Origin of the sequence: Bradyrhizobium erythrophlei (assembly GCF_042430365.1) — a bacterium.
In the GTDB taxonomy this organism is placed as follows: domain Bacteria; phylum Pseudomonadota; class Alphaproteobacteria; order Rhizobiales; family Xanthobacteraceae; genus Bradyrhizobium; species Bradyrhizobium erythrophlei.
In genome coordinates this window covers 1-57,204 of the sequence record NZ_JBHMET010000247.1, presented here as the reverse complement: position 1 = coordinate 57,204, position 57,204 = coordinate 1, and the positions used below count along the sequence as shown (strand labels likewise).

Sequence of the window (57,204 nt, the reverse complement as noted above, 5' to 3'; positions counted from 1 at the left end):
GCTGCGGCTCGCCGCCGCCGCGCTCGTCATCCTCGCCGCCGCCGGTCCGATCTGGAATCCGCAAACCGGCGTCGCCGCCGGCAAGGCGCCGCTGGTGATCCTGCTCGACGACGGCTGGAGCGCCGCCTCGAGCTGGGACGCGCGGGTCAAGGCCGCGGACGAATTGATCGCCAACGCCGACAATGACCGTCGCGGGGTCGCGCTGGTGCCGCTGTCAGAGCCTACGCGCGACATCACGCTGATGCCGGCCGGCACGGCGCGGGTCGCGCTGCGCCAGTTCGCGCCGAAACCCTATTCGATCGACCGGGTCGAGACCCTTGCGACGCTCGGACGGTTCCTTAAATCAACAGGGGATTGCGAGATCGCCTGGCTGTCGGATGGCGTCGACACCGGGCGCGGGGCCGAATTCGCGGAAGGTCTCGGCAAGGTGATCGAAGATCGCAACCTGACGATCTTTGAGGGCGGCGCGCCTTCGGCGCAGGCGCTGGTCGCGGCCGAAAATGCGGCTGCGAAGATGACCGTGAAGGTGTTGCGCACCGCGAGCGGAATCGCAGGGGGCACGGTGCGGGCGATCGATGCCAAGGGCTCGCCGATCGGCGAGGCACGTTACGCCTTCGGCCCGCAGGAGCGTGAGACCGAAGCCGCCTTCGATCTTCCGGTCGAGCTGCGCAACGACATTGCGCGGCTCGAAATCGCCGGCGAGCGTTCGGCCGGCGCGGTGCAGCTGCTCGACAAGCGCTGGCGCCGCCGCGCCATCGGCGTCGTCTCCGGCGCAACCAGCGACACCGCGCAGCCGCTGCTCGCCTCGACCTTCTATCTCTCCCGCGCCTTGCAGCCCTTCGCCGATGTCCGCTTAGGCGATCGCGGCGCGCCACAGCAGGTGATCGCCCAGTTCCTCGATCAGCGGCTGCCGATGATCGTGATGGCCGATGTCGGCACGCTGTCGCCGGAGATCCGCGAGCGTCTGAACGCCTGGATCGACCAAGGCGGCGTGCTGGTGCGCTTCGCCGGTCCCCGCCTCGCGCAAGCCGATGACGACCTCGTGCCGGTCAAGCTGCGCAAGGGCGGCCGCACGCTCGGCGGCAGCCTGACCTGGGAGAAGCCGCAGCACATGGCCTCATTTACCGCCGACGGCCCGTTCTCCGGACTGAATGTCCCCAAGGACATCACCGTGAGCCGGCAGGTGCTGGCCGAGCCCGATGCCGTGCTCGCGACCAAGAGCTGGGCGTCGCTGGAAGACGGCACGCCGCTCGTGACCGGCGAGCATCGCGGCAAGGGCGTGATCAGCCTGTTCCATGTCGGCGCCGACATGCGCTGGTCCGACCTGCCGATGTCGGGCACGTTCGTCGAGATGCTGCGGCGGCTGGTCGACATGTCCGGCTACACCTCGAAACCGGGCCCCGGTGTCGCGACCGAACCAAATACCGAGACGGTCGCGCCGCTGCGCACGCTCGACGGCTTCGGCGCGTTCGGCCCGCCGCCCGCGACCGCCAAGCCGATGTCGGCCGACTACCTCGATCGCGCCACGGTGGATCATCCGCCCGGCTTCTACGGCCCGGCCGAGGGCCCGATCGCGGTCAACACGCTGGCCTCCGCCGATCGCATCGCGCCGCTCGACACCTCCAACCTGCGTGCGCGCCGCGCGAGCTACACCAATGCCGAGCCGCGCGACCTGCGCGGCATCCTGCTGTCATCCGCGCTCGCGCTGTTCCTGATCGACGCGATCGTGGTGGCGATGCTCGGCGCCGGCCTTGCCGCGCTGCTCAGGCGGCGCGCGGCGCCCGCCGTGCTCGCGCTCGCCTTCCTGCTGGCGGCGATGTCGCCGCAGCCAACGCGCGCGCAGAACAATGACGATTTCGCCATCAAGTCGGTGTCGCAGACCCGCCTTGCCTATGTCGTGACCGGCAATGCCGACGTCGATTCCATCGTCAAGGCCGGAATGGCCGGGCTGACGCTGTTCCTGGCGCAGCGCACGGCGCTCGAGGCCGGCGATCCCGTCGGCGTCGACCCGGCGCATGACGAGCTCGCCTTCTTCCCGCTGATCTACTGGCCGATCGTGCCCGGCGCGCCGAAGCCGCCGCAGGACGCCATCAACAGGATCGACGCCTATATGAAGCAGGGCGGCACCGTCGTGTTCGACACCCGCGACGCGGTCGAGGCCGGGCCGGGCGACAACGGGGCCTCGCAAACACCGGGCATGCAGACGCTGCGCGAACTGCTCTCCACCCTCGACGTGCCGGAGCTCGAGCCGGTGCCGCGCGAGCACGTGCTGACCAAGACGTTCTATCTGCTGCGCGACTTCCCCGGCCGATTCAACTCGGGCCAGACCTGGGTCGAGACGCTGCCGCGCGAGGACGACGACGAGGCCGCGCAGCGTCCGGCGCGCGGCGGCGACGGCGTCTCGCCGATCATCATCACCTCGAACGATCTCGCCGGAGCCTGGGCAATCCGTCCCGATGGCCAGCCGATGCTGCCGCTCACCCCTGGCGAACCGCGCCAGCGCGAATTCGCCTTCCGCGCCGGCGTCAACATCGTGATGTATACGCTGACCGGCAACTACAAGGCCGACCAGGTGCACGCACCGGCGCTGATCGAGCGGTTGGGGCAGTGAGATGAACTACGGTATCGCATTCACTCCGCTGGTTCCCTCGCTCGTGCTGTGGATTGCGCTCGGCGCGATCGTCGTCATCGCGGCGCTGCTGCTGGTGTCGCGCGCACGCGGCGCCGCGGTGCGTGTCGCCGCGCTGGCGCTGATCCTGCTCGCGCTCGCCAATCCCTCCTTCACCCGCGAGGATCGTGAGCCGCTGTCCTCGGTCGCCGCCGTCGTGATCGACAAGAGCCCGAGCCAGAATTTCGGCACGCGCAACCAGGAGACGGCGAAGGCGCAGGAGTCCCTCGTCGACAGCCTGAAGAAGATCAAGGGGCTCGAGGTCCGCGTCGTCGAGGCCGGCCAGGCCGACGGAGAGACCGACGGCACAAAACTGTTCGGCGCGTTGTCGTCGGCGCTGGCCGACGTTCCGATCGAGCGTGTCGCCGGCGCGTTCCTGATCACCGACGGGCGTGTCCATGATATTCCGGCCAATGCGCAGGCGCTCGGCTTCCAGGCGCCGGTGCACGCGCTGATCACCGGCCACAAGAACGAGCGGGACCGCCGCATCGCGATCTCGGCCGCGCCGCGCTTCGGCATCGTCGGCCAGACCCAGACCATCACCTATCGGCTCGACGACCAGGGCGTCACCGGTGAGCGCGCCAAGGTCGTGATCCGCCGCGACGGCGAGGTGATCAGCGAGAAAACGCTGGGCAGCGGCCAGACCTCCAGCGTCGACATCGATATCAAGCATGCCGGTCCGAACATCGTCGAGATCGAGGCTTCTCCGCTCGAGAATGAACTCACGCCAGTCAACAACCGCGCCGTGGTCGCGATCGACGGCGTGCGCGACAAGCTGCGCGTGCTCCTGGTGTCGGGCGAGCCGCATTCCGGCGAGCGCACCTGGCGCAACCTGCTGAAATCCGACGCCAGCGTCGACCTCGTGCACTTCACGATTCTGCGCCCGCCGGAGAAGCAGGACGGTACGCCGATCAACGAGCTGTCGCTGATCGCGTTTCCGACCCGCGAGCTGTTCCAGCAGAAGATCAACGAATTCCAGCTGATCATCTTCGACCGCTACGCCCGCCAGGGCGTGCTGCCGATCGCCTATTTCGACAACATCGCGCGCTATGTGCGTTCCGGCGGCGCGGTGCTGGTCTCCGCCGGGCCCGATTATGCCTCGACCACCAGCATCTGGCGCACGCCGCTGGATTCGGTGCTGCCGGCCGAGCCGGTGGGCGTAACCGAGAAGCCCTATTACGCGCATCTCAGCGATGCCGGGAAGCGTCATCCGGTGACGCGCGGGCTGGAGGGCTCGGCCTCCGAGCCGCCGCGCTGGAGCCGCTTCTTCCGCACCGTTGATACCCGCAATGCGGCCGGCGCGCCCGTGATGACCGGTGCCGACGGCAAGCCGCTGCTGTTGTTGTCGCGGTTCGGCGAGGGTCGCGTCGCGCTCCTGCTCTCCGACCACATCTGGCTGTGGGCGCGCGGCTATGAGGGCGGCGGCCCGCATCTCGACCTGCTGCGACGGATGTCGCACTGGCTGATGAAGCAGCCGGATCTGGACGAAGAGGCGCTGCGCCTGCAGGTGCAGGGCAAAGACCTCGTCGTGGTGCGCCAGACCATGGCCGACACCGTCTCGCCGGTCACCGTGACGTCACCGAGCGGCACGACGCATGAACTGACCCTGACCGCCGGCGATCCCGGCGAATGGCGCGCGACGTTGCCGGCCAGCGAGCTCGGCTTGTGGCAGGCGACCGACGGCACGCTGAAGGCCCTGATCAATGTCGGCCCGACCAATCCGAAGGAATTTTCGGAAGTCACCTCGACCGCCGAGATGCTGAAGCCGCTGGCGCAGGCGACCGGCGGCGACGCACGGCGCATCGTCGATGGATCAAGCCTCGACATGCCGCGCGTGGTGCCGGTGCGCGCCTCCTCGATTTTCCGCGGCGACGGTTGGCTCGGCGTCAAGATGCGCGACGCCAGCGTCGTCAAGGGAGTCGGCGTGCTGCCGATGTTCGCCGGCCTGGTCGGCCTCTTGCTGTTGCTCGGCGCGTTTGCCGCTACCTGGCTGCGCGAGGGACGATAACCGGCATCGTTGCGTCAATCACACACCATCTGCCGATCGACCGCAGGTCATCCGAGCCACGGTTGACATCGCGATCGCCATCCGATGTTATAATGTAACATCGGGACGGCTGGGGTCATGACGCCGTCCTGAGGGCGGGCGTCGTCAGGCATGAAGTGGTTCCGGAAGCACATCAAGACTGGCTCGCGGCTGGCGCTGTTCGCGCTGGCCGTCCAGTTCGTGCTGTCGTTCGGGCACTTCCATTCGCTGGCGGTCGCGCAGGCGGCACCGGCAGCGCAGACTGGCCTGTCGCTGACCGATCTCGCCTATGTCGGGACCTCGGCGACGCCGGACCTCGCGATCGAGGTCACCCACACGCAGCCGCCCGCCCGTCACGACAACGACCGGCACCCGGCCGATAATTGCGCGATCTGCACCGTCATCTCGCTCGCGGGCAGCCTGCTGTTCGCGGCGCCGCCGGTGCTGCTGCTACCCGAAGCCGTCGAACTTCTTCGCCGTGCCACCGACGCCGAATTCCTTCACCTGAAGGCGGCGCCATCTGCGTTTCGCTCCCGCGCACCTCCGCTCTCCTGACATCGATTGATCGCTGTGCCCGCGAGGGAACGGCCGCGTCATGCGCGGCCGCTTCCCCACAGGCGAAATCAGAATCGATCCGTCGTTTTCGGCGGAATCAGGATCGGAACAATGACACTTCAGAAGAAACGAACATTCCTTGCCGGAGGCGCAAGCTGGCTGTTGCTGTGCGCGATGAATGGTGGCGCGATGGCCGACGATCCGGCGCCGGCCCCCGCCCCCTCGGCGCAACTCCCGGAAGTCACCGTGACGGCACCAAGCCCGATCCGGCGACATCGCGCCGTGCCGACGCGCACGCCGACCAACGTCGCGCGTGCAGCACCCGGCCGCGATCGCGAGCGCGCGGCGGAAACACAACCGGCGCCGGCCGCGCCTGCGCCACAACAGGGCGTCCTGCCCGTCGTCACCGACCAGTTCGCAACCGTGACCGTCGTGCCGAACGAGGAGCTGCGGCGCGAGGGCGGCGCCACGCTCGGCGATCTCCTGTTCTCCAAACCGGGCATCACCGGCTCGAGCTTTGCGCCGGGTGCGTCCAGCCGGCCGATCATCCGCGGCCTTGACGTCAACCGCGTCGGCATCGTCGAGAACGGCACCGGCGGTGGCGGCGTCTCCGATCTCGGCGAAGACCACTTCGTGCCGATCGATCCGCTCGCGACCAACCAGGTCGAGGTGGTGCGCGGCCCCGCTGCGCTGCGCTACGGCTCGACCTCGATCGGCGGCATCGTCAGCGCCACCAACAACCGGATTCCGGAGGCGATGCCGACCTGCGCGGCCGCGCCGTTCCAGACCTATGGGTTGCCGGCAAAGGCTCCGCTCGCCAACGCGCAAAGCACGTCCTGCCTGAATGTCGAGACGCGCACGGCGGTCAGTTCGGTCGATCGCGGCGTCGAAGGCGGCATGCTGCTCGATGCCGGCGGCAATAACGTCGCCGTGCATGCCGACGTCTATGGCCGCACGACCGGCGATTACAGCATTCCAAGCTATCCATATCTGTTCGACCAGACGCGCCCGGTGAACGGCCGCCAGCCAAACTCCGCGACCCGATCTGACGGTGCCTCGGTCGGCGCGTCCTATTTCTTCCAGGGCGGCTATATCGGCGCTGCGATCACGCAGAACGACACGCTCTACCACATCCCCGGCATCGACGGCGCCGATCACCAGACGCGGATCGATGCGCACCAGACCAAGATCACCGCCAAGGGCGAATACCGGCCCGATGCCGCGGCGATCGATGCGGTGCGGTTCTGGCTCGGCGCGACCGACTATCGCCACAACGAACTCGGCCTTGCCGATCCGGCCGACCTGTCGAGCGACGGCATCAGGCAGACCTTCACCAACAAGGAGCAGGAGGCCCGCGTCGAGGTGCAGATGATGCCGTTCAACGCGCGCTTCGCGACGGTAACCACCGCGTTCGGCCTGCAGGCCGGCCACCAGGAGCTGACCGCGCCGAGCCCCGACAATCCCGGCACGGTGTTCAACGGGCTGTGGAATCCGAACAACAACAACCGCGTCGCGGGCTACGTCTTCAACGAGTTCAAGTTCACGGATACGACGAAGGCGCAAATCGCCGGCCGCATCGAGCATGTCGAGCTCCATGGCGCGACGCCGGACTTCCCGGCGGATTTTCTGCCGAATGGCGCCACGCAGGCCGCCGTGTCGCGCAACCCGTCCTACACGCCGGCCAGCGGCAGCATCGGGCTGATCCAGAATCTGCCCGGCGACCTCGTGGGCAGCATCACCGCGCAATATGTCGAGCGCGCGCCGAAGCCGGCCGAGCTGTTCTCGCGCGGCGGGCACGACGCGACCGCGACCTTCGATATCGGCGATCCGAACCTGACGATCGAGACGGCAAAATCGGTCGAGATCGGCTTGCGCAAGGCGACCGGACCGTTCCGGTTCGAGGCCACCGCCTACTACACCCACTTCGACAACTTCATCTTTCGGCGGCTGACCGGCGTGATGTGCGGTAGCGCCTTCGACTCCTGCGGCAACGGCGATCCCGGCAACGAGCTGCGGCAGGCGGTCTACTCCCAGCGCAACGCCAACTTCCGCGGCGCCGAATTCCAGAGCCAGCTCGATATCGGGCCGCTCAACGGCGGCATCTGGGGCATCGAGAACCAGTTCGACGTGGTGCGTGCCACCTTCACCGACGGCACCAACGTGCCGCGCATCCCACCGGTGCGGCTCGGCGGCGGGCTGTACTGGCGCGACAACAACTGGTTCGCCCGCGTCAACCTGCTGCACGCGTTCGCGCAGAACAACATCGCGGTGATCGGCGAGACGCCGACTGCGGGCTACAATCTCTTGAAGGCGGAGATCAGCTACAACACCAAGCTCAATTCGTCGTGGTTCGGTGCGCGCGAGATGACGGTCGGCCTGGTCGGCAACAATCTGCTCAACCAGAACATCCGCAACTCCGTGTCCTACACCAAGGACGAGGTGCTGCTGCCGGGGATCGGCGTGCGGGCGTTTGCGAACCTCAAGTTCTAGAACCAGAAGTCCAACGTAAGCGTCTCTCTCTGCCGTTCACGGCAGAGAGAGTGCGCCCGCTGCCGTTACTGTCCGACGACGACCTCGCTGATCTGGATCACCGGCTGCAGGTCGGTGTAGTTCGGGATGTCAGCCAGGATCTCCTTGGCGTGCGGTCCGAATCCCGACTGGAACGCCTCGACCGTATCGCAATAGATGTGGCACATGCCGACATAGGTCGCGGGAGCGCCCGGCGCGCCGCCGGCCAAGCCCTTGTCCACGGTGTAGAACTTGCAGGCATCGCCCATGCGTGCCTTCACGAGCGGCATGTGCTTGTCGCGATAATAGTCGTGGTCGAAGCGCGCACTCGGATTGTTCGGATACATAACACTGACCTTGATCACGGCGCTCTCCCTTTTGATGTGAGGTGCGCCGGTTGCACTCCAGCGCTGCACGCCGACTGTGCTTCAGTTTTGGCGGGCAGGCAACAGCGCAGCGACAGGTTCCGACCGGGCCGCGAGATGAAGGGTGCTAGAGCGCCTTGCTCCAGTCAGGCTGAATCGGTCCGGAAACGCCGTCGAACGCACCCTCGACCAATTCCAACACCAGCAGCCTGCTGTGATCGACCGGGCCGGGCATGGTCACCCGTCCCTTCGGGATCGCCTTGAAGCCGACGCGCCCGTAATAGGGCTCATCGCCGACCAGCACGATCAGGCGATGTCCCTTCACCTTTGCGTCATTCAGCGCGCGGTCGAGCAGCGCGCGCCCGACGCCGCGGCTGCGGAACGGCGGCTCGACCGTGAGCGGTCCGAGCATCAGCGCCGGCGTATCGCCGATGCAGATCGGCAGTTGCCGCACCGAACCCACCAGAAGCGTGCCGATCCGCGCCGTGAACGAGACGTCGAGCAGGTGATCGACATGCTCGCGTATCCGGTAGGCGCTCAGCACGAAACGGCCGGGGCCGAAGGTGCGCTCGTGCAGCCGCTCGATCGCCTGCGCGTCTTTCGGGGTTTCGGGCAGAATGGTCAGGGAGAGATCGCTCATCGTGAGGCGCGGGATAGCACCTGACGGGCGCGCGGTCCATTGTCCTGCGGGCCCGAGCCGCAGCTTTCTTGCTGCAGCCGGCGAACGGCGTCCAGCGACTGCGTGGCGGCGCACCGTCCCTCGAAGCCATCCGCGATCAACGCCATGTCGTGGTCAGCGGCTTGCCGTCGAGCACCTCCGCAATCCGCAGCCGCGTCCCCGGGGTGGTCTCGTCAGGCAACGCCGCCGGATCGAAGAAGCCGCTGGCCACGATCTCATGGTTCGGCTCCGGCAGCCGGTCCTGGCGAAAATTTCTGACGACATAGACCGCGACATGGTCGCGGGGCGAGACATGGCTGTTGAAGAATATGCCGTGCAGCGGAGGTACGCCGGCAAACTCGATCCGGCCCTCCTCGACCAACTCCCGTCGCAGCGCATCGAGGAAGCCCTCGCCGACCTCGACCCCGCCGCCCGGCAGGTACCAGCCGGAGATATAGCTGTGCTTGACCAGGAACACCTTGTTGTCGGCGTCGAGCACGACGGCGCGCACCCCGAGCGTCATGCCGCGGGCCAGGCGCCAATAGAGATGCATGACCCGCCTGATCCGCGGCTCGAGCCGCTTGCGCAAATCCTGCAGGACCGTCACTGAACCCTCAACTTCATTATGTTTGATCCTTGCGCGGACGCGCACCTCTTGCCAATACAGGGCAGGACTTTCGGGATAGCACGACATGCCCCTGTGGCGGCCACTTTTCACAGGCAATCCGAACGGGACCAAATGATGGCGGCGTTCCGCCTTGCGCATCTGTCCGACCCGCATCTGCCGCCGCTGCCGGCGGCGCGGCTGCGCGATCTCGCCGGCAAGCGTGCCTTCGGCTACCTCAACTGGACCCGCAACCGCTACAAATATCACCGCCGCGACGTGCTCGATGCTTTGGTCTCGGACATGCAGGCGCAGCAGCCGGACCATGTCGCCGTCACCGGCGACCTCGTCAACCTTGCGCTCGATGCCGAGTTCAATCCGGCCAGGGAATGGCTCGAGGGCGTCGGCCGCTCGACCGACGTGACCGTCGTGCCGGGCAATCACGACGCCTATGTGCGCGCAACCCGACACCGCTTTGTCGGCATCTTCGGCGACTATCTGCGCGGCGACGTCGATGATGCGCCGGTCGCGTTCCCGTTCGTGCGCCGGCGCGGACCGGTGGCGCTGATCGGCGTCTCCTCGGCGGTGCCGACCCCGCCCTTGATGGCGACGGGCTGGCTCGGCCACGCGCAGCTCGAAGCGCTGGAGCGCATCCTTGCGCAATTGTCGGGTGAGGATCTCTTCCGCGTCCTGCTGGTGCATCACCCGCTGCACTCCGACGGACGCGCCAAGGGGCTGACTGATTCGCACAAGCTGCGCGCGCTGCTCAAGCGGCACGGCGTCGAGCTGGTGCTGCACGGCCACGATCATATTCATTCGACGATGTGGTTCGACGGGCCCGACCGCAAGATCCCCGCGATCGGCGTGCCGTCGGCGTCGGCGCTGGCGCGCAAGCACTATCCGGCCGCGGCCTACAACCTGTTCTCGATCGAGCGCGACGGCAATGCGTGGCGCTGCAAGCAGATCGTGCGCGGCTTCGGCGATCACGACGGCATTCGCGAACTGCGCGAGGTACGGCTGGCCTAATCTCCGCCGCCACCGCCGCAACCACCACCGCAGCTGCCACCACCACCGCCACCGCCTCCTCCGTCGCCGCTGCCGTGGCCACCGCCATCGCCGCCATGGCCGCCGTCGCTGCCGGCATCACCGAAGCCGGCGGACGAGCCGTCGATCGATGTGTCGGAGAAATCGCCGCCGCAATAGGCGCCACCGCCGCCGTTGCGCCGCAGCGCCTCGCAGTCCGGGTGATAGACGAAGCCATTCGCGATATCGAGCTTGCTGTCGAGCGCAAACAACAGCGGCAGCCGCGTCGGCCTGACCGGATCGATGTTCTCGTATTTGCAGCAGTACCACCACACCCGCCGCAGCCCCTCGTTGCTCTGGCGGCGCTCCTTCACCAAAACGACGGCGGGCGTGTGATGCAGGAAGCCGCCGAAGGCGCGGCGGCAGAACGCGTCATAGTCGCGGGTGTAGAGGATGAACTCGTGCCAGAGGTCGTCGGCGACCTGCGACGGCATCGCGACGTAGCGCTTGCCGCTCATCAGATAGGCGAGGAAGAACTGCCGCAAGCCCCGCGACACCAGCGCGCTGTCCTTGCGGGCAAATCCCGGATGACGCTTCTCCAGCCGCTCCAGCAGGCCCCGCGGCCACTGGAAGGTGCGGATGAATTCGGCGCGCCGCAGCGTCTGCCATTTGCCGAACAGGATGGCGCCGCCGAACACGGCCGCAACCAATGCGATACCCAGGAAGGCCGAGGCGGATGCGACAACCACGATGCCCCCGCGCCCCTGGCGGCTAGAGATTCCGCAAGCTTGCGAACAGCGCGAGGCCGAACAGCGCCAGCGCGCCCATGACGAAGCCGAGCACGAACATGCCGAGCCCACCGCGACGCTTCGGCGCTTCCAGCGGCGGCGGCTCCGCCGCCGGCGGCGCGGGCAGCGGGGTTGCGACCATCGCATGCTCGCGCTCGATCATCCGCCGCGCGACATAATCGGTGACGGCATCGACGATGACGGGCACGTCGTGCGATTCGGCGAGCACGGTGCGGCCGAACCGCGTGTCCTGCACCAAGCGATAGATCCGCTTGTCGCGCCCCATCAGGACGTGGGCGACCACGTCGATCCACAGCCGCGGCGTCTCGCCCTGGCTGATGCCGCGGTCGAACAGGTCGACCTTCTCCGGCACCTGCGCGAACAGCGGATCGAGCGCGTCGTTGAGGATCTCGAGCCGCGCCACCTCGGCATCGCGCAACTCGACGACGACGCCGGTGCGATCGGCCGCCTCGATCCGCGCCCGCCGCAGCGCATCACGCAGCGTCGGCCGCAGATCGCGCGCCTCGTTGCCGGTGTTGTGCGGGTCTGACATCGATCACGGCCTCGTGCTGACGGTTTTTTCGATGTTAACCTATCAGCAACCATGATCCTCGCAAAGGCCGTTTGCTCTCAAGGACTTATCCCCAGGGCACGGCACGAAGCCTGTCCCGAAATCAGACGGCCCCACCCGGATGAAACCGGATGAGGCCGCCTGTCCTTGGACGTTTCTTGATTGATCGCCGGCCGTCAGGCCGAAACCCGCGACGGCTCCTCCACGATCGAGAAGCGAACGCCGGCCTTGTGGCGGTTCTCTTCCGAGACCTCGCGCCAGCAATCCTCGGCTTCCTTGCGGGTCTTGAACGGGCCTTTGACCTGGGCAGAGCCTTCCACGAGCTTGTGGAAGTTCATCGAACCGAACTCGCCGCCGATCACCCAGAAATTGCTGCCTGTGGTCATTGTCAGTCTCCTCTCGAAATCGGGCTGCCTCTGCCCAGCCATCGACATTCTTGACAGTGTATCGCGAAACTCGCGTCGGAAGCTAAACGCGAAAAAGCGAAGCTCGTACAGATGGCTTGTTTTTGAATGGTGATGTCATGTAACATATGGACTTGTAATAAATGTCGATTTGTAAATTTTGTCACAAGATAGGTCAGGAAGGCTGCCATGCCCTCTGCGTCCGGAAAGAAGCTGTTCGTCGGCCCCCGCTTCCGGCGGATCCGCCAGCAACTGGGGCTGTCGCAGACCCAGATCGCCGAGGGGCTCGGGATTTCGCCCTCCTACATCAACCTGATCGAGCGCAACCAGCGCCCGGTGACGGCGCAGATCCTGCTCAGGCTCGCCGAGACCTACGACCTCGATCTGCGCGACCTCGCCACCGCCGACGAGGACCGCTTCTTCGCCGAGTTGAATGAGATCTTCTCCGATCCCCTGTTCCGCCAGATCGAGCTGCCGAAGCAGGAGCTGCGCGACCTCGCCGAGCTCTGCCCCGGCGTAACCCATGCCTTGCAGCGGCTCTACGCCGCCTACACCGAAGCGCGCCGCGGCGAGACGCTGGTGGCCGCGCAAATGGCCAACCGCGAGGGCTCGCAGTTCGAGGCCAACCCGATCGAGCGGGTGCGCGACCTGATCGAGGCCAACCGCAATTATTTCCCGGAACTCGAGACCGCGGCGGAAAACCTGCGCGACGAGATCAACGTGCCGGCGGAAGCGCTGTTTGCGGCGCTCGCCACCCGCCTGCGCGAAAAACATTCGATCGTCACCCGCATCATGCCGGTCGACGTGATGCGCGAGACGCTGCGCCGCTTCGACCGCCATCGCCGGCAGCTTCTGCTGTCCGAACTGGTCGACGGGCCCGGCCGTATCTTTCAGCTCGCACAGCAGCTCGGGTTTGTCGAATGCGGCGGCAGCATCGACGCCATCGTCGGCCGCGCCGGTCCGCTCGAGGACACCGCCCGCAGGCTCTACCGCATCACGCTCGCCAACTATTTTGCGGCCGCCGCGATGATGCCCTACCCGGCCTTCCATTCCGCGGCGGAAGCGCTGAGCTACGACGTGCATGTGCTGGCGCAGCGCTTCAACGCGGGCTTCGAGCAGGTCTGCCATCGCCTCACCACCCTGCAGCGGCCGAATGCGCGTGGCGTGCCGTTCTTCATGCTGCGCGTCGACAATGCCGGCAACGTCTCGAAGCGCTTCTCGTCCGGCACCTTCCCGTTCTCCAAATTCGGCGGCACCTGCCCGCTCTGGAACGTGCATTCGACCTTCGACATGCCCGACCGGCTGCTCAGCCAGGTGATCGAGCTGCCCGACGGCACGCGCTACTTCTCGATCGCGCAGACGGTGCGCCGCCCGGTGGCGCCCTATCCGCAGCCGCAACCGCGCTTTGCGATCAGCCTCGGCTGCGAGATCCGCCACGCGTCGAAGCTGGTCTACGCCGCCGGCATCGATCTCGAGAAGGTCGAGGGGACCCCGATCGGCGTCAACTGCCGGCTCTGCGAGCGCGAGAATTGCAGCCAGCGCGCCGAGCCACCAATCACGCGCAGCCTGATCCTCGATGAGAACACGCGGCGGGTGTCGTCGTTCGCGTTCTCGAATGCGCGGGAATTGTGAGGAAGGTCTTGTCGTAGGGTCGGCAAACGCGCACTTCGCGCCGCACCCACCATCCACGGCGCGCTTGCAATGGTGGGCACGCTGACGCTTTGCCCACCCTACGGTCCTTCCACAACCGTAACCGTCATTGCGAGCGAAGCAAAGCAATCCATGTCGCAGCTTGCGGAGGCAATGGATTGCCGCGGCGCTGCGCGCCTCGCAATGACGGGGTGAGATTTCCGATTCAATTGTCAAACAGCGGATGCGCGTCCGCAGTCTCGCGGCGCGCTTCGCCCGAGTTTTGCGTCTCGTTCCGCCCTCCTTGAAGCGCAGAGGGCGCAGGGAAAGCCGGGTGCCGATCGCACCCATGGGCCCTGTGCAACAAAAAGCACCGGGGTAGGACCACAGGTGAAACCGGAGACTCCGGCTTTCCCTGCGCGATGGTTTTACAGCTTATTTCGTGCTCTCCCCGGCGAGACCTGGCTTGTTTGCCACCGTCTTCGCAAGGACGTTTCGCGCCTTGCGAGGAGACACCAGCCACTGGGGCGTCAGGACCACACGACTTCACCGTCCGCGTTGCCCGCACTCGTCAGTTGCGCGCTTAGCGTCCACCGCATCTCGACCCAACACTCGTGACGATCGCGAAGCGCCCCTCAAGCGGGTGAGACAGGCGGAGTCCTAGTGCTGATTTGGGGTGCGCGTCAAGTAAAATTCCGAAAATCAGAAACTTTGCCGCGATCGAGAACTCGGACAAGGCTGCTGACATATCGGCGCTTGCGGAGGCGAAGCCGACCACGCTTGCGCTGATGCACGGCTCGTCGTTTCGAGGCGATGCCGTTGGCGCCCTCGGTGCGCTGGCCGATCACTATGAGGCCCAACTGCGCAAGGCGATGGAGCGCTAACCACCGCTCTCGCGGCAACCATCGACCACCGCCCTCCAACGACATCGCGGCCATCAATCGGGCAGACCCGCCCGTCGTAGCGCATCCGCGTACTTCGCCACGTCGTCGAGTTTCCGGTACGGACCTAACACGCTGTTCAAAGTCGAAGGGCGTAGCGCCGGGTCGACCTCGTGCAATCGCGTTACCAGTCTCCTTGCCTCGTCGCAGCGTCCGGCAAGCACGCCGCTCGCGGCACCGATACGCAGCGCGGCGTGGCTGTCCGGCCGGCTCCGCAACGCCATCGCCGCCCACCCGAATGCTTCGTCGTAGCGGCCGGCAAAGAAATGAGCATGGGCTGTCCCTTCCTGCGGCCAGAACTTGCCCGGATCGACGGGGCTCAGCCGCATGGCACGTCCAAAGTGCTCGATGGCCAGGTCTGCCTCCCCGAGCCACAGTCGCGACCAGCCGCTATGTGCCCACGAGGCTCCGAGGTTCGGGTTCAGGGCCAGCGCGCGATCAATCAAGGCGACGCCGTCGACGAGGTCTTTGGCGACATAGGCCAACGAGTGCCCGATGTGCACGAATGCGATCGCGTCGTTCTTGCCCAGCTGCATCACCCGGCGGGCCAGTCTCCTGACTTCAGCGACCTCCTGATCAGGATCGACGATCCAGCCGAACCCCATGCGCGTGCTGAGACGCATCGCCGCGGCGCCGTAAGGCGTCGGGAATTCGGGATCAAGTTCAATGGCCCTGTAGAACAGGCGGAGTGCCGCTTCATTCCCCTCTCTCGTCCACTTGTAAGCTTCCGCCATTCCTCGAAGATAGAGATCGTAGGCGCCCGGATTCTCCGTCGGCTTGCATTTGGCATGCTCGAGCTCCGCCACATACACGTGGTCGGCGAGCACAGCGACAATGGTGCGCGCCACGTCCTCCTGGACCGCAAAGATGTCCTTCAGCTCGCGATCGTAGCGCTCGGCCCAGCGATGCCCTCCGGTCAGGACATCGATCAGCTGCGCCGTGATCCGAACCCGCTCTCCGTCGCGCCGAATACTGCCTTCGAGCAGGTAGCGCACATCAAGCTCCCGACCGATCTGACGGATGTCGACGGCCTTGCCCTTGTACGTAAAGGACGAATTGCGGGCGATGACGAACAGCTCCGAGAACCGTGACAGCTCGGTGATGATGTCTTCGGTGATCCCATCGCTGAAATAGTCCTGCTCCTTGTCCCCCGACAGATTGGCAAAGGGCAGCACCGCGACGGACGGCATGTTGCCTGGAGCGCCGGACGGCGCGTCCAGCTCGTTCCGGATCTCGCGGCGGGGCGGCCATTCCGGGCGAGCGAGACGGCTTACGTCCTTCCCGTCCAGAGCAATGGCTGGCGAATCAGCCGGCGATTCCTGCGCCAGTTGCACTACGCCCACGAAGCGGAAGCCTTGTCGCGGCAGCGTCTTGATCAGGCGTTGCTCTTGCCCGGAATCGGCGATCGCGTGTCGGGCAGCGTTCAGGCGCGTCGTCAGTGCCCCATCGGAAACGATGCGTCCGTCCCAGATCGCGTCGACAAGATCGTCTTTGCTGACGACGCGATCCCTGTTGCGGATCAAGTAATCGAGCAGCGCGAAAACCTGTCGCGTTGTCGGGACAATCTCAGGCCCACGTCGCAGCTCGCGCCGCTCGGTATCCAACGAATAATCTTCGAAGAAATAGCGCAAGGCACCATTCTCCAAATGCCCGGCCGCTCGCCCGAGGGCGCCTTCGCACAGGCTGGCGTGGAAAGAATAAGGCGCCGGTGAGGAAAATGTAAGCGATATGTCAAGCAGTCCTTCCGACGTCCTGCCACCTTGATGCAGAGGAAAAGCCGTCGGGAGATATCCAATGGATACGCCCTACAATGTGGTTGGATCGCCGCATGCGATTGCGCCGGCACGTCCGCGCTTTGCCGTCGTCAGCCGGTGCTGGGCCGCGTTTCTGGATTGGCAGGAACGCGTGCGCCTACGGCAGTGCCTTAGCAATCTGAGTGACCAGGAACTCCGGGACATCGGCATTGCGCGCGGTGAGATCGACTACGTCGCCTCCCATCGCGCCGTCGACCCGCGGGGCGCCGTCTATCCTCCATGAACAGAGGTGCCCGGCTTCGGCAAACGTCCGCCATCAGCATCACATTGCGAAGAGGCTGTGTCATGCCAGCACGAAAGACTCCTCTCGAGAATAGCGAACAGACAGTAGGCGCATTTCGGGTCCAGCCTGACTGGTATGAGGAATACTGGCTGCGGCCGAAGACGGCTGCCCCGTCCGGTCTGGCGAGCCGGTTGCGCCGGACCTCCTGGCTTCTTACTCCATCTTGTCGGCAAGCCATGGCGGCAGCACTGATGACCTTCGTCAGAGCCGGCAGGTCGGCCTTCACCATGACGCCCGGCTCGAAAGGCAGAGAACCATCGGATCGTCATCTCGATCTAAGTGCAGGATAGCCCGCGGCGGCGAGGTGACGTGCAACCCTTCTGCCCTCATCGCCTGCTTCGACCCGCCACCTCGCGGTATGCATTGAGACATCTCCCGACGGGCTTTTCGTCCGGAGGTTTGCATGACATTCGGCTTACATTTTCCTGACTGGCGGCCTATTCTTTTGCGCATCGACGGTGAGCGTCCTTCGCATTCTGCAAGCAGTCCGGGGGAATGGTACCGTGCGCTATTTCTTCGAGGATTACGTTCTCGACACCGACCGGCGCGAACTCCGTCGCGGGGCTGCCCCGGTCCCTACGACGCCCCAGGTTTTCGATCTGCTCGACCACTTGATCCGCAACAGGGAGCGCGTCGTCGGCAAGGACGAGCTCGCGAGCGCGATTTGGAAGGGACGCATCGTATCGGACGCCGCGCTGACCACGCGCCTCAACGCCGCCCGCAGCACGATCGGCGATTCCGGCGAAGAACAACGTCTGATCAAAACGCTGCCGCGGAGAGGCTTTCGTTTCGTCGGCACGGTGCACGAAGTGAATGGCCCCGATCATACCGGAGTCGTCGCGGACGGCCCGGCGGAATCGTCGGGAACCCCCGCCGCGCTTCCCGACAGGCCGCTGTCGATTCTCGTCCTGCCGTTTGCCAATCTCAGCGGCGATCCCGGGCAGGATTATTTCGTCGATGGCGTTACCGAAGACCTCACCACGGAGCTGTCGCGACTCGCCGGCTCGTTCGTGATTGCGCACAACACGGCCTTTAGCTTCAAGGGCAAGTCGGTGGACGTGAAGCGGGTCGCGCGCGAACTCGGCATTCGCTACGTGGTGGAGGGCAACGTCCGAAGAGCGGGCCAGCGCGTGCGGGTCGGTGTTCAGCTGATCAACGCCGAAACGGGTGCGCATCTGTGGGCTGACCGGTTCGATCGAGAGGCGTCGGAGCTGCTGGACCTGCAAGATGCAATCGCCATCGAGCTCGCGCGCGCTCTCGACGTGCAGCTCATTGAAGCCGAGAGCCGTCGCGGCGAACGTTCGGCGAACCCGGATGCAATCGCCCTGGTGATGCGCGCCCGCGCGCGTCTCTTCCACGGCATGTCTCGCGCAAACGTCGCCGCGGCCATTCAGCACTACAAAGACGCGCTGCGGCTCGTCCCCGATGACGCCTGGGCGCTGGCAGAGTTGGCGGACGTCCTCGCAGGCAACGTCTCCAGCCTATGGAGCGAAACGCCTCGCGAGGATCTCCGACAGGCCGAGGCTCTGGCCGCGCAGGCGATCGAGCTTGAACCGTCTGACGCGTACTGCCACCATGTCGTGGGCGTCGTGCTTTCTCTGCAAGGGCAATTCCCGGAGGCCATAGACCGGTTCGGCGCGGCAATCCGGCTCAATCCGAATTTACACTTCGCGTACTCGGGCCTCGGTAACGCGAAGGTCCTCTCAGGCCTGGGCCAGGAGGCTCTTCAGCATTTCGCCCATTTCATCCGTCTCAGTCCGCGCGACCCGTTTCTGTTCCGCGGATACTACGGCATCGGCCTGGTCCAATTTCAGCTCGGCGATGATGCCCGCGCAATTGAGACGCTGGGCAAGGCCATCAGCTTGAGCCCCGGCTATCCTCTCGCTCACCTATGCCTCGCCGCCGCCCACGGCGTACAGGGCCGCATCGATGAGGCGAAAGCTTCATTTGCCAGGTATCTGCGGACCGGCGCATCCGCCCGAACGATCTTCGCACTGCAGCGGCTCCGCTCGTCTGCGAATCCGTCTTACCTGGCCTTGCGCGACAGACTGTACGAAGGGCTGCGCGGGGCGGGGATGCCGGAGAGATGAACCGGTCTCTCGGAGATCGGGCCCTTGAACCAGCGCGCGCCCCATACTCCACAAACCAGAAACGATGACTTTCAATTATTGCTGTTTCGCAATCGTCCCGGCGACCGCATCCTGATTGGGCGCACAAGGGAGTCTTCCGATGGACGAGCAAAGCAGCAAGACCAATGTACCGCCCTCCGTGGGCGCAGATGTGAGCGGCATCGAAACGCTGCTCAGCCGCAATCTTCCTGATGTCTTTGGCGAAGGTGATCCGGTGCGCCGAAGGGCCGCAATTCGTGAACTCTACACCGAAGACTGTGTGCTGTACGCGCCGCCCGGCATTCTCGTCGGCCACGACGCGCTGGACAAGTTCGCCGGCGATCTCCGCGCGACGCATCCTCATTATGTCTACACGCCGCATGGCGCGCCGCAGGTCCTGCACAATTCGGGACGCCTGGCGTGGGGCTCGGGGCCGAAAGGCGAAGCGCCCGAGTACACCGGCGTGGATTTTATCATCGCGCGGGACGGCAAGATCGCGGCTCTTTACGTCTACCTCGACTCGCCGCCCAGCTAGAGGCACGTGGAGAAGATGATGGGGTGCGAGACCTTGCTTGGTGGGCTCGAACGGCATCACCGCAAGCAGGTCACACCCGCGCGCCGTAACCCGTCTGCAAGGTGCTCACGGTACTTCAGATCGATGTAGGGCGTCGTGATCTCGAACAGCCGCTGGGCGTCGTTCGGCTGCAGCGCATTGAATTCGTTCAGCAACGCCTGAGCTTCCTCAGCGCGTCCTAGCTGGCCGAGGCTCGCGAGTAATGTCCTGAGGCTGAGGTGCAGATGGCGTGCGCGAGATCCGAGTTCGCAGTAATGCACCGCCTCCTCGTAATTCTCCTGGTGATAGTGGGCCAGTGCGACGTAGCTCATGAAGCTTCCGGCCTGGGGGTCGTTGGGATTGAGACGGAGGCAACGCAGCAGGGGATCGAGAGCCTCCCGGAAATGCCCGATATGGACCCGGACAAGGCCAAGGGCGAAGAAACCAAGCGCAAAATTCGGGTTGAGGTCGATCGAACGCTGCGCCTCCGCAAGCGCCTGCGCGTGCATGAGTCGCAGCAAGCTCGTCCAGCAAAAGGCGTAGTGCGTGTAGGGATCGCGGTCATCGAGCGCGACTGAACGCGCCGCAGCCGCGTAAGCCTCGAGATACTCCCTTCCTGGATCGCTGCTCCAGCCGTACATGGTATGGCCGATCAGGACGCGCGCGAGCATCATGTGTGCCTGGGCGAAGTTCGGGTCCAGCTTGATCGACTCTTGCAGAAGGGCGGCAGCCTGCTCATGGTGCTCGGGAGCGAGCTGTGAGAAATGCCACATCGCCCGCATGCAGCAATCGAACGCGTCCAGATTTCCCGCGCTCTTGCGCGAGGCTCGCTTGCCTTCGATGAGCAGCATCTCAGGCTCGATCGCGCCGACTACGCTCTCCGTGATCTCGTCCTGGATAGCGAAGATATCGGCCATGTCGCGATCGAACCGCTGGGCCCACAGATGATTTCCGGTTTCGGCTTCGATCAGCTGGCCTGTCACCCGCACGCGCTGACCGGCTCTCCGGACGCTGCCTTCGAGAATATATCGAACACCCAGCTCGCGAGCGACCTGCTTCGCGTCGACAGCGCGCCCCTTGTACACAAAGGTCGAATTTCGGGCGATCACAAAGAACCATCGATGATGGGACAGCGCGGTGATGATGTCTTCCGTGATGCCGTCGGCGAAGTATTCCTGCTCGGGATCGCCGCTCATGTTCGAGAAAGGCAGCACCGCAATTGAGGGCTTGTCCGGCAGTGCCAGCTCACCGCCCAGCACGCCCGCAGCCACCGGGTGTTCAGGGCGCCAATCCACGGAGTAGATCGAGACGGGACGACTGATATTCTTGAGCGAGCGTTGTCCGATCGGCAGAAGCGGAAAGTTCAGCTTGCCATCGATCTGATCGCGCACCGCGCCGGAGATGCAGATGCCGCCGGGATCGGCGACGCCTTCCAGGCGTGCGGCGACATTGACGCCATCGCCATACAGATTGTCGTCCTTCACCATCACATCGCCGAGATTGATGCCGATCCGGAATTCCATCCGCCGTTCGCCGGTAAGATCGGCATTGTGGCGATGGAGCGCGCGCTGGATCGCGACCGCGGAGCGGACGGCCTGCACCGCACTGCCAAACTCCGCCATGACGCTGTCTCCGGCGGAGCCGAAAATGCGGCCGGCATGTTCGGTGATGAGATCCGACATCGTGCGACGGTAGCCGTCGAGGGTCCGCAGGGTCGTTTCCTCATCGGCTGCCATGAGGCGGCTGTAGCCGGCGACGTCCGCCGCCAGAATTGCAACCAGGCGTCTCGTGACCGTGGGGTCCATGTTCGCCCCTTGCGTGGTTCGCCCCTTGCGTGCCGATCGCAGTCTAGCCGATCCGGAAGCGAGGGTGAAAGCACGCAATGTCGCACGGTTCGGCCTTCACGATCCACATCGCGCGTTACCCCCATGGCCCGCGCTGGCCTGAGGCGCCGCCCCACGGGCTGCGCGGCGGGTAGCCCGTCGTTGCCGGGCGCGGCGCGGCCTGCGTGCCGAGCTCGGCGGCGAGCTGCTGCAGCGCGGCGATGCGGTTCGCGGTCGACGGGTGCGTCGCGAACAGATTGTCGACGCCGTGGCCTGACAGCGGGTTGATGATGAACATGTGCGCGGTCGCCGGATTGCGCTCGGCTTCCATGTTCGGCACCTGATGCGCGGCGTTCTCGATCTTCGCGAGTGCGGACGCGAGCCACATCGGCTGGCCGCAGATCCGCGCGCCGAGATTGTCGGCGGCGTATTCGCGGGTGCGGCTGATCGCCATCTGCACCAGCGCAGCACCAAGCGGCGCCAGGATCATCATCGCGATCGTGCCGATGATGCCGGGGCCGTTGTTGTTGTCGCGGTGGCCGCCGAAGAACATGCCGAACTGCGCCAGCATCGAGATCGCACCGGCGATCGTCGCGGTGACCGTCATCAACAGCGTGTCGTGATTCCTGATGTGCGCGAGCTCATGCGCGATCACGCCGGCGAGCTCCTCGCGGCTGAGCTGCTGCATGATGCCCGTGGTGACGGCGACCGCCGCATTCTCGGGATTGCGCCCGGTCGCGAACGCATTGGGCTGCGCCTCGTCGATCAGAAACACGCGCGGCATCGGCAAGCCGGCGCGCGACGCAAGCCCTGCGACGAGGTCATACAGCTCCGGCTCCGAGCGCTGGTCGACCTCATGGGCGCCGTACATCGACAGCACCATGCGGTCGGAATTCCAGTAGGTGAACAGGTTGGTCGCAGCCGCGATCACCAGCGCGATCACGGCGCCGGTGCCGCCGCCGATGAGATAGCCGACGCCCATGAACAACGCGGTGAGGCCGGCCAGCAGAAGTGCGGTGCGGAAATAGCTCATGGTAGTTCCTCAGGCCCAGCCGGAATTCTGCCATGGCCGACGTGCCTGAGGTAGGGATTTGCGCCACTGCGCCGCAAGAGGAACCAGTGCGTCGTGGCGCCGCGGGCAGGATTAACGATTAGTCATCTTCCGCAAAGCGCGAGCTGCGGCGCGGCTCTTTGGCTCATTAGGGTGGACAAAGGCGGGGACGCGTCGCCCACTGACGCCACTCTTTCCGCCGTCATTGCGAGGAGCGACAGCGGCGAAGCAATCCATCTCTCCGCTTGCGGCGCGATGGATTGCTTCGCTTCGCTCGCAATGACGGGGTTAGATTTCGATTCAATTGTCGAACAGGCGTCGGACGGTGGGCAAAGGCGCGGACGCGCCGCGCCCACCCTACGATCTTCGTCGCCGGGCGATCACCCACCCACCGCAATTCCCGACTCCGCGCGCACCTTTCGCGCGGCAACCGTGTCGTCCTCGCGCAGCGCAACCCGGAGCATGCGCGCGAGCTCGGCCCGGCTGTAGGGCTTGGCCAGGAACAGGATGCCATGCTCGAGCCTGCCATCCTGGTCGATGGCGTTCTCGGTGTAGCCCGACGTGAACAGCACGCGCAGGGAGGGCCGCCGCTTCTGCGCCGCGGTGGCGAGGTCGCGCCCGTTCATTGCGCCCGGCATGATGACGTCGGTGAACAGGAGGTCGACCGGCGCGCTGCTGTCGAGCACCGCGAGCGCCTCGGGCCCGCTGCTCGCCGACAGCGTCGTGTAGCCGAGGCTCTCGATCTGGGTCAGCACATAGGAGCGCACCAGCTTATCGTCCTCGACGACGAGCACGATCTCCTGCGCGCCCCGCGTCTCCGGCTGTCTGGGATCATCAGCGACCGGCTGCGATATCATGGTGGCGCCGTTTTGACACCACGATCGCAAGCGCGAAGGGAATCGAGAAGTAGGATGCCGCAATAATCGCGTCGGAAATGACGTGGAGCCAGATCAGCTCCGGTTCCCACAACAGGCAGATGCCATGCGGCGAGAAGGTCGACGAGTCCAAGAGACGCTCGAGAAAACTCCACATGGCTCCCTCCGGGCGTGACCGATCCGCCGGCAGCTTTGGCCCGGCGAATCATCGATCGATCATACAGGCGGGTGTTGCATCCGCCGAAGCTCAATAGCGCACCGTTCACCGCTATTGCCGGGCACTATCGTGGTGTATGGATGACGGGTCCTTCCCTTTATTCCCGGCCGGTGACGTCGATGCCCACTTTTCCCCTGAGCACCCCGATCATGATCGCTGCCTTGGCGGCATCGCTGGCCTTCGCGGCCGGTGCATCGGCGCAACAGCCACTCCTTGTCCCCGTAAAACCCACACCTGCCGCGCCGCGGCCGGCTGTCGCGCCCGCGCCGCGGGCCGCATCCTGCCACAACGGACAAGGCTTCGATCGCTTCCTCGCCGAGCTGAAGCAGAAGGCGGTCTCAGCCGGCGTCTCGCAAAGCGCGATCGCGGAATCCTCGCCTTACCTCGTCTACGACCAGGGCATCGTCAACCGCGACCGCGGCCAGCGCGTGTTCGGCCAGCTCTTCACCCAGTTCGCCGGCCGCATGGCCGCGACCTATCGCATGCAGCAGGGCCAGCAATACATCCGGACCTACGCGGCCGCCTTTGCGCGCGCCGAGAAGGAATACGGCGTGCCGCCGGCCGTGATCGCCGCGTTCTGGGGACTCGAGAGCGATTTCGGCGCCCAAATGGGCAATCTGCCGACGCTGAAATCGCTGGTGTCGCTCGCCTATGATTGCCGCCGCTCGGAGATGTTCCAAAACGAGACCATCGCGGCGCTGAAGATCATCGATCGCGGCGACCTTACGCCGGACGAGATGATCGGCTCATGGGCCGGCGAGCTCGGGCAGACGCAATTTTTGCCGACGCACTATTTCAACTACGCGGTCGACTACGACGGCGACGGCCATCGCAATTTGCTGCGCAGCGGGCCCGACGTGATCGGCTCGACCGCAAACTACATCGCCAATGGATTGAAGTGGCGGCGCGGCGAGCCGTGGCTGCAGGAAGTGCGCGTGCCGCAGGATGCGAACTTCGCGAATTTCCCTTGGGACCAAGCCGACCTCACGATCAAGCTGCCGCGCAACAAATGGGCCGCGCTCGGCGTGAGCTATCCTGACGGCAAGCCGCTCGCCAACGACGAGATGCCGGCCTCGCTGCTGTTGCCGATGGGCCGCACCGGGCCTGCGTTCCTGGCCTACGCGAATTTCGCCGCCTATACCGAGTGGAACAACTCGCTGATCTATTCGACCACCGCAGGCTATCTTGCGAACCGTATCGCGGGCGCGCCGCCGATGCAGCGGCCTCACGCGCCGGTCACGCAACTGCCGTTCAACGAGATCAAGGAGCTGCAGGGTCTTTTGGTGCGCGCGGGCTTCAATGTCGGCACGGTCGACGGCGTGCTCGGCCAGGCGAGCCGCAGCGCCGTGAAGGCGATGCAGGTGAAATATGGCCTGCCGGCGGATTCCTGGCCGACCGCCGAGCTCCTGGCGCGGATGCGCGGCGTGCCGCGGGTGCAGTCGAGCACCGCGGCGCCGGAGATGCGGTGACGCGCATACGCGCACTATCCCCGTCACCCTGAAGGAGCGCGGTACGCGCGTCTCGAGGGGTCAACGGCCACCGGCCGGGCCGTGCATCCTTCGAGGCTCGCTCCGCTCGCGCCTCAGGATGACGGGGAAACAAAAGAATATTTGACCAACTATTACACCCTTTCGCAGTTGTATTTTTCCCTCAGCCGCCCCATGTGCAGCATCGCCATTCGGCAGATCCGAATTCCATAGCGAGAGAGCATCACATGTCCTTTTACGACGCCGTCGTCCCCGCCTACCTGCAAATGCTCAACAGCCTGACCGGCCTGCTCACCAAGGCGGAGGCGCATTGCGAGGCGAAGAAGATCCAGCCCGAGGTGCTGCTGGGATCGCGGCTCTATCCGGACATGCTGCCGCTGTCGAAGCAGGTGCAATTGGTCAGCGATTTCGCGGCCAAGGGCTGCGCGCGGCTCACCCACAGCGAGGTGCCCTCGATGCCCGACACCGAGAAGACCTTCGGCGAATTGAAGCAGCGGCTGGCGAAGACCATCGACTATGTGAAGTCGTTCAAGCCGGCGCAGTTCGACGGTGCCGACGCCAAGGACGTCACCTTCCCGGCCGGCCCGGACCGCAGCATCACGATGACGGGCCAGCAGTTCCTCTCCTCGTTCTCGTTCCCGAACCTCTACTTCCACGCCGCCACCGCGCACGGCATCCTGCGCCACAACGGCGTCGAGATCGGCAAGCGCGATTTCCTCGGCGTGAGCTGACGCGAAGCGTCATTCCGGAGCGATGCGCAGCATCGAACCTCAGATGCGCAAACGCGCATCGGGGAATCTCGTGCCACACAACTTCTGGATTCCGGGTTCGTCCTTCGGACGCCCCGGAATGACAAGCCCCACCAAACATATTCCCGCACGGCGGGATTTCCGCCTTCGCCAAGGCTTCGGCTGACACGTCGCCTCGCGCGCAAGCCCGTGCTACTGCTCCCTGACAACAACAAGACGTCAGGGAGCACGCCATGTCCACCACCCACGCGCCGAAATCCGTCGATCCCTCCGCCTCGCTACATGCGGAATCGCTGGGGTTGGCGAAGAGCCACGGCCGCCTCGACGGCCGGCGCATCATCGTGGTCGGTGGCGGGCAGCGCCGGACCGTCGACGCGGATCCCCCTGTTGGCAACGGCCGCGCGATGAGCGTGCTGTTCGCGCGCGAGGGCGCCACGGTTGCCTGCATCGACGTCAACAAGGAGGCGGCCGATGACACCGTCGCGCAGATCGCGAAGGAAGGCGGCAAGGCCTTCACCGACGTGGTCGACGTCTCCGATGTCGCGGCGATCGCGCCTGCGGTCGAGCGCTGCGCCAAGAGGCTCGGCGGGCTCGACGGGCTCGCGCTCAACGTCGGCATCTCCTCCGGCCTGTCACTGCCCAAGATGACGGCGGAGGCATGGGACAAGGACTATGCCGTCAACGTCCGCAGTCACATGCTGTTCGCGCAGAAGGCGCTCGAGGTGATGGCGCCGGGCGGGGCGATCATCCTGATCTCCTCGATGGCGAGCCAGCGCGCCGGCGGCCGCAACCCGGCCTATGAATCCTCCAAGGCCGCGCAGATTGCGCTGGGGCGGGCGATCGCGCGGGCCGGCGAGGACAAGGGCATTCGCTGCAATGTGATCGCGCCCGGCTTCATGGACACCCCGATGGGCCGCGACGCCAGCCGCAGACGGCCGGACCGGGCGCTGGCAGTGCCTTTCGGCCGCCAGGGCACCGGATGGGAGGTCGCCTATGCTGCGCTGTTCCTGATCTCGAATGAATCTTCCTATGTGAACGCGCACACGCTGTTCCTCGATGCCGGCCATATGGGCGGGATCGTGCGCGGCTAGTCTGCGGCGCGCGAATGCCTCAGGCCATTGCGCTTGCCGCCGCAATGCACAATTCTCCCACATACGTCATTTCCAGGAACACTTCTCTCATGAGCCAATCGACCAAACTCTTCGAGCCCTTCAAGCTTGGCCCGCTGACGCTGCCGAACCGCCTGGTGATGGCGCCCCTGACGCGCAACCGCGCGGTGCCGCCCGGCATGGTGCCGAGCCCGCTTGCGGCGGACTATTACGGCCAGCGCGCGTCCGCCGGCCTCCTGATATCGGAAGCGAGCCAGGTCTCGCAGCAGGGCCAGGGCTATCAGGACACGCCCGGCATCTATTCCAAGGAACAGGTCGAAGGCTGGCGCAAGATCACCGACCGCGTGCATGAGCGCGGCGGGCGCATCTTCATCCAGATCTGGCATGTCGGCCGCGTCTCGCACACCGCGCTGCAGCCCGGCGGCGGCAAGCCGGTGGCGCCATCAGCGATCCGCGCCAAGTGCAAGACCTTCGTCAACGGTACCTTCACCGACATCTCCGAGCCGCGCGCGCTCGAGCTGTCTGAAATCCCCGGGATCATCGACGACTTCAAGCGCGGCACCGCGAACGCGCTGGCCGCGGGCTTCGACGGCGTCGAGATCCACGGCGCCAACGGCTATCTGCTCGACCAGTTCGCCAAGGACGGCAGCAACAAGCGCACCGATGCCTATGGCGGATCGATCGAAAACCGCGCGCGGCTGATGCTGGAGGTCTCCAAGGCCGTGGCCGCTGAAGCCGGCGCTGACCGCACCGGCATCCGCATCTCGCCGGTGACGCCGGCCAACGACGTCTCGGACTCGAACCCCCAGCCGCTGTTCGACCACATCGTGGATGGGCTCAACGCGCTGAAGCTGACCTATATCCACGTCATCGAGGGCGCGACCGGCGGCCCGCGCGACAACGCGCCGTTCGACTATGCGAGCCTGCGCAGGCGCTTCAAGCAGGCCTACATGGCCAACAATGGCTACGACCTCGCGCTCGCCAACACGATGCTGGATTCCGGCGCCGCCGACCTGATCGCCTTCGGCAAGCCGTTCATCTCCAACCCCGACCTGGTCGAGCGCCTGAAGCAGGGCGCGCCGCTCAACGACTGGGACAAGGCAACGTTCTACGATGGCGGCGCCAAGGGCTACACGGACTATCCGACGCTGAAGGCGACGGAAGCGGCGGAGTAGCTTAGGCACCGCTCTCGACATCGACATTGCGAGGAGCGAAGCGACGAAGCAATCCATGTCTCAGCAAGCGGAAGCATGGATTGCTTCGCTTCGCTCGCAATGACGGCACAGAAAAAAGGCCGGGATCGCTCCCGGCCTTTGTCGTCTCTCGGATGGCGTGGGCTGGTACGCCTTACTTCGCTTCGGCGCGCTTGGGCGGGGTGGCCGGCCACGACTTGATCAGCGTGTCGTAGTCGATCGTCTCGCCCTTCGGCTTCTCGTTCGCGAGCTTGCGCTGCGGAGCGATGGTGCCGTCCTTCTCCGCCTTCTTGAACCAGAATTCGGCGGTTTCCTTCTTGTTCAGCTTCGGTCCGCAGGCGCCCTGCACACCGGACTTCTCAAGACGTTCCATCACCGAGTCCTGGGCCGCGGCGAGCGCGTCCATCGCGGCTTGCGGCGTCTTGGTACCGGACGACGCATCGCCGATGTTCTGCCACCACAGCTGCGCGAGCTTCGGATAGTCGGGCACGTTGTTGCCGGTCGGGGTCCACTGCACGCGCGCGGGCGAGCGGTAGAACTCGATCAGGCCGCCGAGCTTCGGCGCACGCTCGGTGAACGACTTGTCCCAGATATCGGACTCACGGATGAAGGTGAGGCCGACATGGCTCTTCTTCAGCGACACCGACTTCGAGATGATGAACTGCAGATAGAGCCAGGCTGCCTTGCGGCGATCCGGCGGGGTCGACTTCAACAGCGTCACGGAGCCGGCGTCCTGGTAGCCGAGCTTCATGCCTTCCTTCCAGTAGGAGCCGTGCGGCGACGGAGCCATACGCCACTTCGGCGTACCGTCCGCGTTCATCACGGCGATGCCGGGCTTCACCATGTCGGCGGTGAAGGCGGTGTACCAGAACATCTGCTGGGCGATGTTGCCCTGCGCCGGCACCGGACCTGCTTCGGAGAAGGTCATGCCCTGGGCCTGCGGCGGAGCGTACTTCTTCAGCCACTCGAGGTATTTGGTGATCGAGTAGACCGCAGCCGGGCCGTTGGTGTCGCCACCACGCTCGACCGAGGAGCCGACCGGGCGGCAGCCTTCCATGCGGATGCCCCACTCGTCGACCGGCAGGCCGTTCGGGATACCCTTGTCGCCGTTGCCGGCCATCGACAGCCAGGCGTCGGTGAACCGCCAGCCGAGCGAGGGATCCTTCTTGCCATAGTCCATGTGGCCATAGACCTTGACGCCGTTGATCTCCTTGATGTCGTTGGTGAAGAACTCGGCGATGTCTTCATAGGCAGACCAGTTCACGGGCACGCCGAGCTCGTAGCCATACTTGGCCTTGAACTTGGCCTTGTACTCGGGGTTGGTGAACCAGTCGTAGCGGAACCAATAGAGGTTCGCGAACTGCTGGTCGGGCAGCTGATAGAGCTTGCCGTCCGGCGCGGTCGTGAACGACTTGCCGATGAAGTCGTTGACGTCGAGCATCGGGTCGGTGACGTCCTTGCCCTCGCCGGTCATGTAGTCCGAGAGCACGATGGTCTGGCCGTAGCGGAAGTGCGTGCCGATCAGGTCGGAGTCGTTGATCCAGCCGTCGTACACGTTCTTGCCGGACTGCATCTGGGTCTGCAGCTTCTCGACCACGTCACCTTCCTGGATGATGTCGTGCTTGAGCTTGATGCCGGTGAGCTCGGAGAACGCCTTGGCGAGCGTCTGCGACTCGTATTCGTGCGTCGTGATGGTTTCCGAGACGATGTTGATTTCCATGCCCTTGAAGGGTTCGGCGGCCTTTGCGAACCACTCGAGCTCCTTCTTCTGGTCGTCCTTCGACAGCGTCGAGGGCTGGAATTCGGTGATCCACTTCTGGATCACGGCCTCGTCGGCTGCCCGGGCCGGCGTGGCGATAGCGACCGAAGCCGCGATCAGCGCGACCGCGCTGGTCATCGTCAGGAGACTATCCTTGGTCTTTCTCAAATGTCGCATATTGATTCCTCCGGTTGCAGCGACAAACTAAACCCAGGCCCGGGTTGGACCCCGGATCTGCTCTTCTTCGCTTTCGTCAGACGGTGCGAAAGATCGCCACGGCTGAAAGAAGCGAAATCAGTGATGCGAGCCACAGGCTCGAAATCTCCACGCCCTCCCCGATCGGCAGGGTCAAAATCGGATCGGTGCCGACGAGGCCGATCCACACCAGGTGGATCACGGCGGCCAGCACCAGCGAAATGAACAAACGGTCGCCGCGCGTCGTCGGGATGCGCAGCACGCCGACGCGCTCGGCCTCGGGATAGACCGCCGCGAGGTAAGTCATGACCGCGAGCGTGCAGGCGAGACCAACGAAGAAGATCGCGGTCGGCAGCGTCCAGGCCATCCATGCGATGGATTCCATCAGCTCCTCCTCAGACCCGGCCGAGCGCGAAGCCGCGCGCGATATAGTTGCGGACGAACCAGATCACGAGCGCGCCCGGAATGATGGTGAGCACGCCGGCGGCCGCGAGCAGCCCCCAGTCCATGCCGGCCGCGGAGACCGTGCGCGTCATGATCGCCGCGATCGGCTTGGTCGCGACCGAGGTCAGCGTGCGCGCGAGCAGCAGCTCGACCCAGGAGAACATGAAGCAGAAGAACGCCGCGACGCCGATGCCGCTCGCGATCAGCGGCACCAGGATCTTGATGAAGAAGCGCGGGAAGGAATAGCCGTCGAGGAACGCGGTCTCGTCGATCTCGCGCGGCACGCCGGACACGAAGCCTTCGAGGATCCAGACCGCCAAGGGCACGTTGAAGATGCAGTGCGCGAGCGCGACCGCCCAGGGCGTATCGAACAGGCCGATCGCCGAATAGAGGTTGAAGAACGGCAGCGCATAGACCGCCGCCGGCGCCATGCGGTTCGACAGCAGCCAGAAGAACAGATGCTTGTCGCCGAGGAAGCGGTAGCGCGAGAACGCGTAGGCCGCCGGCAACGCCACCGCGATCGAGATGATGGTGTTGAGGACAACATATTCGAGCGAATTGATGTAACCCGAATACCAGCTCTCGTCGGTGAAGATGCGCTTGTAGTGCTGTAGCGTCGGCGTATGCGGCCACAGCGTCATCGTCGAGACGATCTCCGCGTTGGTCTTGAAGCTCATGTTGACGAGCCAGTAGATCGGCAACAAGAGGAAGATCAGGAACAGCGCCATGATGAGGCGTCGGCCGGGGATCGAGTGCATCAGGCCACCCCTTCCTTCGGTTTGAGCACGCCCACGGGCTTGAGGCCGGTCACCGGTTTGGGCTCGGCCGCCGGCTCGCTCTCCGCCACCGCCTTGCGCTCGACGCCGGCATTGGTCATCACGGTGTAGAACACCCAGCAGACGATCAGGATGATCAGATTGTAGACCAGCGACAGCGCTGCGGCCTTGCCGAGGTCGAACTGGCCGAGCGCGATCTTGACGAGTTCGATCGAGACGAAGGTCGTCGAGTTGCCCGGGCCGCCGCCGGTGACGACGAACGGCTCGGTGTAGATCATGAAGGAGTCCATGAAGCGCAGCAGCACGGCGATCAGCAGCACGCGGTTCATCTTCGGGAGCTGGATGGCGCGGAACACCGCCCAGCGCGAGGCGCCGTCGATCTGCGCCGCCTGGTAGTAGGCGTCGGGAATCGACTTCAGGCCGGCGTAGCAGAGCAGCGCGACGAGGCTGGTCCAGTGCCAGACGTCCATCACGATCACGGTGACCCAGGCGTCGACGTCGTTGGAGACGTAATTGTAGTTGATGCCGAGATGGTTCAGCACATAGCCGAGCAGGCCGATGTCGGGACGGCCGAAGATCTGCCAGATCGTGCCGACCACGTTCCACGGAATCAGAAGCGGCAGCGCCAGGATGACGAGGCAGGCCGCGACGCTCCAACCCTCGCGCGGCATCGACAGCGCGACCACGATACCGAGCGGCACCTCGATCGCCAGGATCACCGCGGAGAAGAACAGGTTGCGGCCAAGCGAAGCCAGGAAGCGGCCGCCGAGGTCGGTCGAGGGATCGAGCAGTTCCTTGAACCAGCCGACGCCGTTCCAGAAGAACTGGTTGTTGCCGAAGGTGTCCTGCATCGAATAGTTCACCACCGTCATCAGCGGCAGGACCGCCGAAAACGCGACCACCAGGAACACCGGCAGCACCAGGAACCAGGCTTTCTGGTTGATGGTCTTTTCCATCAGGCGACCCCTTCCACCAAAAGGCTGTCCGCGTAGACGTGGATATGCGCGGGATCGAAGATCAGGCCGGCGGTGTTGCCGGAGATCGAGAAGCCCGGCGGCACGCGCGCGGCAAACTTGGCGTCGCCGACGCGGACCCGCGCGAACTGGATGCGGCCGAGATCGTCGATCCGCTCGATCGTCGCCGACAGCAGGCCCGATGCGGGCGCGGCGACATCGACGAATTCCGGCCGCACGCCGATCTCGATCTTCTTGCCGGCCGGCAGCACGCCGTAATTGCGATGCAGGCCGATGACATGGCCGTCGATCCGCGCCTCGTGCCCGCTCACCTCCGCCGACACGATGTTCATGCCGGGCGAGCCGATGAAGTAACCGACGAAGGTGTGCGCCGGCTTGTCGAACAGCTCGGCCGGCGTGCCGCTCTGCACCACGCGGCCGTCATGCATGACGACGACGGTATCGGCGAAGGTCAGCGCCTCGGTCTGGTCGTGGGTGACGTAGATCATCGTGAGGTCGAGCTCGCGATGCAGCGCCTTGAGCTTGGAGCGGAGCTGCCATTTCAGCTCGGGATCGATCACCGTCAGCGGCTCGTCGAACAGCACGGCGGCGACGTCGGAGCGCACCAGGCCGCGGCCGAGCGAGATCTTCTGCTTGGCGTCCGCGGTCAGCCGGGTCGCCTTGCGGTTCAGATAGGGCGAGAGGTCCAGGAGATCGGCGATCTGCTTGACGCGCGCATCGACCTCGGCCTTCGGCACGCCGCGGTTCTTCAGCGGGAAGGCAAGGTTCTGGCCGACCGTCATCGTGTCGTAGATCACCGGGAACTGGAACACCTGGGCGATATTGCGCCTCTGCGTTGACAGCGGTGTGATGTCGCGACCGTCGAACAGGATCTGGCCACGCGACGGCGTCACGATCCCCGAGATCAGGTTGAGCAGGGTGGTCTTGCCACAGCCGGAGGGCCCGAGCAGCGCGTAGGCGCCGCCCTGCCGCCAGGTCATGGTCACCGGCTTCAGCGCGAAGGATTCCTGCGGCGCATCGTGGCCGCCGTAGGAATGGGCGAGATCGACGAGGTCAATGCGGGCCATGAAGCATCTCCCTCATCTGCTCTTGCTTGCCGACGCGCTTTGTTCACGCGAAGTGCCATGCAGTTCGCTTGAAAACGCCGTCGCGGGGGAAGCGACGAGGCGATCGGCCGCGTCGAACACGAAGATGTTGTCGGGATCGAGCGCGGCGTCGAGCACCTGCCCGGGTTCATATTCATGCACGCCGTGCAGCACGGCGACCCAGTTCGAGCCATGGACGTGGAGGTGCACGAAGCTCTCCGAGCCGGTGATCTCGGTCACCGTCACGGCGGCGGAGAACTTGTGGCGCCCAGCCGCTGTGTTGGCGACCTCGAGCTGATGGGCGCGGAAGCCGACACGGTAGGCGCCATCGGGGACCTTGGCGTAGAGGCCGGTCGCCTGTGCCTTTTCACCCCCGGTGTAGATCACCTCGGCGCCCTTCTTCTCGATGCCGATGATGTTGAGCGGCGGATCGGAGAACACCTGTGCAACCCGCAGCGTGTCGGGATGGCGATAGACCTTCGGCGTCTCGCCGGCCTGCAGTGCCTTGCCTTCCCACATGCACACCGTGTTGCCCCCGAGCAGCAGCGCTTCCGACGGCTCGGTGGTGGCGTAGACGAAGATCGCGCCCGACGCCTCGAAGATGCGCGGCAGTTCGGCGCGCAACTCCTCGCGGAGCTTGTAGTCGAGGTTGGCGAGCGGCTCGTCGAGCAGCACGAGGTCGGCGCCCTTGACCAGCGCGCGCGCGATCGCGGTGCGCTGCTGCTGGCCGCCGGAGAGCTGCAGCGGCGTGCGCTTCAGATAGGGCTCGAGCCGCAACAGGCCTGCGGCCTCGGCCACGCGCTTCTCGATCTCCTCGCGCGGCTTGCCTTGCACGCGCAAGGGCGAGGCGATGTTCTCATAGACCGTCAGCGACGGGTAGTTGATGAATTGCTGATAGACCATCGCGACCGAACGCTGGCGCACGTCGGCGCCGGTAACGTCCTTGCCGTCGACCAGCACGCGGCCGGTGGTCGGCTTGTCGAGGCCGGCGAGCAGCCGCATGATCGAGGTCTTGCCCGACAGCGTCGGACCGAGCAGCACGCTGAGCGTGCCGCGCTCGAGTGTCAGCGAGACGTCGCGAATGGTCTGCGCACCATCCACTGTCCGCGTGACGTTTTGCAGCGAAACGCTCATGTCCGTCCTCCCGCCTCGCGGAGGGGACGTTCACCGGAAGCACGGTTGGCGGCCATCCACTCGTCAAGCGCGGCGATTTCACTCGCCGACATTCGCAGGCCCAGCTTGGACCGTCGCCAGACGACATCTTCTGCGGTTTGGGCCCACTCATTCGCCATCAGGTACCTGACTTCGCTTTCCGTCAAGGTGGCGCCGAAGGACCGGCCGAGATCGGCCGCCGATTTCGCATTGCCCAGCAATTTGGCAGCGCGCGTGCCGTAGGCATGCGCGAGACGATTTGCGTGCGGCTGCGCCAGGAAGGGATAGTCGCGCATCAATTCGGCTGATAGCGCAGCGACCGCGGAGACGTCCATGTCGCCGCCGGGCAGCGGCGACTTGCCGGTCCAGCCGTCGCGCGCCTTGGAATTCCCCAGATACGGAGCGAGCCGCTCCAGCGCCTCCTCGGCGAGGCGGCGATAGGTCGTGATCTTGCCGCCATAGATCGAGAGCAACGGCGCGCCGCCGGGCGCGTCGAGCTCGAACACATAGTCGCGGGTCGCGGCCTTGGCCTCGTTGGCGCCGTCGTCATAGAGCGGACGCACGCCGGAATAGTCCCAGACGACGTCCTCAGGCTTCACCGGCTTGGCGAGATACTCGCTCGCCGAAGCACAGAGATACTGGATCTCCTCAGGCGTCGCCTTCACCTTGGCCGGGTCGCCGTCATAGTCGCGATCGGTGGTGCCGATCAGCGTGAAGTCGCCCTGATAGGGGATGACGAAGATGATGCGGCCGTCCGCGTTCTGGAAGATGTAGGCGCGGTCGTGGTCGTAGAGTTTCTTCACCACGATGTGCGAGCCCTGCACGAGACGAACCTTCGCGCGGGCGTTGACGCCGGCGCCCGACGCCAGCACGTCCTCGACCCAGGGACCGCCGGCATTGACCAGCGCGCGCGCCTTGATGGTGTCGCGCGCGCCGCTCGCGCGATCCTCGACCGTGACGCGCCAAATGCCGTCGACCTGCCTGATCTCGACCGCGCGGGCGCGGGTGCGGATCTCGGCGCCGCGATCGGCGGCATCGCGCGCCGTCAGTGCGACGAGCCGCGCGTCGTCGACGAAGCAGTCGGAGTATTCAAAACCTTTGGTGTAGCGGCCCGCGATCAGCGGCTTGCCGACCACGTCGCGTGTGAGATCGACCGAGCGCGTCGCCGGCAACAGATGGCGGCCGCCGATGTGGTCGTAGAGGAACAGCCCTAATCGCAGCAGCCAGGCTGGACGCAGGCCGGCGTGATGCGGCAGGACGAATCGCAAGGGGCGGATGATGTGGGGCGCGATCTGCCAGAGGATCTCGCGCTCGATCAGTGCCTCGCGCACCAAACGAAACTCGTAATATTCGAGATAGCGCAAGCCGCCGTGCACGAGCTTGGTCGACCAGGACGACGTCCCGCTGGCCAAGTCATTCATCTCGCAAAGGAAAACGGAGTTACCCCGGCCCGCCGCATCGCGCGCGATGCCGCAGCCATTAACGCCGCCTCCAATGATGGCGAGGTCGTAAATCCGATCCAAAGAACGCTTCCCCCGGCGATCGTCTTCGCTTTGGCGATTTTACTTTCGGATTGGATTAAATCACAACCAAAAACGAAAGCAAACCGAAAATGGGGAACTCGGCGGGAGATTTTTTGGGGGTGGGAGGTTCGAGACGGGAGCGACCTCGCCGGTGGCTTACCTGTTGGACCCGTCACCCCCGCGCAACGGCTTCGCCACACTCCGCTGTCGTGCCCCGCTTCAAGCGGGGCATCCGGTACGCTGCGGCGCCTCGGCTCAGGCGCAAATGTCTCTGGAATACTAGATCGCCCGGTCGAGCCGGGCGATGACGCCGAGAGAGTTCGGAATCATCACGCGCTGCGCAGCGTGACCGGGGCGGCTTCCGCGCCGTTGTCATCGATGTCGGCCTGCGGCTTGTCCATCGCGACGACGACCTCGATGCCGCGGCTGTGGCAGATGTTGGCGAGCCCCGCGGGCAGCGGGGAATCGGTGATGAAGGTCTGGATCTGGCTGATATGGGCGATGCGCACCGGCGCGCTGCGGCGGAGCTTTGTCGCGTCGGACACCAGCATCACGTTGCGCGCATTGGCGATGATCGCCTGCGCGACCTGCACCTCGCGATAGTCGAAGTCGAGCAGCGCGCCCTCCTCGTCGATCGCGGACGCGCCGATGATGGCGTAGTCGACCTTGAACTGGCCGATCAGTTGCGTCGCGGTCGAGCCGACCACGGCGCCGTCGGCGCGGCGCACGGTGCCGCCCGCCACCACGACCTCGATGCGCGGATGGCGGTAGAGCAGCATCGCGACGTTGAGGTTGTTGGTGATGACAAGCAGGTCCTCATGCGAGGTCAAGGCGCTCGCGACCTCCTCCGTCGTGGTGCCGATGTTGATGAACAGCGAGCAGCCGTTCGGGATCCGCGCCGCCGCAGCGGCGCCGATCGCCTTCTTCTCCTCCGCGGCGACGAAGCGACGCGCCTCATAGGCGAGGTTCTCCACGCCGGAGGCGATGATGGCCCCGCCATGGATGCGCGTCAGCGAGCGCTGGTCGCAGAGATCGTTGAGGTCCTTGCGGATGGTCTGGGCCGAGACCTCGAATCGCTTTGCAAGGTCCTCCACCATGACCCGGCCGAACGCACGCGCGATGTTGAGGATTTCAGTCTGACGATGGGACAGTCCGGCCACGGCGGCATCCTTGAGGCAGCAAGGTGGCCATGGTGCGACCGTTCGGCATGGACGTCAACGAGAGAGGTGAGCCAAAGTTAAAGGCTCGGTGCCTCGGTCCCGTCATTGCGCGCACAAGCGACCTGTCGGCCGAAGCCCTGGCTGAACCCACAGATGGAGCGCTTCGCCGCCGGCGCTGCTCGCAACAATGTGAGGACAACTACGACGCCATCTCCAGGTCGCCGGTGACGAGACGGCAGGCGGCGCGCTCGGCGTCGCGTGCGCTACGAAAAATCTGGCCTTCGAGACGATTGAAGCGGTGCGAAGCCGCAAAGAACTGATAACCACTCGCATCGCGCACCACGATACCCGCGGTCTGTGAATTCACCTCGATGACGTAAGTTTCGGACATAGTTGGCCTCGATTTCAATTCGGGCCAACAACGGCGTTAGTGCCTCTTTGTTCCTAAACAGATCCACCGTAATACCCAGCGCATGCGGGGCATCCAGTACGCCGCGGCTTCTCGGCTTGGAAACAGCCGTCTCTGGAATACTGGTCACCCGCAGGAGCCTGTCATCGGGTGGAGCTCCGCACCGACCCGGTGGCGGGTGACGACACCAATGAGTGAGGCATCGCGTCGCAACTCACGTCGCGATCGTGGCACCGTCGCGCTGGATCGGCTGAGGATGGCCCTGGTCGTCGATCGAGACATAGGTGAAATCGCCGTCGGTCACCAGGATCGGCTGCAGCTTCTCCCTGCGGCGAAGCACCCAGGCCTCGAGATGCACCGTGATCGAGGTGCGGCCAACCCGCACCAGATTGGCGTGGACCGAAACGAGATCGCCGACATAGACCGGCTTGCGGAAGGTCATCGCCTCGATCGCGACGGTGACGGTGCGGGAGTTCGCCACCTTGGAAGCGAACACGCCGCCGCCGACGTCCATCTGGCTGAGCAGCCAGCCGCCGAAGATATCGCCATTGGCGTTGGTGTCGGCCGGCATCGCCACCGTGCGGATGCAGAGATCGCCGCGCGGCTCGGTGTCGGTGCTGACGGTGTCATGAACAGACGTGTCGGTCACTTGAAGGTCTCCCAGCCGGCGTCGGGTGAAAATCGGTCGCCGAATTTCTGCGCGAGCGCACGCAGTGTCGACACCACATTGTCGACACCGCGCGTGCGCGCATAGTTGAGCGGGCCGCCGCGGAACGGGGCGTAGCCGGTGCCGAAGATCATCGCGCCGTCGACCGCGTCGGGGTCGTCGACGATGCTTTCGCGCAAGGCCGCGACGCAGACATTCGACATCGGCAGCACCAGGCGGTCGATCATTTCGTCCGTCACCCGCGGGCCGGTCTCCGGCACGGGCTTGAGCTCGGCCTTGCCGTCCTTCCAGGTGTAGAAGCCCTTGCCGGTCTTGCGGCCGAGCTCGCCGCGCGCGACCTTCTCGCGCAGCCAGGCCGGCGTCGGCGGCAGCGCATCGCCGAATTTGGAGCGCAGGAGGTCGCCGACCTCGATGCAGATATCGAGGCCGACCTGGTCGGCGAGCTCGAATGGCCCCATCGGCATTCCGAACTCCTTGCCGGCGGCGTCGATCAGCGCCATGTCGATCTTCTCGTCGAGCATCACCATCGCTTCCAGCATGTAGGGCGCGAGCGCGCGGTTGACGAGGAAGCCGGGCGAGCTCTTTACCGGCAGCGGCAGGCGGTCGATCGCGCCGACGAAGGCAAGCGCGGAGCGGAGCATCGCCGCATCGGTGCCGTCATGGCTGACGACCTCGACGAGCTGCAGCCGCGACACCGGATTGAAGAAGTGCAGCCCGAGCAGCCGCTCGGGCCGCGCGAGCGTGGTGCGCAGATCCTGCAGCGGGATGCTCGAGGTGTTGGTGGCAAGGATCGCGCTGGGCTTCATCCGCGGCTCGACGGACGCATAGACCTTCTGCTTCAGCTCGAGCTTCTCGGGCACGGCCTCGATGATCAGATCGGCGTTGCGGATACCCTCGCCGTTCATGTCGGGCATCAGCCGGTCGAGCGCATCGCGCTGGTCGATGCGCTTGCGCATGATCTTGCCGAACAGGTCAGCCGCGCGCTTGATCGCGCCCGCGATCGGCTCGGCCTTCATGTCCGCCAGCGTCACCCGCAGCCCCTGGTTGGCGCACCAGGCCGCGATATCGCCGCCCATCGCGCCGGCGCCGATGACGTGGACCTGCTGAACCGTGCTGCCGCTGCCGGCGGTCTTCTTCATCTGCTCGCGCAGGAAGAACACGCGGATCAGGTTCTGCGCCGTCGGCGTCACCATGAGATTGGCGAACGAGGTCTTCTCGGCGTTCAGCATCGCCGAGCGATTGCCGGCGTGCTTTTCCCAGAGATCGATCAGCGCGTAGGGCGCAGGATAGTGCGCGCGCGGCGCCGCCTTCTCGGTCTCGCGGCGCATGCGCGAGGCGAGGAAGCCCCGCACCGGCGCAAGATTGAGGATCGCGTTGAGCGGGCTCGGCCGCGCGCGCTTGAGGCGGCCGAACACGGCGTCCTTCACCGCGTTGCGGACGTGGCGCTCCTGCGTGACCGCATCAACCAGGCCGAGCGATCTGGCGCGGCGCGCATCGATGGTCTTGCCGGTGAGCATCAAGGTCATCGCCTGCATCGGATTGACCAGCGCGGTGAAGCGCACGGTGCCGCCGAGGCCGGGGTGCAGGCCGAGCATCACCTCGGGAAAGCCGAAGCGCGCATCGTCGATCGCGATCCGCATCTGGCAGGCCAGCGCGACTTCGAGGCCGCCACCGAGGCAGAAGCCGTGGATGACCGCCACGCTCGGCACGCGCAAGGCCTCCAGCCGGTCGATCACCGTGTGCGCCCGGCCTATTTCAGTTTCGACAGCGCGCGGGTCACTGGCGCCGCGGAATTCGTTGACGTCGGCGCCGGCGATGAAGCCGCTTGTCTTGGCCGAGCGAACCACGAGACCGGTCGGCCGCTGGCTTTCCAGCGTCGTCACGATGGCATCGAGCTCTTCGAGCAGATCGGCCGACAGCGTGTTGGCGCTGGCGCCTGCGCGGTCGAACAGCAGCCAGGCGATGCCGTCCTCGTCGCGGGTCAGCTTGAAGTTCCTGTAGGGGCCGTCGGCTGAAGGCTTCGGCCCAAGCTCGAGCACGCGATCGGCGAGGACGTCCATGATCTTCGAATCCATGATCACACCGTCTCTATCAACATCGCGCCGCCCTGCCCGCCGCCGATACATTCGGTGGCGACGCCGCGCCTGGTGCCGAGCCGCTTCATCGCGTTGACGAGATGCAGCACAATGCGGTTGCCGCTGGTGCCGACGGGATGGCCGAGGCTGATCGCGCCGCCATCGACGTTGAGCTTCGCATGGTCGATCTGGCCGGCGGCGCCGTCGAGCCCGAGGATCTCGCGGCAGAACCTGTCGTCATTCCAGGCGGCGAGGCAGCCGAGCACCTGCGTCGCAAACGCCTCGTTCAGCTCCCAGGTGTCGACGTCCTGCAAGGTCAGCTCGTTGCGCTTCAAGAGCGCCGTCGCCGACAGCACCGGGCCGAGCCCCATGATCGAGGGATCGAGCGCCGACCATTGACTGTCGATGATGACGGCCTTCGGCGTCAGTCCGTATTTCGCCACCGCCTCTTCGGAGGCTAGGATCACCCAGGATGCGCCGTCGGTGATCTGCGAGGAATTGCCGGCGGTGACCTGGCCCCAGGGCCGCTCGAACGCCGGCTTCAGCTTCGCCAGTGCCTCGGGCGTCGAGTCCGGCCGCACGCCGTCGTCATGGTCGTAGAACTTGCCGTCGCGGGCGAAGGCGGTTTCGACTTCGCCCTTGAGAAAGCCTTCCGCCTGCGCGTTGGCGAGGCGCTTGTGGCTTTCGGCGGCATAGGCATCGGATTGCGCGCGGGTGATGCCGAAGAGATGGCCGACCTTCTCCGCGGTCTGGCCCATGTTGAGCTCGGTGATCGGATCGGTGAGCCCGCGCTCGAGCCCGATGATCGGCTTGAGATAGCTCGGCCTCACCTTCAGCGCGGCCATAATCTTGGCGCCGATCCCCTTGGCGCCGGCGAGCCCGGCAAACCAGCGCACGCCGGCATTGGGCCAGACCAGCGGCGCGTGGCTCAGCGCCTCGGTGCCGCCGGCGAGGATCAAATCGGAGATGCCCTCGCGGATGTAGCGGTAGCCGGTGTCGATCGACTGCATGCCGGAGCCGCAATTGATCTGCACCGTGAAGGCGACCATCTTCTCGCCCATGCCGAGCCGAAGTGCTGCGACGCGCGCCGGGTTCATCTCGTCGGCGATGACGTTGACGCAGCCGAGGATCACCTGGTCGAAGGCGGTGGGCGCAAACGGCTGCCGCGCCAGCAGCGACCGGCCGCACTGCACGGCGAGATCGACCGGGGTGAAGGGACCTGGACCGGAGCGCGCTTTCAGGAACGGCGTCCGGCTGCCGTCGATGATAAAGACTGGTCGCGCCATCAGCTCGCCGCCCTCTGCTCACCAAGCTCCTGGAAGAACTGATGCACGTCGGCGGTTTTCTTGTAAATCGGCGATAGCGCCTCCGGCGCAAAATCATCGACCTGGATGACCTTTGCCACCGCGTCATGGGCGGCGGCGAGCTTCTCGCCCTCGCTCTGGGTGATGACGCCCTTGCTGACCGCTTCCTTCCAGTCGCGCAGCCGCGCGGCGTGCAGCCGTTTGGCGGCATCCTCGGACTCGGTCACGAGGCGAAAGGCCTTCTCCAGCCGCGCGATCGGCCCGTCATCGTCGACAAAGGCGAGATCGGATGTCAGGCGGTCACGCGCCGCCGAGGGCGACAGCACGAGCTGCGCGCATTGGTGCACGACGCGGTCGGACGGCCCGATCACGCGCGCGCCGAACGGCTGGATCAGGAATTTCAGCATCCAGGCGACGGGCCGGTTCGGCAGGTTGGCAAGGATTTCCGCAAAGCGGTTCTCGATGGTCTTGAAGCCGCTCGCCATGCACCATTCGAGCGCGGCCAAATCCTCCTTCTGCCGGCCCTCGTCCTGCCAGCGTTTCAGCGCGGCCGAGAGCAGATAGAGCTCGGAGAGGATATCGCCGAAGCGGGCCGACAGCATCTCCTTGCGCTTCAGCGCACCGCCGAGCGTCAGCAGCGCCATGTCGGCGCAGAGCGCGAAGGCCGCGGAGTAACGCGAGAGCTGGCGATAGAATTTGCTGGCGTCGCCGGCATCCGGCGCCGGCGCGAACAGCCCGAAGGTCCAGTTCCGCCCAACGGCGCGGGCGAGAGTCGCAAAGCTGTGGCCGACATGCTTCCAGAACGCGGCGTCGAACGCGGCGAGGCCGCGCTCGCGATCGGCATCGCCGAGCGCATTCATCTCCTCCAGCAGATAGGGATGCGCGCGGATCGCGCCCTGCCCGAACACGATCAAATTTCGGGTCAGGATATTGGCGCCCTCGACCGTGATGCCGACCGGCACCGAGCGGTAGAGATTGCCGAGATAATTCTGCGGCCCGTCGATCACTGCCTTGCCGCCATGGATGTCCATGGCGTCGTCGATCGCGATCCGCATCCGCTCGGTGGCGTGCAGCTTCATGATGCCGGAGATGACGGCGGGATGATGCCCCGCATTCAGCGCGGCGCAGGTCAATCGCCGCGCGGCGTCGAGCAGATAGGCGGTCGCCGCGATGCGCGCGAGCGGCTCCTCGATGCCCTCGAACTTGGAGATCGAGATGCCGAACTGCTCGCGGATGCGGGCATAGGCGCCGCTGGTACGCGCGGCATAGGCGGCGCCGGCCGCCGACAGCGACGGCAGCGAGATGCCGCGGCCGGCGGCAAGCGCGGTCATCAGCATCTTCCAGCCCTGGCCGAGCCGCTCTTGGCCGCCGATGATGTAGTCGAGCGGGATGAAGACGTCGCGGCCCCAGTTCGGGCCGTTCTGGAACACCTGCATCGCCGGCAGATGGCGGTGGCCGATCGACACGCCGGGCAGATGCGTCGGGATCAGCGCGACCGTGATGCCGAGCTCGTCCTGCTGGCCGACGAGATGATCGGGATCGTAGGCCTTGAAGGCGAGGCCGAGCAGCGTCGCCACGGGACCGAGCGTGATGTAGCGCTTGTGCCAGTTGAGCTTCAGCCCAAGCACCTCGCGGCCCCCAAAGTTGCCTTTGCAGATGACGCCGGAGTCGATCATCGAGGCCGCGTCCGAGCCGGCCTCGGGGCTGGTCAAACCGAAGCAGGGAATGTCGCGGCCGTCGGCCAGCCGCGGCAGCCATTTGTCCTGCTGCTCCCGGGTGCCGAAGCGCATCAGCAGCTCACCCGGCCCGAGCGAGTTCGGCACCATCACCGTGACTGCCGCGGTGAGCGAGCGCGAGGACAGTTTGCGCACCACTTCGGAATGCGCGTAGGGCGAGAAGCCGAGGCCGCCGAACTCCTTCGGGATGATCATGCCGAAGAATTTGGTGCGCTTGATGAAGTCCCAGACCTCGGGTGGCAAATCGCGCCATTCCCAGTTGATCTTCCACTCGTCGAGCATCGCGCAGAGCTCGTCGACCGGACCGTGCAGGAAGGCCTTCTCCTCGTCGGTCAGGCTTGCCGGTGCAAACGCCAGCAGCTTCGACCAGTCGGGATTACCGCTGAAGAGATCCGCATCCCACCAGACGTCGCCAGCTTCCAGCGCCTCGCGCTCGGTGTCGGACATTGCCGGCAATACGCCGCGCGCCATGGCAAAGATCGGCTTGGTGATGGTGTCGCGGCGGGAGCTCATGGTGGGGTCCTCATGAAACGGCGGCGCGGATGGGACTAGCTTACCGGAAAGTGCCCGGCGCGGGTGAACACTTCGCCGCCAAAATGCAGCGAAATTGACGCGGCCGGGGCGCCGTTTGTTAACGGCACGCCGCGCGTTCAGTTCCGGAAATGTAAGGTACGGCAATCACGTAGCCCGGATGGAGCGAAGCGCAATCCGGGAGTAATGGTGAGAAGTCCCGGATTTCGCGGAGCCTGTCATCGGGCGCGCGTTCGCGCGACCCGTTGGCTCCATCCGGGCTACGGCTTTCGAAGGATCAATCCGGGCGGATCATCTCGAACATGTTTTCCGGCTTGATCTCGAAATAGTCGCCTCTCCGGCCGGCGCGGACGATCGGATGGGCGAGCGCCGTCTGGTAGACGCCGTCCTTGATGAAGGCCTTGTCGATGTGGACGGCGACGACCTCGCCGAGCGTCAGCCACGCCTCGGCCTTCTTGCCGTCGGCGCCCTGCAGCTGGACGATCTGGCTCACCTTGCATTCGAAGGCGACCGGGCTTTCGGCGACGCGCGGCACGTTGACGAGCTTGCCGGGCTCCGCCGTCAGCCCGGCGAGCTTGAACTCGTCGACATCCCGCGCGACGTGGGCTGCGGTCGCATTCATGTGCTTGGCGAGGTCCATGGTCGCCAGATTCCAGACGAACTCGCCGGTCTCCTGGATGTTGGCGACGCTGTCCTTCCAGTTGGTGGAGGAGAAGCCGATGATCGGTGGCACGTAGCAGAAGGCGTTGAAGAAGCTGTAGGGCGCGAGGTTGACGTTGCCGTTGGGGTCGCGCGAGGAGATCCAGCCGATCGGGCGCGGCGCGACGATGGCGTTGAAGGGATCGTGCCTGAGGCCGTGGCCGTTCTTGGGCTCGTAGAAGTGCAGGTCTTTCGCGGTCACGAGGGCTCTCTCTTGCGTTCGGTACCCCGGATTGCGCTGCGCTCCATCCGGGCTACGACGTCGCATTGCCTGCAATGACGGGAGAGTCAACTGACGAAAACGTCAGCCCGCCCAGCTCAATCGGTCAGGTCAGTTCGCCCGGACCCGCGGCGAGAGGCCGGCGATGACGAAATCGATCATCTCGTCGATCGTGGGACCCGGCTTGGTCGCGCACTGGGCGATCATCTGCGGGTGGAAGAAGCGCATCATCGCGGTGCAGGCGCACAGCGAAGCGGTCTGCAGGTCCTTGACCTCGAACTCGCCAGACGCCACGCCCTGCGCGATCACCTCTCCGATGGTCCCGGTGACCAGCTCCATATGGGCGACGCAGACGTGCCAGTCCTCCTGCATTGCGATCTCGACCATCTCGTGCAGCTTGGAATCGCCGACATAGCGCTCCGAGTTCATGCGGTGAATGGTCGTCATCAGATCGCGCAGCCGGACCGACGCCGGACCCGGCATCTGCGCGATGCGCTGGGCCTCGATCTCGACCTCGCCCATCAGGCCGCGCGCCACGCCCTCGTGGATCGCCTTCTTCGATTCGAAGAAGCGGTACACGTTGGCGGGGCTCATGCGCAGCTCTTTGGCGATGTCGGCCACCGTGGTCTTCTGGTAGCCGAGCTGCCGGAACAAACGCTCCGCAACCACGAGAATCCGTTCGCGGGTGTCAGTTTCGCTATGTTCCGAGATCAGCGTCATGTCGGTCCGCTCAATGTTCAATTATTCGGCCGCCTCAGCAAGCGGAAATGCGAGTTCTCCCTCGCCCGCATGCTGCGGCGCAGTATCGGCTTGCTCGCTGGGGCCGCTTTCCTCGAGGGTCTTGCGGAACCAGAGGGCGTAAAGACCCGGCAGATACAGCAAGGTGAGGAAGGTCGCAACAAACAAGCCACCCATGATTGTGATGGCCATCGGGCCCCAGAACGCCGAGCGCGACAGCGGGATCATGGCCAGGATGGCCGCGAGCGCGGTCAGCACCACCGGCCGGGCACGACGGACGGTGGCTTCCACGATCGCCTCGCGCCGGGTCAGGCCCTGCGTGACGTCGGTCTCGATCTGATCGACCAGGATCACCGCGTTGCGCATGATCATGCCGGCCAGCGCGATCAGGCCGAGCAGCGCCACGAAGCCGAACGGCTGGTTGGCGACGTTCAACCCGAGCGAGGCGCCGACAATGCCGAGCGGCGCGGTCAGGAACACCAGGAACAGGCGCGAGAAGCTCTGGAGCTGGATCATCAAGAGCGTCAGCATCACCATCACCATCACAGGGAAGAGGATGAAGATCGACGCATTGCCCTTGGCCGATTCCTCGAACGCCCCGCCCGGCTCGATCCGGTAGGCCGGCTCGAGATGGTCCTGGATGTCCTTCAGCTTTGGCGCGATCTGGTTGGTGACGTCGGGCGCCTGCACGCCGTCGACGACGTCGGAGCGCACGGTGATCGCCATGTCGCGGTTGCGCCGCCACAGGATCGGCTCCTCATGCGCATATTCGAGCTTCGCGATCTGCTGCAGCGGGACGGCGACGCCGTTACGTGATGTCACTGTGAGGTCGCCGACGCGGCCGAGATCGAGCCGCTCCGAGGGCACCGCGCGGGCGACCACGCCGACCTTCTCGATGCCGTCACGGATCGTGGTGACGGGCGCACCGGAGATCAGCATCGACAGCGCCTGCGAGACGTCCTGCGGGGTGAGGCCAAGCGCGCGGGCGCGGTCCTGGTCGACGACGAGCTTCAGGTAGGGCGACTGCTCGTTCCAGTCGAGCTGCACATCCTTGACGTTCTTGTTCTCGCGCATGATCTCGCGCACCTGGTAGGCGATGTCGCGCACCTTGTTGGCGTCGGGGCCGATCACGCGGAACTGGACCGGGAAGCCGACCGGCGGGCCGAAATTGAAGCGGTCGACCCGCACCCGCGCCTCGTTCAGCGCGCCGTCGGCCACCGCCTGCTCGAGCTTGGCCTTGACCCGCTCGCGCGCCTCGACGTTCTTCGACAGGATGACGATCTCGGCGAACGCCTCGTTCGGCAGCTGCGGGTTGAGGCCGAGCCAGAAGCGCGGCGAACCCTGGCCGACATAGGCGGTGTAGGTCGCGATGTCCTGATCGTCCTTGAGCAGCGACTCGGCCTTCTTCACCGCCTTTTCGGTGACGTTGAAGGCGGTGCCTTCGGGTAGGCGGAGCTGCAGGAACAGCTCGGGCCGCTCCGACAGCGGGAAGAACTGCTGCTGGACGTGACCGAACGCGACGATCGCAGCCGCGAAGATGCCGACGGTCGCGACGACCACCTTCACGCGGTGATCGACGCACCACTGCACGACGGATCGCAGACCGCGATACATCCGTGTCTCGTAGATCGCGTGCGGATCGTGGTTGGCATGAACCTTGATGTTCGGCAGCAGCTTGACGCCGATATAGGGCGTGAAGATCACCGCGACGAACCAGGAGGCGACCAGCGCGATCGCGACGATCCAGAAGATGCCGCCGGCATATTCGCCGACCGCCGAATTGGCAAAGCCGATGGGGAGGAAGCCAGCGGCTGTGACCAGCGTTCCCGTGAGCATCGGAAACGCGGTAGATTCCCAGGCGAAGGACGCCGCACGCATGCGGTCCCAGCCCTGCTCCATTTTCACCACCATCATCTCGACCGCGATGATGGCGTCGTCGACCAAAAGGCCTAGCGCGATGATCAGCGCACCCAGGGTGATGCGGTGCAGGTCGAGCGACATCGCGTTCATCACGATGAAGACGATCGCGAGCACCAGCGGCACCGAGAGCGCTACCACGATGCCGGTGCGCCAGCCCAGCGCAACGAAGGAGACGAACAGCACGATCGCGAGCGCCTCGATGAAGGAATGCACGAACTCGCCGACGGCGTGCTCGACCACCTTGGGCTGGTCGGCGATCTGCTCGACCTCGATGCCCCGCGGCACAGCCTTCATGAACTCGGCGGTCGCCTTCTCTACCTCCTTGCCGAGCTCGAGAATGTTGGCGCCCTTGGCGGTGACGACACCGATGCCGAGCGCCGGCTTGCCTTCCTGGCGCACCACGAAGCTCGGCGGATCGACGAAGCCATGGGTGACGGTCGCGATGTCGCCGAGGCGGAACACGCGGCCATTGCTCTCGACCGGGGTTTCGGCCACCGCCTTGACGCCGTCGAGCGCGCCGGTGACGCGCAGCGGCACGCGCTGCGAGGAGGTCTCGACCGTACCGGCCGGGGTGACGTTGTTCTGCTTGGCGAGCGAGTCGAACAGCGCCTGCGGCGTGATGCCGAGGGTGGCGAGCTTGGCATGCGAGAATTCGACGTAGATGCGCTCGTCCTGGGTGCCGTAGAGGTCGACCTTGGTCACGCCGGGCACCTTCAAGATGCGCTGGCGGAAGCCCTCGGCGGCCTTCTTGAGCTGCGCATAGTCGGCACCGTCGCCGGTCATCATGTAGAGGATGGAATCGACGTCGGAGAATTCGTCGTTGACCACGGGCCCGAGGATGCCGGCCGGGAGCTGGCCCTGCACGTCGACGAGCTTCTTGCGCAGCAGGTAGAAGAGATAGGGCACATCTTTCGGCGGGGTCGAATCCTTGAAGGTGACCTGCATCGCCGTGAACGCCGGCTTGGAATAGGTCTGCACCTTCTCGAAGAAGGGCAGCTCCTGCAGCTTCTTCTCGATCGGATCGGCGACCTGGGTCTGCATCTCCTGCGAGGTCGCGCCCGGCCACATCACCGAGACGTTCACCACCTTCACGGTGAAGAACGGATCCTCGGCGCGGCCGAGCTTCTGATAGGAGAAGTAGCCGGCCGCGGCGAGCACGATCATCAGGAACAGGACCAGGGTGGGATGGCTGACCGCCCAGCCCGAAAGATTGAAGCGCTTCATCGAACTCTCCAGTTCCAAACCGTTTCAATTTCAGCCGTCATTGCGAGCGAAGCGAAGCAATCCATTCTTGGACGCGCGGCGCGATGGATTGCTTCGTCGCTTCGCTCCTCGCAATGACGGAATTAGAACGACAGTGACGACACGACCCGCACCTTCTGGCTCGGATCGATCTTCTGCACACCGAGCGCCACCACCTTGGCGCCCTCGTCGACGCCGCCGGCGATGACGACGCAATCGCTCTGATAGGCCTTCACCTTGACCGGCTTCAGCGCGACCTCGCCCTTGTCGTCGACGATGTAGAGCGAGGGGTCGCCGCCCTGGCTGTACAGCGCCGACAGCGGCAGCTTCGCCACGCGCTCGGTCGCGGCATCGGCGAGCGAGAGCGTTGCGGTCATGCCGAGCGAGACCTCGTCGCCGGCGTCGGGCAGCGAGAACTTTGCGAGATAGGTGCGGGTGGCCGGATCGGCCGAGGGCGAGACCTCGCGCAGCTTCGCGGCATAGGTCTTCTTGGCGTCCGACCACAGCGTCACCGTGGCAACGCCCGACTTGGCACGATTGAGAAGCGTCTCGGGGATCGCGACGACCGCTTCCTTCTCGCCAAGCCGGGCGACACGGATCGAGGCCTGGCCCGCGGCAACCACCTGGCCGGGCTCGATCATGGTTGCTGTGACGACACCACGGGTGTCGGCCACCAGCGTTGCGTAAGACAGAGAGTTCTTGGTCAATTCGACCGAGCGCTCGGCGCGGTTCAGGCGGGCGCGGGCCTCGTCGGCGGCGGCCTTGGCGCTGTCGAGCTGCGCATCGGTGGTCCAGCCCTTGGCCTTCAGATCCTTGGCGCGCTGCTCGGCGGCGGCGGCCTGCGCCAGCACGCCGGTCGCGGCGCGGAACTCGGCCTCGGCCTGCTCGGCCTGAAGCTTCAGGTCGACTTCATCGAGGGTGGCCAAGGGCTGGTCGACGTCGACTGTCTGTCCGACCTCGACCAGCCGCTTGGCCACCTTGCCGGCAACCCGAAAGCCCATATCGGCTTCGATCCGGGGCTTGATCGTGCCAACAAAACTACGTTCAGGGGTCTCGGCTTCGTAATGGACGGTCGCCACCAGGACGGGGCGGCCCGGATCGGCCTTTTCGGCCGCCTTTTCGTTGCAGCCCGCCAGCGCGATCACCGCAAAAGCCAGCAGTGCTCCGGTCAAGAGCCTGTAATAGCTGGATAAAACGGAACGGGCGAACATCGGACATCTCCATCGGCTGACGACCGATGAAGACTATCTGTTTATCACTGATAAATGTCAATATTCGTCAGTAAACACCAATTCGTGAGCTGGGCGTTATTAACGCGAGGTTAAGCGGGGATTTTGGGAACAGCGTAGCCCGGATGGAGCGCAGCGAAATCCGGGGCGGTCTGCGCAATGAGTACGGCGACCCCGGATTGCGCTTCGCTCCATCCGGGCTACGGACCTTCGACCGTGGCCCAGCGTCAGGAAGCGACTCGCATCGCTCTGAGCCTTGCCGATCGGTTGCGATGAAGCGCGGGCTGCTGCCCGTCACTTCGCCTGCCCTGCCCCCGCAAACTCCGTCTTGGTCTCATGTCCACCGAGGAACACCAAGAGTCCCGCCGCGAGCGGCAAGAGCGACAGCACCAAGAGCCCCGTGGATGTGTTGCCGGTCGCCTCCTTCACCCAGCCGATCAGATAGGGCCCGCCGAAGCCTGCGAGGTTGCCGATCGAGTTGATCAGCGCGATCGCGCCGGCGGCCGCGGTGCCGGAGAGCCAGGCGGTCGGCAGCGTCCAGAACACCGCGAATGTGCAGAAGATGCCGATCGCGGCGATCGTCAGCACGATCATGGTGATGGTCGGATCGGTAATGTAGCTCGAGATCGCCAGCGCAAGCGCGGTGAGCAGCAAGGGACCGCCGACATGGAAGACGCGCTCGCGCCTGGCGTCGGAATGGCGCGCCCACAGGATCATCGCAACCGTGCCGAACAGATACGGGATCGCGGTGACGAAGCCGGTTTGCGCGTTGGTGAGCCCGAACGCCTTGACGATCTGCGGCAGCCAGAACTGCATGCCGTAGAGTGCGCCGACGAAGCCGAAATAGATCGCGCTCAGCGCCAACACCTTGGACGAGGCCAACGCTTCGCCGAGAGTGAAATGCTTGACCGCCTGCTTGGCCGCGATCTCGGCATCGAGCTTGGACTTGAGCCACGCCTTCTGCTCCGACGTCAGCCAACTGGCCTTCTCCGGCTTGTCGGTGAGATAGAACCAGGTGACGATGCCGAGCAGCACCGAGGGGATACCCTCGATGATGAACAGCCACTGCCAGCCCTTCAGCCCCATCGCGCCGTCGAGCCCAAGCAGGAGGCCCGAGATCGGCGCGCCGATCACGGTGGAGACCGGGACCGCGAGCGCGAAGGCCGCCAGGAACCGGGCGCGATATTCAGCCGGATACCAGTAGGTGAGGTAGAGGATGATGCCGGGGAAGAAGCCGGCCTCGGCCACGCCGAGCAGGAAGCGGAGCACATAGAAGCTCACCTCGCCCGAGACCATCGCCATCAGGGCCGAGATGATGCCCCAGGTCACCATGATGCGGGCGATCCAGCGGCTGGCGCCGAACTTCTCCAGCGCCAAATTGCTCGGCACCTCGAAGATGAAATAGCCGATGAAGAAGATGCCGGCACCCCAGGCGAAGACCAGCGGCGAGAACTTCAGCTCCGCGTTCATGGTCAGCGCCGCGAAGCCGAGATTGACGCGGTCGAGGTAGGAAAAGAAATAGGCCAGCACCAGGAACGGGATCAGCCGGGCCGAGATCGCGCGGATGGTGGAGGTTTCGATAGTGCTGCGCGCGCCGCTGGCGGGCGCGATGGTGGCGGTCTGGCTCATGTATTTCCCCCCGGGCTGGTCTGTTGGCTCCGGGTTTTCAGCATCGGACGGCATGAGTCAATCGGATTCGCGCCGCGCGCGTATTCCCGCCGCGTGGAGCGCAATGCACCCTGTGCAGTGGTGTTGGCAGCAGACGAGCTCAATTGCCGAAGAAATAACGCGGCACCCGCAGCTTGTAGCGGCGGTAGACGTCGCCGAATTTCTGCTCGAGGTAACGCTCCTCGCGCAGCACCACGGCGAAGTGCAGGAGGATGCAGGCCGGCAGGATCAGAAACAGCATCCAGTCGAGGTCGAACAACAGCGCGATCCCGCACAGCGCCAGCGAACCGCCGACATAGAGCGGGTTGCGGCTGTAGCCGAAGATGCCGTCGATGACGAGCCCGGTGGTCGGCAGCGACGGATTGATGTTGGTCTTGCCGCGCAACAACGCGCGGCGTCCGGCCGACGCGGTCACCAATCCGGACACCAGGACGATCGTCCCGATCGCGATCCGCCATAAGGCATCCATGTGGGCGATCAGGCCGATCGGCGCGAACCATTGCAGCACCGCCGAGGTCGCGAGCGTGGCAAGCGGAATGGCGGGCGGGAAGACAATGACATCAGGCCGATCGAGGGAGGCGGCGTCAGCCATGGGATAGCTCCTGAAGTTGACAAGCGACGTTCTTGATTGCCGCCCGGACAATTGGGATGGATGACCTCACTCCGCCGCGGCAGCGTAGGCCAATGCGTTCATCTCCGAGATCAGCGCCCGGCTGATCAAGGGGATGAGCTGACGTCGCCAATGGCGACTTGCCGATGAAAATGCGGATCTGCCTGCTGCTTCTGGTCATCGCGTTCGGCCTGGCGCTGCGCGCGTTCCGCCTTCCCGCGGGCCTGCCCGCTTTCGTCGTGAAATACGGCGGCTCAGTGCTGCGGGGAACGATGGTGTTCTTCCTTGTTGCGCTGCTGCTGCCGCACCACGGGCGCGGAACGGTAGCGTTGATCGCACTCATGATCGCGGCTCTGGTCGAATTATTCCGCCTGGTGCATGCGCCCTGGCTCGACGCGTTCCGACTAACAACGGCCGGCGCGTTGCTGCTCGGCCGGATCTTCTCGGTGTGGAATATGGTGGCTTATACGATCGGAATCGCGCTCGGCGCGGTGGTCGATACGGCAAGCTCACGGAAGCGACAGCAAGTGAGGTAGGATACTCACATAACCGTCATTGCGCGCCTCACTCTGTCAGTTGAAACCGCTCGAAGCGATGCAGCTCGTCCTCGATGCGACGCTTCAAATCCTTGCGAGCGGCAGGTTTCTTGCCGGTGCCGACCCAGGTCCATTTCTGCATCAGCAGCTTGCCGTTCTGGCGATCGGTCTTGAGATCGAGGGCCGCGACGATGTCGTCGCCGACCAGGACCGGCAGCGCGAAGTAGCCGAACACGCGCTTTGCCTTCGGCACATAGGCCTCGAAGCGATGGCCGTAGCCGAAGAACAGCTCGGTGCGCTTGCGCTGGATGATGAGAGGATCGAACGGCGAGAGGATGTGGACGAGGCCGGCATCGCCCTCGCCCGCGCCCTCCAGCGCTTCCGGCCGCGCCCAATGCTCCTGCTTGCCGGCACCTTCGAGGGCTACCGGCACGAGCTCGTTGCGGCGGACGCGCGCATCGATCAGCCGGCGCACCGGCTTCTTGCTGGGCGCATCGAGATGGCAGATCGAGTCCAGGCTGACGAGGCCCTGCGCGCGCAACGCGCGGTCGAGCAGATAGATGGTGATCTCGGTGGCGGAGGCCGGCTTCGGCAGCCTGTCCCAGCCGAAATGGCGCGTCATCAGCTCATAGGTCTTCAGCATGCCGTTGCGCTCGCTGATCGTGACCACGCCGCCATAGAAGGCGAGCTGCAGCGCGCGCTTGGAGGGCTTTCGGCTTTGCCACAAATGCTCCTTCTCGGTGAGCACGTCGTCCTCGATGTCGCGGATCGTCAGCGCCCCGGCGCGGACCAGCCGCATCACCTTGCGCGTATCGGCAGGCTTGACCGAGGAAAACCATTTGTGCCCTTCCCGCTTGTGCGCCTTCATCGCCGGCAGGAAATAGCTGAAATCCTTGGCCGGGACGTAAGACAGCGCGTGGGTCCAGTACTCGAACACGCTCTTGTCCGCGCTCTGCGCCTGCCGGAGGTCGGCGCGGCGGTAGCTCGGGATGCGGGTGAACAGGATGTGGTGGTGGCAGCGCTCGATCACGTTGATGGTGTCGATCTGCACATAGCCGAGATGATCGACGGCGGCGGCGACGGCTGACGCGCCCTCGCCGAACGGCGCCGATGTATCCAGCCGCTGCGCGTGCAGCCAGATGCGCCGGGCGTCGGCCTTGCTCAATGGTATGGGTTCAGAGGTGCGGGGCATTGCCCCGCGAATTTAGCCGGATTCGTTGCTCAGGCCAGATGCTTTCCGAGGAACGCGCCGATCGCGGCGGCGATCTCCGCCGCGTGCGTCTCCAGCGCGAAATGCCCGGTGTCGAAGAACCGCACCTCGGCATCGGGGTTGTCGCGGCGGAAAGCTTCCGCGCCCGGCGGCAGGAAGAACGGATCGTTGCGGCCCCAGACCGCCAACGTTGGCGGGCGGTGCCTGCGGAAATAGGCCTGGAAGTCCGGATAGAGCGCGACGTTGCTGGCATAGTCGAGAAACAGGTCGAGCTGGATCTCGTCATTGCCGGGCCGCGCGAGCAGCGCCGCGTCGAGCGTGTAGGATTCGGGCGCGACCAGCGCCTCGTCCCTAACGCCATGCACATATTGCCATCTGGTGGTCTCGGGCGTGAGGAAGTTGCGCAGCGCCCAGCGGTGCTCGGCGGTCGGCTCCCGCCAATACGCCTGGATCGGATTCCAGCCCTCCGACAGGCCCTCGTGATAGGCGTTGCCGTTCTGCGAGATGATCGCGGTGATCCGCTCGGGGTGCTTCAGCGCAAGGCGGAAGCCGACCGGCGCGCCGTAGCCGAAGACGTAGACCGCATAGCGCGTCAGGCCGATCGCCTCGGTGAAGCGGTCGATCACGCCAGCGAGATTGTCGAACGTGTATTTGAACTGCTCCGCGGCGGGCGCATCCGAGAAGCCGAAGCCGGGAAGGTCGGGCGCGACGATGCGATAGCGATCCGCGAGCAGCGGGATCAACTCGCGGAACATGTGCGAGGAGGTCGGAAAGCCGTGCAACAGCAGCAGCGCCGGCGCATCGGCGCGGCCGGCTTCGCGGTAGAAGATTTCGATGCCGTCGACGACGGCGTGGCGATAGGGGACGGTCATTGGGGCGGTCCTTCGGTCGAGCGTTCGACGATGCGGTGGGATCAGAGACGGACGACGAGCTTGCCGCCCGCCTCGTTCGCTTCCATCAGGCGGTGAGCCGCCTGGATTTCCTCGAAGCGAAAGACTTTCGCAGGCTTCGCCTTGTAGGCGCCGCTGGCAACACGATCGACGATGCCCTGGAACGGGATTCCCGTGAGCGGCACCTCCGGCGTCCCGAGCGACCAACTCACGAAGCCGCTGAAATGCACGCCGGCATGCGGCATCTGGAACAGCGGGTTGAAATCGGGGATCGAGGCGACGTGGTCGAGCAGGCCGACTACGCACACCCGGCCGCCGCGCCGCGCCATCGCAAGCGAATCCAGCACCGTCGAGTTGCCGATCACATCGAGCACGGCATCCACCCCCTTGGGGTTGAGCTCGCGCACGCGCTTCGACAGCGCGGGCGTTTCGACCAGCACGTCACTGGCGCCAATCGCTTCCAGCATCGGCCGGCGCTTTGCATTACGCGTGGTCGCGATCACGCGCACGCCGAGATCGGCGGCGATATTGGCGGCAGCCTGCCCGAGCGCGGACGTCGCACCGCGAACCACCAGCGTCTGTCCCGGCAACAGCGCGAGATTTCCGCACACGGCGCTCCAGGCGGTGGCGTAGGATTCCGAGATCGCAGCGAACTCTTCCCAGGGAAGATTGGTGACGATGGGCACCACGTTGGTCGCGGGCACGTTCACGATCTCGGCATAGCTGCCGTCGATCAGCCGGCCCATTCCGCCCATTAGCCCCGCCACCTTCTGGCCGGCCGCGAACCGGCCGTCGGGGTCCGACCTGACGGTGCCGACACACTCGATCCCGGTAATCTCGGCGACGTCACCCCAAGCGCCTGCACGCATATAGGTCTCGGCGCGGTTGAGGCCAAAGGCCTTCACCTCGACGGCGACGTGACCGGACTTGGGCTCGGGCTCCGGGCGCGCCTCGATCGCGAGCACGTCTGGTCCGCCATATTGCTTGATGACGATGGCACGCATGGCTGGTGGGCTCCTTCGGGTTTCGACGGGCGCGACCATGGCGATTTGATACATTCAAAAAAAGAATGTAATTTCGATCATCTCAATAGGTTTTTTCGATCATGCTCGACGGCATCACCCTGCATCAGCTGCAGTGCTTCGAGGCGGTGGTCTCGGAAGGAAGCTTCCAGGCTGCGGCTGACAAGCTGCGTCGCGCGCAGCCGACGGTGTCGGCCGCGGTGAAGAACCTCGAGGCGCAGCTGCAGCTCACCCTGCTCGACCGCAGCGGCTACCGCGTCACGCTGACCGAGGCCGGCCGCTCGTTCCTCGAGCGTACGCGCGTGTTCCTGCACGAGATGCAGCGGCTGCGCGACCATGCCGCGCAGCTTGCCATGGGCGAAGAGAGCGAGCTCCATGTCGTGATCGGCGACGTCAGCCCGCTGCCGCAAACGCTCGCTTTGTTGCGCCGTTTCTTCGATGGCTGCCCCGGCACCAAGCTGCACCTGCATTTCGAGGCGGTGTCGGGTCCCTGGGAGCGGCTGTTCGACGGCGAGGCCGACCTGATCTTCCACTATATCGAGAAGAGCGACCCGCGTTACGAGTTCATCGACCTGTTCCCGACGAAGGTCATCCCGGTGGTGGCGCCCGGCTTCCTGCGCTTCCCGATCACCAAGTCGATCACGCCGGAGCAGATGCGCGACTATGTGCAATGCGTGATCCGGGATACCGCACGCCATTCCGAGCCGCGCAGCTATTATCTGATCGAGGGCGCGCAGAGCTGGACCGTCACCGACCAGCTGATGAAAAAGGAGCTGATCGTGCAGGGCATGGGCTGGGGCCACATGCCGCGCTACATGATCGAGCAGGAATTGCGCGACAAGACTCTGCTGCCGATCTCGGGCAAGCATTTCCGGGGCGGCCAGGTCGAGCTGGTGGCGGCGCGCCGGCGCGATAGCCCGCACGGACCGATCGCCAACCGCCTGTGGCACTACATCGCCGAAGAGATTGAGCAGATGATCCCCGGCGCCGGCTAGCGCAGATCGGTTCTGATGCCATCAGCGCTTCGGCCGGTTGCTGATGCTGCCGGTCGACAGCTCGGCCTCGCAGGACGCCTTGCCGCGCTCCGCCGCCTGGCATTTGTAGACATTGCCGGTCAGGCGATCGACCAGCCAGGCGGTCTCGTCGTTCGGGCTCTCGAAGCCGACATAGCGGTTGCCGAGCGCGGTGATCAGCGTCGACAGGAGAATGGCGGCGGCGATCATCGCGGCCCCGATCAGGATCGGCATTGCGCCCACCCTGTCACCGCGGCCCTGATCGTCCCTGCGATAGTCCCGATAGCCACGCTGCCGCCTGATCTTTTCGAACACCGCCTGCCCGTTGTCTCACGCACTTGAACCCGGAAATGGGGCTAGGCGGGATCGACATTCAGGATTCCCGAACTGGATGATGTCTGATTCATAGAGCACC

Annotated in this window: 49 protein-coding genes and 1 pseudogene (1 of these 50 only partly in view); 16 read left to right on the top strand and 34 right to left on the bottom strand. The window is 65.2% G+C overall.

Annotated elements, in window-relative coordinates; genetic code table 11:
* From ACFFWD_RS37180 to ACFFWD_RS37165, 4 genes are all read left to right on the top strand, one after another.
* Nucleotides 1-2,611 carry the 3' portion of a DUF4159 domain-containing protein gene (locus tag ACFFWD_RS37180; RefSeq protein WP_376974255.1) on the top strand. The gene continues 191 nt to the left of window position 1, outside the view, so only the last 2,611 of its 2,802 coding nucleotides appear in the window; its start codon lies beyond the left edge, outside the window; it ends in the stop codon at nucleotides 2,609-2,611.
* Between the two features lies 1 nt (nucleotide 2,612).
* Nucleotides 2,613-4,676: a hypothetical protein gene (locus ACFFWD_RS37175; protein ID WP_376974191.1), complete on the top strand. Its 2,064-nt coding sequence runs from the start codon at nucleotides 2,613-2,615 to the stop codon at nucleotides 4,674-4,676.
* A 150-nt stretch (nucleotides 4,677-4,826) separates the two neighbouring features.
* The gene (locus ACFFWD_RS37170; protein ID WP_376974189.1) at nucleotides 4,827-5,249 is read left to right on the top strand and encodes a DUF2946 family protein; all 423 of its coding nucleotides are present in this window, start codon (nucleotides 4,827-4,829) and stop codon (nucleotides 5,247-5,249) included.
* Nucleotides 5,250-5,360: 111 nt separating this feature from the next.
* Nucleotides 5,361-7,739, top strand: coding sequence for a TonB-dependent receptor (locus ACFFWD_RS37165; protein WP_376974187.1), 2,379 nt, complete (start codon nucleotides 5,361-5,363; stop codon nucleotides 7,737-7,739).
* A 65-nt stretch (nucleotides 7,740-7,804) separates the two neighbouring features.
* Here the strand turns inward: ACFFWD_RS37165 and ACFFWD_RS37160 are convergent, their stop codons facing one another.
* The 3 genes from ACFFWD_RS37160 to ACFFWD_RS37150 form a co-directional block, all read right to left on the bottom strand.
* Nucleotides 7,805-8,122, bottom strand: coding sequence for an EthD family reductase (locus ACFFWD_RS37160; RefSeq protein ID WP_376974185.1), 318 nt, complete (start codon nucleotides 8,120-8,122; stop codon nucleotides 7,805-7,807).
* 127 nt (nucleotides 8,123-8,249) lie between these two features.
* The gene (locus ACFFWD_RS37155) at nucleotides 8,250-8,762 is read right to left on the bottom strand and encodes a GNAT family N-acetyltransferase (RefSeq protein ID WP_376974183.1); all 513 of its coding nucleotides are present in this window, start codon (nucleotides 8,760-8,762) and stop codon (nucleotides 8,250-8,252) included.
* A 136-nt stretch (nucleotides 8,763-8,898) separates the two neighbouring features.
* The gene (locus ACFFWD_RS37150) at nucleotides 8,899-9,387 is read right to left on the bottom strand and encodes an NUDIX domain-containing protein (RefSeq protein ID WP_376974181.1); all 489 of its coding nucleotides are present in this window, start codon (nucleotides 9,385-9,387) and stop codon (nucleotides 8,899-8,901) included.
* 135 nt (nucleotides 9,388-9,522) lie between these two features.
* Here ACFFWD_RS37150 and ACFFWD_RS37145 point away from each other — a divergent pair, with 135 nt between their 5' ends.
* Nucleotides 9,523-10,410 (top strand): metallophosphoesterase family protein, encoded by an 888-nt coding sequence (locus tag ACFFWD_RS37145; protein WP_376974179.1) that lies wholly within the window; start codon nucleotides 9,523-9,525, stop codon nucleotides 10,408-10,410.
* Here ACFFWD_RS37145 and ACFFWD_RS37140 read toward each other — a convergent pair.
* From ACFFWD_RS37140 to ACFFWD_RS37130, 3 genes are all read right to left on the bottom strand, one after another.
* Entirely contained in the window at nucleotides 10,407-11,156 is a 750-nt protein-coding gene (locus ACFFWD_RS37140) for a glycine-rich domain-containing protein (protein WP_376974177.1), read from the bottom strand. The genes ACFFWD_RS37145 and ACFFWD_RS37140 overlap by 4 nt on opposite strands.
* Before the next feature lie 22 nt (nucleotides 11,157-11,178).
* Complete coding sequence (locus ACFFWD_RS37135; protein ID WP_376974175.1) at nucleotides 11,179-11,748, bottom strand: hypothetical protein; 570 nt, start codon at nucleotides 11,746-11,748, stop codon at nucleotides 11,179-11,181.
* Between the two features lie 194 nt (nucleotides 11,749-11,942).
* Nucleotides 11,943-12,152 carry a DUF4170 domain-containing protein gene (locus ACFFWD_RS37130; RefSeq protein ID WP_376974173.1) on the bottom strand — a complete coding sequence of 70 codons (210 nt, stop codon included), beginning with the start codon at nucleotides 12,150-12,152 and terminating at the stop codon, nucleotides 11,943-11,945.
* A gap of 207 nt (nucleotides 12,153-12,359) precedes the next feature.
* Here ACFFWD_RS37130 and ACFFWD_RS37125 point away from each other — a divergent pair, with 207 nt between their 5' ends.
* Nucleotides 12,360-13,802, top strand: coding sequence for a helix-turn-helix domain-containing protein (locus tag ACFFWD_RS37125; RefSeq protein ID WP_376974171.1), 1,443 nt, complete (start codon nucleotides 12,360-12,362; stop codon nucleotides 13,800-13,802).
* 668 nt (nucleotides 13,803-14,470) lie between these two features.
* On the top strand, nucleotides 14,471-14,683 hold the full coding sequence (locus ACFFWD_RS37120) for a hypothetical protein (RefSeq protein ID WP_376974169.1): 213 nt from the start codon (nucleotides 14,471-14,473) through the stop codon (nucleotides 14,681-14,683).
* Nucleotides 14,684-14,736: 53 nt separating this feature from the next.
* Here the strand turns inward: ACFFWD_RS37120 and ACFFWD_RS37115 are convergent, their stop codons facing one another.
* Nucleotides 14,737-16,371, bottom strand: a complete 1,635-nt coding sequence (locus ACFFWD_RS37115) for a winged helix-turn-helix domain-containing tetratricopeptide repeat protein (protein ID WP_376974167.1) — start codon at nucleotides 16,369-16,371, stop codon at nucleotides 14,737-14,739.
* 163 nt (nucleotides 16,372-16,534) lie between these two features.
* On the opposite strand from ACFFWD_RS37115, the gene ACFFWD_RS37110 reads away from it, so the two are divergent.
* From ACFFWD_RS37110 to ACFFWD_RS37100, 3 genes are all read left to right on the top strand, one after another.
* On the top strand, nucleotides 16,535-16,777 hold the full coding sequence (locus ACFFWD_RS37110; RefSeq protein WP_376974165.1) for a DUF1127 domain-containing protein: 243 nt from the start codon (nucleotides 16,535-16,537) through the stop codon (nucleotides 16,775-16,777).
* 563 nt (nucleotides 16,778-17,340) lie between these two features.
* Nucleotides 17,341-18,927 carry a winged helix-turn-helix domain-containing tetratricopeptide repeat protein gene (locus tag ACFFWD_RS37105; protein ID WP_376974163.1) on the top strand — a complete coding sequence of 529 codons (1,587 nt, stop codon included), beginning with the start codon at nucleotides 17,341-17,343 and terminating at the stop codon, nucleotides 18,925-18,927.
* 139 nt (nucleotides 18,928-19,066) lie between these two features.
* Nucleotides 19,067-19,480, top strand: a complete 414-nt coding sequence (locus tag ACFFWD_RS37100; protein ID WP_376974161.1) for a nuclear transport factor 2 family protein — start codon at nucleotides 19,067-19,069, stop codon at nucleotides 19,478-19,480.
* Nucleotides 19,481-19,536: 56 nt separating this feature from the next.
* On the opposite strand, the gene ACFFWD_RS37095 is transcribed toward ACFFWD_RS37100, so the two are convergent.
* The 4 genes and pseudogenes from ACFFWD_RS37095 to ACFFWD_RS37080 form a co-directional block, all read right to left on the bottom strand.
* Complete coding sequence (locus ACFFWD_RS37095; RefSeq protein WP_376974159.1) at nucleotides 19,537-21,303, bottom strand: adenylate/guanylate cyclase domain-containing protein; 1,767 nt, start codon at nucleotides 21,301-21,303, stop codon at nucleotides 19,537-19,539.
* 115 nt (nucleotides 21,304-21,418) lie between these two features.
* Nucleotides 21,419-22,354 (bottom strand): zinc metalloprotease HtpX, encoded by a 936-nt coding sequence (gene htpX / locus ACFFWD_RS37090; RefSeq protein WP_376974157.1) that lies wholly within the window; start codon nucleotides 22,352-22,354, stop codon nucleotides 21,419-21,421.
* A 398-nt stretch (nucleotides 22,355-22,752) separates the two neighbouring features.
* A complete protein-coding gene (locus ACFFWD_RS37085) occupies nucleotides 22,753-23,229 on the bottom strand; it encodes a response regulator (protein ID WP_376974155.1) in 477 nt (158 codons plus the stop codon).
* Between the two features lie 4 nt (nucleotides 23,230-23,233).
* Nucleotides 23,234-23,404, bottom strand: a pseudogene (locus ACFFWD_RS37080) (hybrid sensor histidine kinase/response regulator); the annotation flags it as partial.
* Between the two features lie 179 nt (nucleotides 23,405-23,583).
* Between ACFFWD_RS37080 and ACFFWD_RS37075 the strand changes: the two are divergent.
* The 4 genes from ACFFWD_RS37075 (at nucleotide 23,584) to ACFFWD_RS37060 (ending at nucleotide 27,984) form a co-directional block, all read left to right on the top strand.
* Nucleotides 23,584-24,933, top strand: coding sequence for a lytic murein transglycosylase (locus ACFFWD_RS37075; protein ID WP_376974153.1), 1,350 nt, complete (start codon nucleotides 23,584-23,586; stop codon nucleotides 24,931-24,933).
* Between the two features lie 245 nt (nucleotides 24,934-25,178).
* Nucleotides 25,179-25,682 (top strand): DUF1993 domain-containing protein, encoded by a 504-nt coding sequence (locus ACFFWD_RS37070; protein WP_376974151.1) that lies wholly within the window; start codon nucleotides 25,179-25,181, stop codon nucleotides 25,680-25,682.
* Nucleotides 25,683-25,933: 251 nt separating this feature from the next.
* Nucleotides 25,934-26,791 (top strand): SDR family NAD(P)-dependent oxidoreductase, encoded by an 858-nt coding sequence (locus ACFFWD_RS37065; protein WP_376974149.1) that lies wholly within the window; start codon nucleotides 25,934-25,936, stop codon nucleotides 26,789-26,791.
* An 89-nt stretch (nucleotides 26,792-26,880) separates the two neighbouring features.
* Nucleotides 26,881-27,984 (top strand): alkene reductase, encoded by a 1,104-nt coding sequence (locus ACFFWD_RS37060; protein ID WP_376974147.1) that lies wholly within the window; start codon nucleotides 26,881-26,883, stop codon nucleotides 27,982-27,984.
* A gap of 172 nt (nucleotides 27,985-28,156) precedes the next feature.
* On the opposite strand, the gene ACFFWD_RS37055 is transcribed toward ACFFWD_RS37060, so the two are convergent.
* From ACFFWD_RS37055 to ACFFWD_RS36965, 19 genes are all read right to left on the bottom strand, one after another.
* The gene (locus ACFFWD_RS37055) at nucleotides 28,157-29,899 is read right to left on the bottom strand and encodes an ABC transporter substrate-binding protein (RefSeq protein WP_376974252.1); all 1,743 of its coding nucleotides are present in this window, start codon (nucleotides 29,897-29,899) and stop codon (nucleotides 28,157-28,159) included.
* Between the two features lie 115 nt (nucleotides 29,900-30,014).
* Complete coding sequence (locus tag ACFFWD_RS37050; protein ID WP_376974145.1) at nucleotides 30,015-30,341, bottom strand: DUF2160 domain-containing protein; 327 nt, start codon at nucleotides 30,339-30,341, stop codon at nucleotides 30,015-30,017.
* Between the two features lie 10 nt (nucleotides 30,342-30,351).
* On the bottom strand, nucleotides 30,352-31,158 hold the full coding sequence (locus ACFFWD_RS37045; protein ID WP_376974143.1) for a carbohydrate ABC transporter permease: 807 nt from the start codon (nucleotides 31,156-31,158) through the stop codon (nucleotides 30,352-30,354).
* Complete coding sequence (locus tag ACFFWD_RS37040; protein WP_376974141.1) at nucleotides 31,158-32,132, bottom strand: carbohydrate ABC transporter permease; 975 nt, start codon at nucleotides 32,130-32,132, stop codon at nucleotides 31,158-31,160. Before ACFFWD_RS37040 ends, ACFFWD_RS37045 begins: the two co-directional genes overlap by 1 nt.
* Nucleotides 32,132-33,217: an ABC transporter ATP-binding protein gene (locus tag ACFFWD_RS37035; RefSeq protein WP_376974139.1), complete on the bottom strand. Its 1,086-nt coding sequence runs from the start codon at nucleotides 33,215-33,217 to the stop codon at nucleotides 32,132-32,134. Before ACFFWD_RS37035 ends, ACFFWD_RS37040 begins: the two co-directional genes overlap by 1 nt.
* 12 nt (nucleotides 33,218-33,229) lie before the next feature.
* Nucleotides 33,230-34,369 (bottom strand): ABC transporter ATP-binding protein, encoded by a 1,140-nt coding sequence (locus ACFFWD_RS37030; protein ID WP_376974137.1) that lies wholly within the window; start codon nucleotides 34,367-34,369, stop codon nucleotides 33,230-33,232.
* The gene (gene glpD, locus ACFFWD_RS37025; RefSeq protein ID WP_376974135.1) at nucleotides 34,366-35,910 is read right to left on the bottom strand and encodes a glycerol-3-phosphate dehydrogenase; all 1,545 of its coding nucleotides are present in this window, start codon (nucleotides 35,908-35,910) and stop codon (nucleotides 34,366-34,368) included. Before glpD ends, ACFFWD_RS37030 begins: the two co-directional genes overlap by 4 nt.
* Nucleotides 35,911-36,239: 329 nt before the next feature.
* The gene (locus ACFFWD_RS37020; protein WP_376974133.1) at nucleotides 36,240-37,070 is read right to left on the bottom strand and encodes a DeoR/GlpR family DNA-binding transcription regulator; all 831 of its coding nucleotides are present in this window, start codon (nucleotides 37,068-37,070) and stop codon (nucleotides 36,240-36,242) included.
* Between the two features lie 199 nt (nucleotides 37,071-37,269).
* Nucleotides 37,270-37,461, bottom strand: a complete 192-nt coding sequence (locus ACFFWD_RS37015; protein ID WP_376974131.1) for a hypothetical protein — start codon at nucleotides 37,459-37,461, stop codon at nucleotides 37,270-37,272.
* Between the two features lie 232 nt (nucleotides 37,462-37,693).
* A complete protein-coding gene (locus ACFFWD_RS37010; protein WP_376974129.1) occupies nucleotides 37,694-38,128 on the bottom strand; it encodes an acyl-CoA thioesterase in 435 nt (144 codons plus the stop codon).
* Entirely contained in the window at nucleotides 38,125-40,221 is a 2,097-nt protein-coding gene (locus tag ACFFWD_RS37005) for a 3-hydroxyacyl-CoA dehydrogenase NAD-binding domain-containing protein (RefSeq protein WP_376974127.1), read from the bottom strand. The genes ACFFWD_RS37010 and ACFFWD_RS37005 overlap by 4 nt, the downstream gene beginning before the upstream one ends.
* Before the next feature lie 2 nt (nucleotides 40,222-40,223).
* On the bottom strand, nucleotides 40,224-41,507 hold the full coding sequence (locus ACFFWD_RS37000; RefSeq protein ID WP_376974125.1) for an acetyl-CoA C-acetyltransferase: 1,284 nt from the start codon (nucleotides 41,505-41,507) through the stop codon (nucleotides 40,224-40,226).
* Complete coding sequence (locus ACFFWD_RS36995; protein ID WP_376974123.1) at nucleotides 41,507-43,774, bottom strand: acyl-CoA dehydrogenase; 2,268 nt, start codon at nucleotides 43,772-43,774, stop codon at nucleotides 41,507-41,509. The genes ACFFWD_RS37000 and ACFFWD_RS36995 overlap by 1 nt, the downstream gene beginning before the upstream one ends.
* Nucleotides 43,775-44,069: 295 nt before the next feature.
* A complete protein-coding gene (locus tag ACFFWD_RS36990) occupies nucleotides 44,070-44,693 on the bottom strand; it encodes a flavin reductase family protein (protein ID WP_376974121.1) in 624 nt (207 codons plus the stop codon).
* A 129-nt stretch (nucleotides 44,694-44,822) separates the two neighbouring features.
* Complete coding sequence (locus ACFFWD_RS36985; RefSeq protein ID WP_376974250.1) at nucleotides 44,823-45,431, bottom strand: TetR/AcrR family transcriptional regulator; 609 nt, start codon at nucleotides 45,429-45,431, stop codon at nucleotides 44,823-44,825.
* Between the two features lie 21 nt (nucleotides 45,432-45,452).
* Entirely contained in the window at nucleotides 45,453-48,593 is a 3,141-nt protein-coding gene (locus ACFFWD_RS36980; protein ID WP_376974119.1) for an efflux RND transporter permease subunit, read from the bottom strand.
* 122 nt (nucleotides 48,594-48,715) lie between these two features.
* Nucleotides 48,716-49,822 (bottom strand): efflux RND transporter periplasmic adaptor subunit, encoded by a 1,107-nt coding sequence (locus ACFFWD_RS36975; RefSeq protein ID WP_376974117.1) that lies wholly within the window; start codon nucleotides 49,820-49,822, stop codon nucleotides 48,716-48,718.
* 312 nt (nucleotides 49,823-50,134) lie between these two features.
* The gene (locus tag ACFFWD_RS36970) at nucleotides 50,135-51,469 is read right to left on the bottom strand and encodes an MFS transporter (RefSeq protein ID WP_376974115.1); all 1,335 of its coding nucleotides are present in this window, start codon (nucleotides 51,467-51,469) and stop codon (nucleotides 50,135-50,137) included.
* Between the two features lie 139 nt (nucleotides 51,470-51,608).
* Entirely contained in the window at nucleotides 51,609-52,100 is a 492-nt protein-coding gene (locus tag ACFFWD_RS36965; protein ID WP_376974113.1) for a methyltransferase family protein, read from the bottom strand.
* 164 nt (nucleotides 52,101-52,264) lie between these two features.
* On the opposite strand from ACFFWD_RS36965, the gene ACFFWD_RS36960 reads away from it, so the two are divergent.
* Nucleotides 52,265-52,654: a ribosomal maturation YjgA family protein gene (locus tag ACFFWD_RS36960; RefSeq protein WP_376974111.1), complete on the top strand. Its 390-nt coding sequence runs from the start codon at nucleotides 52,265-52,267 to the stop codon at nucleotides 52,652-52,654.
* Between the two features lie 28 nt (nucleotides 52,655-52,682).
* Here ACFFWD_RS36960 and ACFFWD_RS36955 read toward each other — a convergent pair whose 3' ends face one another.
* Genes ACFFWD_RS36955 through ACFFWD_RS36945 form a run of 3 tightly spaced genes read right to left on the bottom strand, consistent with a single transcriptional unit; the run spans nucleotide 52,683 to nucleotide 55,758 of the window.
* Entirely contained in the window at nucleotides 52,683-53,846 is a 1,164-nt protein-coding gene (locus tag ACFFWD_RS36955) for a winged helix-turn-helix domain-containing protein (protein ID WP_376974109.1), read from the bottom strand.
* A 29-nt stretch (nucleotides 53,847-53,875) separates the two neighbouring features.
* Nucleotides 53,876-54,736, bottom strand: a complete 861-nt coding sequence (locus ACFFWD_RS36950; RefSeq protein ID WP_376974107.1) for an alpha/beta fold hydrolase — start codon at nucleotides 54,734-54,736, stop codon at nucleotides 53,876-53,878.
* Nucleotides 54,737-54,777: 41 nt separating this feature from the next.
* Nucleotides 54,778-55,758, bottom strand: a complete 981-nt coding sequence (locus ACFFWD_RS36945; protein ID WP_376974105.1) for a zinc-binding dehydrogenase — start codon at nucleotides 55,756-55,758, stop codon at nucleotides 54,778-54,780.
* A gap of 101 nt (nucleotides 55,759-55,859) precedes the next feature.
* On the opposite strand from ACFFWD_RS36945, the gene ACFFWD_RS36940 reads away from it, so the two are divergent.
* Nucleotides 55,860-56,771, top strand: coding sequence for a LysR family transcriptional regulator (locus ACFFWD_RS36940; RefSeq protein ID WP_376974103.1), 912 nt, complete (start codon nucleotides 55,860-55,862; stop codon nucleotides 56,769-56,771).
* A 21-nt stretch (nucleotides 56,772-56,792) separates the two neighbouring features.
* Here ACFFWD_RS36940 and ACFFWD_RS36935 read toward each other — a convergent pair whose 3' ends face one another.
* Entirely contained in the window at nucleotides 56,793-57,023 is a 231-nt protein-coding gene (locus ACFFWD_RS36935; RefSeq protein WP_376974248.1) for a hypothetical protein, read from the bottom strand.
* Nucleotides 57,024-57,204: the final 181 nt, after the last annotated feature.

What these genes read in the sequence shown, in the direction of transcription:
- ACFFWD_RS37005 (WP_376974127.1), bottom strand. Translation starts at nt 40,221, where the DNA reads ATGGATTCGAAGATCATGGACGTCCTCGCCGATCGCGTGCTCGAGCTT.
- ACFFWD_RS36980 (WP_376974119.1), bottom strand. Translation starts at nt 48,593, where the DNA reads ATGAAGCGCTTCAATCTTTCGGGCTGGGCGGTCAGCCATCCCACCCTG.
- ACFFWD_RS37100 (WP_376974161.1), top strand. Translation starts at nt 19,067, where the DNA reads ATGGACGAGCAAAGCAGCAAGACCAATGTACCGCCCTCCGTGGGCGCA.
- ACFFWD_RS36940 (WP_376974103.1), top strand. Translation starts at nt 55,860, where the DNA reads ATGCTCGACGGCATCACCCTGCATCAGCTGCAGTGCTTCGAGGCGGTG.
- ACFFWD_RS37050 (WP_376974145.1), bottom strand. Translation starts at nt 30,341, where the DNA reads ATGGAATCCATCGCATGGATGGCCTGGACGCTGCCGACCGCGATCTTC.
- ACFFWD_RS37085 (WP_376974155.1), bottom strand. Translation starts at nt 23,229, where the DNA reads ATGATATCGCAGCCGGTCGCTGATGATCCCAGACAGCCGGAGACGCGG.
- ACFFWD_RS37095 (WP_376974159.1), bottom strand. Translation starts at nt 21,303, where the DNA reads ATGGACCCCACGGTCACGAGACGCCTGGTTGCAATTCTGGCGGCGGAC.
- ACFFWD_RS37170 (WP_376974189.1), top strand. Translation starts at nt 4,827, where the DNA reads ATGAAGTGGTTCCGGAAGCACATCAAGACTGGCTCGCGGCTGGCGCTG.
- ACFFWD_RS37110 (WP_376974165.1), top strand. Translation starts at nt 16,535, where the DNA reads ATGGATACGCCCTACAATGTGGTTGGATCGCCGCATGCGATTGCGCCG.
- ACFFWD_RS36965 (WP_376974113.1), bottom strand. Translation starts at nt 52,100, where the DNA reads ATGGCTGACGCCGCCTCCCTCGATCGGCCTGATGTCATTGTCTTCCCG.
- ACFFWD_RS37165 (WP_376974187.1), top strand. Translation starts at nt 5,361, where the DNA reads ATGACACTTCAGAAGAAACGAACATTCCTTGCCGGAGGCGCAAGCTGG.
- ACFFWD_RS37030 (WP_376974137.1), bottom strand. Translation starts at nt 34,369, where the DNA reads ATGAGCGTTTCGCTGCAAAACGTCACGCGGACAGTGGATGGTGCGCAG.
- ACFFWD_RS37065 (WP_376974149.1), top strand. Translation starts at nt 25,934, where the DNA reads ATGTCCACCACCCACGCGCCGAAATCCGTCGATCCCTCCGCCTCGCTA.
- ACFFWD_RS37015 (WP_376974131.1), bottom strand. Translation starts at nt 37,461, where the DNA reads ATGTCCGAAACTTACGTCATCGAGGTGAATTCACAGACCGCGGGTATC.
- ACFFWD_RS37035 (WP_376974139.1), bottom strand. Translation starts at nt 33,217, where the DNA reads ATGGCCCGCATTGACCTCGTCGATCTCGCCCATTCCTACGGCGGCCAC.
- ACFFWD_RS36960 (WP_376974111.1), top strand. Translation starts at nt 52,265, where the DNA reads ATGAAAATGCGGATCTGCCTGCTGCTTCTGGTCATCGCGTTCGGCCTG.
- ACFFWD_RS36955 (WP_376974109.1), bottom strand. Translation starts at nt 53,846, where the DNA reads ATGCCCCGCACCTCTGAACCCATACCATTGAGCAAGGCCGACGCCCGG.
- ACFFWD_RS36995 (WP_376974123.1), bottom strand. Translation starts at nt 43,774, where the DNA reads ATGAGCTCCCGCCGCGACACCATCACCAAGCCGATCTTTGCCATGGCG.
- ACFFWD_RS37125 (WP_376974171.1), top strand. Translation starts at nt 12,360, where the DNA reads ATGCCCTCTGCGTCCGGAAAGAAGCTGTTCGTCGGCCCCCGCTTCCGG.
- ACFFWD_RS37075 (WP_376974153.1), top strand. Translation starts at nt 23,584, where the DNA reads ATGCCCACTTTTCCCCTGAGCACCCCGATCATGATCGCTGCCTTGGCG.
- ACFFWD_RS37070 (WP_376974151.1), top strand. Translation starts at nt 25,179, where the DNA reads ATGTCCTTTTACGACGCCGTCGTCCCCGCCTACCTGCAAATGCTCAAC.
- ACFFWD_RS37000 (WP_376974125.1), bottom strand. Translation starts at nt 41,507, where the DNA reads ATGGCGCGACCAGTCTTTATCATCGACGGCAGCCGGACGCCGTTCCTG.
- ACFFWD_RS36975 (WP_376974117.1), bottom strand. Translation starts at nt 49,822, where the DNA reads ATGTTCGCCCGTTCCGTTTTATCCAGCTATTACAGGCTCTTGACCGGA.
- ACFFWD_RS37135 (WP_376974175.1), bottom strand. Translation starts at nt 11,748, where the DNA reads ATGTCAGACCCGCACAACACCGGCAACGAGGCGCGCGATCTGCGGCCG.
- ACFFWD_RS37040 (WP_376974141.1), bottom strand. Translation starts at nt 32,132, where the DNA reads ATGGAAAAGACCATCAACCAGAAAGCCTGGTTCCTGGTGCTGCCGGTG.
- ACFFWD_RS36985 (WP_376974250.1), bottom strand. Translation starts at nt 45,431, where the DNA reads ATGACGCTGATCTCGGAACATAGCGAAACTGACACCCGCGAACGGATT.
- ACFFWD_RS37130 (WP_376974173.1), bottom strand. Translation starts at nt 12,152, where the DNA reads ATGACCACAGGCAGCAATTTCTGGGTGATCGGCGGCGAGTTCGGTTCG.
- ACFFWD_RS37045 (WP_376974143.1), bottom strand. Translation starts at nt 31,158, where the DNA reads ATGCACTCGATCCCCGGCCGACGCCTCATCATGGCGCTGTTCCTGATC.
- ACFFWD_RS36950 (WP_376974107.1), bottom strand. Translation starts at nt 54,736, where the DNA reads ATGACCGTCCCCTATCGCCACGCCGTCGTCGACGGCATCGAAATCTTC.
- ACFFWD_RS37175 (WP_376974191.1), top strand. Translation starts at nt 2,613, where the DNA reads ATGAACTACGGTATCGCATTCACTCCGCTGGTTCCCTCGCTCGTGCTG.
- ACFFWD_RS37060 (WP_376974147.1), top strand. Translation starts at nt 26,881, where the DNA reads ATGAGCCAATCGACCAAACTCTTCGAGCCCTTCAAGCTTGGCCCGCTG.
- ACFFWD_RS36935 (WP_376974248.1), bottom strand. Translation starts at nt 57,023, where the DNA reads ATGCCGATCCTGATCGGGGCCGCGATGATCGCCGCCGCCATTCTCCTG.
- ACFFWD_RS37145 (WP_376974179.1), top strand. Translation starts at nt 9,523, where the DNA reads ATGGCGGCGTTCCGCCTTGCGCATCTGTCCGACCCGCATCTGCCGCCG.
- ACFFWD_RS37055 (WP_376974252.1), bottom strand. Translation starts at nt 29,899, where the DNA reads ATGACCAGCGCGGTCGCGCTGATCGCGGCTTCGGTCGCTATCGCCACG.
- ACFFWD_RS37155 (WP_376974183.1), bottom strand. Translation starts at nt 8,762, where the DNA reads ATGAGCGATCTCTCCCTGACCATTCTGCCCGAAACCCCGAAAGACGCG.
- htpX (WP_376974157.1), bottom strand. Translation starts at nt 22,354, where the DNA reads ATGAGCTATTTCCGCACCGCACTTCTGCTGGCCGGCCTCACCGCGTTG.
- ACFFWD_RS36945 (WP_376974105.1), bottom strand. Translation starts at nt 55,758, where the DNA reads ATGCGTGCCATCGTCATCAAGCAATATGGCGGACCAGACGTGCTCGCG.
- ACFFWD_RS36970 (WP_376974115.1), bottom strand. Translation starts at nt 51,469, where the DNA reads ATGAGCCAGACCGCCACCATCGCGCCCGCCAGCGGCGCGCGCAGCACT.